Annotated in this window: 53 protein-coding genes, 1 tRNA gene and 1 riboswitch (1 of these 55 running past the window's edge); of the genes, 32 read left to right on the plus strand and 22 right to left on the minus strand. The window is 39.7% G+C overall.

Annotated elements, in window-relative coordinates:
* Positions 1-404 precede the first annotated feature (404 nt).
* From ABS766_RS04330 to ABS766_RS04345, 4 genes are all read right to left on the minus strand, one after another.
* Positions 405-481, minus strand: a tRNA-His gene (locus tag ABS766_RS04330).
* Positions 482-546: 65 nt separating this feature from the next.
* Complete coding sequence (gene bshB1 / locus ABS766_RS04335) at positions 547-1,263, minus strand: bacillithiol biosynthesis deacetylase BshB1 (protein ID WP_408083897.1); 717 nt, start codon at positions 1,261-1,263, stop codon at positions 547-549.
* A 110-nt stretch (positions 1,264-1,373) separates the two neighbouring features.
* Entirely contained in the window at positions 1,374-2,426 is a 1,053-nt protein-coding gene (locus tag ABS766_RS04340; RefSeq protein ID WP_408083898.1) for an isochorismate synthase, read from the minus strand.
* Positions 2,427-2,450: 24 nt separating this feature from the next.
* Positions 2,451-2,888 carry a PaaI family thioesterase gene (locus ABS766_RS04345; protein WP_408083899.1) on the minus strand — a complete coding sequence of 146 codons (438 nt, stop codon included), beginning with the start codon at positions 2,886-2,888 and terminating at the stop codon, positions 2,451-2,453.
* Between the two features lie 164 nt (positions 2,889-3,052).
* Between ABS766_RS04345 and ABS766_RS04350 the strand changes: the two genes are divergently transcribed.
* From ABS766_RS04350 to ABS766_RS04420, 15 genes are all read left to right on the plus strand, one after another.
* Positions 3,053-4,648 (plus strand): hypothetical protein, encoded by a 1,596-nt coding sequence (locus ABS766_RS04350; RefSeq protein ID WP_408083900.1) that lies wholly within the window; start codon positions 3,053-3,055, stop codon positions 4,646-4,648.
* A gap of 58 nt (positions 4,649-4,706) precedes the next feature.
* Positions 4,707-5,276 carry a DUF1579 domain-containing protein gene (locus ABS766_RS04355; protein WP_408083901.1) on the plus strand — a complete coding sequence of 190 codons (570 nt, stop codon included), beginning with the start codon at positions 4,707-4,709 and terminating at the stop codon, positions 5,274-5,276.
* Positions 5,277-5,501: 225 nt separating this feature from the next.
* Entirely contained in the window at positions 5,502-9,215 is a 3,714-nt protein-coding gene (locus ABS766_RS04360; protein WP_408083902.1) for a T9SS type A sorting domain-containing protein, read from the plus strand.
* Positions 9,216-9,333: 118 nt separating this feature from the next.
* A complete protein-coding gene (purL, locus tag ABS766_RS04365; protein WP_408083903.1) occupies positions 9,334-12,990 on the plus strand; it encodes a phosphoribosylformylglycinamidine synthase in 3,657 nt (1,218 codons plus the stop codon).
* Positions 12,991-13,091: 101 nt separating this feature from the next.
* Positions 13,092-13,676, plus strand: a complete 585-nt coding sequence (locus ABS766_RS04370; protein WP_408083904.1) for a hypothetical protein — start codon at positions 13,092-13,094, stop codon at positions 13,674-13,676.
* Between the two features lie 93 nt (positions 13,677-13,769).
* The gene (locus tag ABS766_RS04375) at positions 13,770-14,339 is read left to right on the plus strand and encodes a hypothetical protein (protein WP_408083905.1); all 570 of its coding nucleotides are present in this window, start codon (positions 13,770-13,772) and stop codon (positions 14,337-14,339) included.
* 86 nt (positions 14,340-14,425) lie between these two features.
* Entirely contained in the window at positions 14,426-16,204 is a 1,779-nt protein-coding gene (locus ABS766_RS04380) for an AMP-dependent synthetase/ligase (RefSeq protein ID WP_408083906.1), read from the plus strand.
* Positions 16,205-16,341: 137 nt separating this feature from the next.
* Complete coding sequence (locus tag ABS766_RS04385; RefSeq protein WP_408083907.1) at positions 16,342-17,124, plus strand: fatty acid desaturase family protein; 783 nt, start codon at positions 16,342-16,344, stop codon at positions 17,122-17,124.
* Positions 17,125-17,847, plus strand: a complete 723-nt coding sequence (locus ABS766_RS04390) for a phosphodiester glycosidase family protein (protein ID WP_408083908.1) — start codon at positions 17,125-17,127, stop codon at positions 17,845-17,847.
* A gap of 2 nt (positions 17,848-17,849) precedes the next feature.
* Positions 17,850-18,287 (plus strand): hypothetical protein, encoded by a 438-nt coding sequence (locus ABS766_RS04395; RefSeq protein ID WP_408083909.1) that lies wholly within the window; start codon positions 17,850-17,852, stop codon positions 18,285-18,287.
* A 153-nt stretch (positions 18,288-18,440) separates the two neighbouring features.
* Positions 18,441-18,890 (plus strand): MarR family winged helix-turn-helix transcriptional regulator, encoded by a 450-nt coding sequence (locus ABS766_RS04400; protein ID WP_408083910.1) that lies wholly within the window; start codon positions 18,441-18,443, stop codon positions 18,888-18,890.
* Between the two features lie 86 nt (positions 18,891-18,976).
* Positions 18,977-21,367, plus strand: a complete 2,391-nt coding sequence (locus tag ABS766_RS04405) for a 3-hydroxyacyl-CoA dehydrogenase/enoyl-CoA hydratase family protein (RefSeq protein ID WP_408083911.1) — start codon at positions 18,977-18,979, stop codon at positions 21,365-21,367.
* Positions 21,368-21,453: 86 nt separating this feature from the next.
* A complete protein-coding gene (locus ABS766_RS04410; RefSeq protein WP_408083912.1) occupies positions 21,454-22,635 on the plus strand; it encodes an acetyl-CoA C-acyltransferase in 1,182 nt (393 codons plus the stop codon).
* Positions 22,636-22,669: 34 nt separating this feature from the next.
* A complete protein-coding gene (locus tag ABS766_RS04415; protein WP_408083913.1) occupies positions 22,670-23,032 on the plus strand; it encodes a four helix bundle protein in 363 nt (120 codons plus the stop codon).
* Positions 23,033-23,069: 37 nt separating this feature from the next.
* On the plus strand, positions 23,070-24,869 hold the full coding sequence (locus ABS766_RS04420; RefSeq protein WP_408083914.1) for an acyl-CoA dehydrogenase family protein: 1,800 nt from the start codon (positions 23,070-23,072) through the stop codon (positions 24,867-24,869).
* 61 nt (positions 24,870-24,930) lie between these two features.
* Here the strand turns inward: ABS766_RS04420 and ABS766_RS04425 are convergent, their stop codons facing one another.
* Both ABS766_RS04425 and ABS766_RS04430 read right to left on the minus strand, forming a co-directional pair.
* Positions 24,931-25,344: a DUF6691 family protein gene (locus tag ABS766_RS04425; protein WP_408083915.1), complete on the minus strand. Its 414-nt coding sequence runs from the start codon at positions 25,342-25,344 to the stop codon at positions 24,931-24,933.
* 7 nt (positions 25,345-25,351) lie between these two features.
* Positions 25,352-25,912 carry a YeeE/YedE family protein gene (locus tag ABS766_RS04430; protein ID WP_408083916.1) on the minus strand — a complete coding sequence of 187 codons (561 nt, stop codon included), beginning with the start codon at positions 25,910-25,912 and terminating at the stop codon, positions 25,352-25,354.
* 128 nt (positions 25,913-26,040) lie between these two features.
* On the opposite strand from ABS766_RS04430, the gene ABS766_RS04435 reads away from it, so the two are divergent.
* From ABS766_RS04435 to ABS766_RS04445, 3 genes are all read left to right on the plus strand, one after another.
* Positions 26,041-26,493: a 2-dehydro-3-deoxyphosphooctonate aldolase gene (locus tag ABS766_RS04435; RefSeq protein ID WP_408083917.1), complete on the plus strand. Its 453-nt coding sequence runs from the start codon at positions 26,041-26,043 to the stop codon at positions 26,491-26,493.
* A 68-nt stretch (positions 26,494-26,561) separates the two neighbouring features.
* Positions 26,562-27,377, plus strand: a complete 816-nt coding sequence (gene kdsA / locus ABS766_RS04440; RefSeq protein WP_408083918.1) for a 3-deoxy-8-phosphooctulonate synthase — start codon at positions 26,562-26,564, stop codon at positions 27,375-27,377.
* Between the two features lie 51 nt (positions 27,378-27,428).
* A complete protein-coding gene (locus ABS766_RS04445) occupies positions 27,429-28,289 on the plus strand; it encodes a hypothetical protein (protein WP_408083919.1) in 861 nt (286 codons plus the stop codon).
* Positions 28,290-28,363: 74 nt separating this feature from the next.
* Here the strand turns inward: ABS766_RS04445 and ABS766_RS04450 are convergent, their stop codons facing one another.
* A complete protein-coding gene (locus tag ABS766_RS04450) occupies positions 28,364-29,677 on the minus strand; it encodes a cellulase family glycosylhydrolase (RefSeq protein WP_408083920.1) in 1,314 nt (437 codons plus the stop codon).
* 209 nt (positions 29,678-29,886) lie between these two features.
* On the opposite strand from ABS766_RS04450, the gene bshC reads away from it, so the two are divergent.
* Both bshC and ABS766_RS04460 read left to right on the plus strand, forming a co-directional pair.
* Positions 29,887-31,476, plus strand: coding sequence for a bacillithiol biosynthesis cysteine-adding enzyme BshC (bshC, locus tag ABS766_RS04455; RefSeq protein WP_408083921.1), 1,590 nt, complete (start codon positions 29,887-29,889; stop codon positions 31,474-31,476).
* A gap of 74 nt (positions 31,477-31,550) precedes the next feature.
* On the plus strand, positions 31,551-31,970 hold the full coding sequence (locus ABS766_RS04460; protein WP_408083922.1) for a nucleoside-diphosphate kinase: 420 nt from the start codon (positions 31,551-31,553) through the stop codon (positions 31,968-31,970).
* 55 nt (positions 31,971-32,025) lie between these two features.
* Here the strand turns inward: ABS766_RS04460 and ABS766_RS04465 are convergent, their stop codons facing one another.
* The 14 genes from ABS766_RS04465 to ABS766_RS04530 form a co-directional block, all read right to left on the minus strand.
* Positions 32,026-32,322 carry a DUF721 domain-containing protein gene (locus ABS766_RS04465; protein ID WP_408083923.1) on the minus strand — a complete coding sequence of 99 codons (297 nt, stop codon included), beginning with the start codon at positions 32,320-32,322 and terminating at the stop codon, positions 32,026-32,028.
* Positions 32,322-32,741, minus strand: a complete 420-nt coding sequence (locus tag ABS766_RS04470) for a hypothetical protein (protein WP_408083924.1) — start codon at positions 32,739-32,741, stop codon at positions 32,322-32,324. The genes ABS766_RS04465 and ABS766_RS04470 overlap by 1 nt, the downstream gene beginning before the upstream one ends.
* A gap of 145 nt (positions 32,742-32,886) precedes the next feature.
* Complete coding sequence (locus tag ABS766_RS04475; protein ID WP_408083925.1) at positions 32,887-34,149, minus strand: outer membrane beta-barrel protein; 1,263 nt, start codon at positions 34,147-34,149, stop codon at positions 32,887-32,889.
* 106 nt (positions 34,150-34,255) lie between these two features.
* On the minus strand, positions 34,256-35,209 hold the full coding sequence (gene ftsY / locus ABS766_RS04480; protein WP_408083926.1) for a signal recognition particle-docking protein FtsY: 954 nt from the start codon (positions 35,207-35,209) through the stop codon (positions 34,256-34,258).
* A 104-nt stretch (positions 35,210-35,313) separates the two neighbouring features.
* Complete coding sequence (locus ABS766_RS04485; RefSeq protein ID WP_223053143.1) at positions 35,314-35,466, minus strand: DUF4295 domain-containing protein; 153 nt, start codon at positions 35,464-35,466, stop codon at positions 35,314-35,316.
* A gap of 10 nt (positions 35,467-35,476) precedes the next feature.
* Positions 35,477-35,659, minus strand: coding sequence for a 50S ribosomal protein L33 (gene rpmG / locus ABS766_RS04490; RefSeq protein ID WP_408083927.1), 183 nt, complete (start codon positions 35,657-35,659; stop codon positions 35,477-35,479).
* A 32-nt stretch (positions 35,660-35,691) separates the two neighbouring features.
* Positions 35,692-35,928 (minus strand): 50S ribosomal protein L28, encoded by a 237-nt coding sequence (rpmB, locus tag ABS766_RS04495; RefSeq protein ID WP_129751777.1) that lies wholly within the window; start codon positions 35,926-35,928, stop codon positions 35,692-35,694.
* Between the two features lie 80 nt (positions 35,929-36,008).
* On the minus strand, positions 36,009-37,256 hold the full coding sequence (locus ABS766_RS04500) for a CinA family nicotinamide mononucleotide deamidase-related protein (RefSeq protein WP_408083928.1): 1,248 nt from the start codon (positions 37,254-37,256) through the stop codon (positions 36,009-36,011).
* Positions 37,253-37,600 (minus strand): Hpt domain-containing protein, encoded by a 348-nt coding sequence (locus ABS766_RS04505; protein WP_408083929.1) that lies wholly within the window; start codon positions 37,598-37,600, stop codon positions 37,253-37,255. The genes ABS766_RS04500 and ABS766_RS04505 overlap by 4 nt, the downstream gene beginning before the upstream one ends.
* Before the next feature lies 1 nt (position 37,601).
* Entirely contained in the window at positions 37,602-38,210 is a 609-nt protein-coding gene (locus tag ABS766_RS04510) for a fumarylacetoacetate hydrolase family protein (RefSeq protein ID WP_408083930.1), read from the minus strand.
* 13 nt (positions 38,211-38,223) lie between these two features.
* A complete protein-coding gene (locus tag ABS766_RS04515) occupies positions 38,224-39,000 on the minus strand; it encodes a 3'-5' exonuclease (RefSeq protein WP_408083931.1) in 777 nt (258 codons plus the stop codon).
* Between the two features lie 205 nt (positions 39,001-39,205).
* Complete coding sequence (locus tag ABS766_RS04520) at positions 39,206-39,874, minus strand: M15 family metallopeptidase (RefSeq protein ID WP_408083932.1); 669 nt, start codon at positions 39,872-39,874, stop codon at positions 39,206-39,208.
* 120 nt (positions 39,875-39,994) lie between these two features.
* Entirely contained in the window at positions 39,995-41,059 is a 1,065-nt protein-coding gene (locus ABS766_RS04525) for a YncE family protein (protein ID WP_408083933.1), read from the minus strand.
* Between the two features lie 9 nt (positions 41,060-41,068).
* A complete protein-coding gene (locus ABS766_RS04530) occupies positions 41,069-42,898 on the minus strand; it encodes a TonB-dependent receptor plug domain-containing protein (protein WP_408083934.1) in 1,830 nt (609 codons plus the stop codon).
* A 32-nt stretch (positions 42,899-42,930) separates the two neighbouring features.
* Positions 42,931-43,137: riboswitch (cobalamin riboswitch) on the minus strand.
* A 54-nt stretch (positions 43,138-43,191) separates the two neighbouring features.
* Here ABS766_RS04530 and ABS766_RS04535 point away from each other — a divergent pair.
* The 12 genes from ABS766_RS04535 (at position 43,192) to ABS766_RS04590 (ending at position 56,306) form a co-directional block, all read left to right on the plus strand.
* Positions 43,192-44,328: an ABC transporter substrate-binding protein gene (locus ABS766_RS04535; RefSeq protein ID WP_408083935.1), complete on the plus strand. Its 1,137-nt coding sequence runs from the start codon at positions 43,192-43,194 to the stop codon at positions 44,326-44,328.
* A complete protein-coding gene (locus ABS766_RS04540) occupies positions 44,328-45,359 on the plus strand; it encodes an iron chelate uptake ABC transporter family permease subunit (RefSeq protein ID WP_408083936.1) in 1,032 nt (343 codons plus the stop codon). The genes ABS766_RS04535 and ABS766_RS04540 overlap by 1 nt, the downstream gene beginning before the upstream one ends.
* A 5-nt stretch (positions 45,360-45,364) precedes the next feature.
* Positions 45,365-46,156, plus strand: coding sequence for an ABC transporter ATP-binding protein (locus ABS766_RS04545; protein ID WP_408083937.1), 792 nt, complete (start codon positions 45,365-45,367; stop codon positions 46,154-46,156).
* A gap of 73 nt (positions 46,157-46,229) precedes the next feature.
* Positions 46,230-46,490: a hypothetical protein gene (locus ABS766_RS04550; protein WP_408083938.1), complete on the plus strand. Its 261-nt coding sequence runs from the start codon at positions 46,230-46,232 to the stop codon at positions 46,488-46,490.
* Between the two features lies 1 nt (position 46,491).
* On the plus strand, positions 46,492-47,004 hold the full coding sequence (locus tag ABS766_RS04555; protein WP_408083939.1) for a hypothetical protein: 513 nt from the start codon (positions 46,492-46,494) through the stop codon (positions 47,002-47,004).
* Positions 47,005-47,024: 20 nt separating this feature from the next.
* The gene (locus tag ABS766_RS04560; RefSeq protein WP_408083940.1) at positions 47,025-47,372 is read left to right on the plus strand and encodes a hypothetical protein; all 348 of its coding nucleotides are present in this window, start codon (positions 47,025-47,027) and stop codon (positions 47,370-47,372) included.
* An 89-nt stretch (positions 47,373-47,461) separates the two neighbouring features.
* On the plus strand, positions 47,462-49,141 hold the full coding sequence (locus ABS766_RS04565; RefSeq protein WP_408083941.1) for an OstA-like protein: 1,680 nt from the start codon (positions 47,462-47,464) through the stop codon (positions 49,139-49,141).
* A 37-nt stretch (positions 49,142-49,178) separates the two neighbouring features.
* Positions 49,179-50,378, plus strand: coding sequence for an aspartate aminotransferase family protein (locus tag ABS766_RS04570; protein WP_408083942.1), 1,200 nt, complete (start codon positions 49,179-49,181; stop codon positions 50,376-50,378).
* Between the two features lie 96 nt (positions 50,379-50,474).
* Complete coding sequence (locus tag ABS766_RS04575; protein WP_408083943.1) at positions 50,475-51,872, plus strand: tetratricopeptide repeat protein; 1,398 nt, start codon at positions 50,475-50,477, stop codon at positions 51,870-51,872.
* Between the two features lie 138 nt (positions 51,873-52,010).
* A complete protein-coding gene (locus tag ABS766_RS04580) occupies positions 52,011-52,763 on the plus strand; it encodes a shikimate dehydrogenase family protein (protein ID WP_408083944.1) in 753 nt (250 codons plus the stop codon).
* A gap of 124 nt (positions 52,764-52,887) precedes the next feature.
* The gene (locus ABS766_RS04585; RefSeq protein ID WP_408083945.1) at positions 52,888-54,981 is read left to right on the plus strand and encodes a DUF349 domain-containing protein; all 2,094 of its coding nucleotides are present in this window, start codon (positions 52,888-52,890) and stop codon (positions 54,979-54,981) included.
* A 47-nt stretch (positions 54,982-55,028) separates the two neighbouring features.
* The gene (locus tag ABS766_RS04590) at positions 55,029-56,306 is read left to right on the plus strand and encodes a cation:proton antiporter (RefSeq protein WP_408084124.1); all 1,278 of its coding nucleotides are present in this window, start codon (positions 55,029-55,031) and stop codon (positions 56,304-56,306) included.
* Positions 56,307-56,342: 36 nt separating this feature from the next.
* On the opposite strand, the gene ABS766_RS04595 is transcribed toward ABS766_RS04590, so the two are convergent.
* On the minus strand, positions 56,343-57,671 hold the 3' portion of the coding sequence (locus tag ABS766_RS04595; protein WP_408083946.1) for an FAD-binding oxidoreductase. The gene runs 72 nt beyond the window's last position; the window shows 1,329 of its 1,401 coding nt (coding positions 73-1,401); the start codon falls outside the window, past its right edge — the gene reads right to left on this strand; its stop codon occupies positions 56,343-56,345.

A 57,671-nucleotide genomic window follows, 5' to 3' on the forward strand; every position in this document is an offset into this window, starting at 1 on the left:
GGAATAGATTGGAATAGATTGGAATAGATTGGAATAGATTGGAATAGATTGGAATAGATTGGAATAGATTGGAATAGATTGGAATAGTTTGCAAAACATCTCTAACTTAAATTCAACAGCAGCCTTTCATTCTGCAAGGTTTTTATAGATATTGAGGTTCGGGAAGCCTTGAGGATTCTAAGCTTGGGTCAAAAAAAAAAACAATACTCAACATACAGTATTTCTAAAGAAAAGCTTTGAGGTAGTAGTCTTCAATTTTTCAGTTCCCCAAAATTTCATTCGGGAAATACCTATTAAAAGTTTTAATCATAACAGTAATTTACATTGCCGGTCAAAAAAACTACATGTTTTGAAAAGTAAATAAAAAAAGCCTAAATGCTCACAGGGAGTGAGATTTAGGCTTTTGGGGTGAATGATGGGTCTCGAACCCACGACCTTCGGAACCACAATCCGACGCTCTAACCAACTGAGCTACAATCACCATTTTATTTTGCGAGTGCAAATATATGCGTGTTTAGTGTTTTATCCAAATATTTTTGTTGTTTTTTACAACAGATCTTCTAATGCATTAACAGCCAATAGCCTTTCTGTAGTAAATCCTTCTGCATATTCGCTATTTATAAGTCTGCCAAGGTCTGCTGCGCGGTATAAAATACTGTCTTTAAAATTTTTTGTAGCAATGGGTGTAACCGGTTCTTTACTGTCCGGATCATAAAACTGGGATTTATATGCCATTATTGATGACACTTTTATATCCATAAATCCCGTTACATCTACCACAAAATCGGGTGTAAGATTCTTCCATTGTATATAATGGTATACTGATCTAGGTCTCCAGGGTTGCTGCGGCATATTGTCCGATTCGGTTTCAATACGGCGGAGGCCGGAGAGAAAACACCCATCTGAAACCAGTTTACTACCTTTACCGTGGTCTATATGACGGTCTTCTACTGCATTGGCAATTACAATATCAGGCTGGTACTGCCTTACCTTTTTTATAATTTCCAGCTGGTGTGCTTCATCATTGATAAAAAAGCCATCGCGAAAGCGCATATTTTCCCGCAGGGTAACTCCCAGAATTTCACCTGCCCGGGCAGCTTCTTTATCCCTTATTTCAGCAGAGCCGCGTGTACCAAGTTCGCCCCGGGTGAGGTCTATAATTCCCACTTTTTTGCCTAAAGAGATTTCTTTTGCTATGGTGGCGCCACAACTAAGTTCTACATCATCAGGATGCGCGCCAAATACTAATATATCAAGTTTCATTTTATGTTTTGTTTCTGAGAGGCAAAGGTACAAAGTTTTGAAGTAACAAATCGGCAAAAGCAAAGGAGAACCTGGGTAAGGCCTGCTTTGGAATTGGACAGATGAGTTGCCTACAACACCCGGCGCATGGTCATACTTTTGTTTACAGTTTCAAAAAATTCCTTTTCCGGGTCGCTGTCTTTCGTAATGCCGCAACCAATAAAAAGTTGTGCCCTGCCCTCCCACAGCTTCATGCTGCGTAAGTTTACAAATAGATCTGTAGTGGGGTGACCGGTTTTAAAGTCATGGTTTAGCTCGCCCAAAAATCCACTATAGTATTCACGGTTATACCCTTCATTATGAACGATAAAATCCCGGGCTTCATATTTGGGTAAACCACAAACTGCGGGCGTGGGATGCAAAGCCATTATTATATTTTGCAATGTAGTATTGCCAAATGAAGCAGAAATATCAGTTTTTAAATGCACAATGTTGCCTGCCCGAAATGTATAAGGGGCTGAAATATTACTATTTCTGGTGACATTCTTAAGGATACTTACTATATAATCGGTTACAAACTGCTGCTCCTGCTTTTCTTTTTCTCCCCAAACCGCTTCTTTTTCAGCATCATACACTTGTGTACCGGCAAGAGCTACTGTTTTTAGCGTATCACCTTCAGTTTGTAAAAGCTGTTCAGGTGTTGCCCCCATCCACAATCCTGTTGAAGGGCTATAAAAACAATATCGGAAAGCATTGGGATAAAGTTGCAGCAGTGTGCTGAATATTTCGGTAATACTTTTCCTGGCTTCTACAAATTCAGTTCTTGACGTTACCAGTTTTTGAAAATTATCTTTTTTTATTTCTGCAACACTTTTTATAACCAGTGCTTCAAAATCTGCTTTGGCATTTTCGTTCACAGGGGGCAAACCCAAGTGTGAAATACCTACCGTTTTTACCTCTAAATCGTTCACATGAACCTGTGAATTTTTGTACGGAATGTGAACGATTTTACCATTTTGGAAAGGCGCAAACACAAAACCCGCCTCGCTAAAATCTTTTACTGTATTTTCTGAATCATCATCCTGAAAAACACCTATAAGGGTTGTGCTGCCCGGCTTTGCATATACTGCAAACGGTTTTTGGGATTTTAATTGTTCACTGAGTTTAGAGAGAATATCAGCCATTACTATATGGAGTGATGTTTTGGTTTATATGGAACCGCGCTTTTTATTGGGCAACACCATATTGGTAAGTTTACAAAGAGAGATAAGCCTGCCCTGCTCATCGGTTATGCGTATTTCCCATAAATGCAGGCTGCGGCCCTGGTGTATTATGCGGGCTGTACCCGTTACAATACCCTCGCGTTTGCTGCGCAGGTGGTTGGCAGATATTTCTATTCCGCGCACCTCATACAATTGGGGGTTAACAAATAATAATGATGCGGCACTGCCCACACTTTCTGCCAGTGCTACGGTAGCGCCGCCATGCAGTAAGCCCATAGGCTGGTGTACACGCTGGTTAACCGGCATTTGGGCTTCTAAAAAACCTTCGCCTGCATCGGTAAACACTATCTCTAACGTATCCATTAGGGTATTACGGCAAAAAGCATTGCACATTTTTAGGGCTTCTTCTTTATCAAAAGGCATAAAAAAAATTTTAGTAAAGGTACAAAATATGGCGGTAATCCAGATTTAATGCATTGCTGTTTGTATTGTAATAAACTAAAAAACGCTTAGCGGCGTTTAGATGGATAATGCTTTTTCATGTTTCAAAAATTTATATCTACTTTTACCAAAAATTGAACTATAACATGCGCCATCTCCTTTTATTTATATGTATTGGTTTTGTTTTATCATTAACTTCCTGCCGGGAAGACTTTGAGTTTGAAACCAGCCAGGAAAATCTTAGCTTTTCAAGGGATACCGTATACCTTGATACTGTTTTTAGTAATATAGGTTCCAGCACATATACACTTAAAGTATACAATAACAGTAATAAAGACATTAAAATACCCAGCATAAAACTGGCACAGGGCGAAACCTCAAAATACCGCATGATGATTGATGGCGATGGCATGGGTAGTGGCAGCGTTGCCGGAAAAATATTTAATAATGTAGAGCTGCTGGCTAAAGACAGCATGTTTATTTTTATTGAAACTACTATTGATTATAGTGAATATGCCAATAACGAAACTACCTTTTTATATACCGATAAAATTGAATTTGACAGTGGTACCAATTACCAGACTGTAGAACTGGTTACTTTGGTTCAGGATGCTATATTCCTTTATCCGCAGCGTAATGAAGAGGGGCTATATGAGGCTATAAGCATAAGCGAAGATGATGACACACTGATATATGGTTTTAACCTGGAACATGATGACCACAATGACGAATATGTATGGACAAACACCAAACCTTATGTTGTATATGGCTTTGCCGCTGTACCACCGGGGGAAACACTTACCGTTCAGCCCGGGGCACATGTACACTTTCATGCTGATAGCGGTCTGATTGTTAAAAATGGGGGCACACTAAAAATAGGTAACGAAACCGATGCGGGCATAGAAGAAAACCAGGTAATTTTTGAAGGCGACCGCCTGGAGCCTGATTTTGCCGATATACCGGGGCAGTGGTTCACCATATGGCTACAGGAAGGCAGTACCAGGCATAACCTTAACAACCTCATTATTAAAAATGCTACAGTAGGTATTTTAGCCGAAGGCCATGACGGCACAGATGAAACACTTAAAATGCATAATGTACAGATATATAACAACTCTAACGTGGGGCTTTTAGCTCGCAATGCACATATAACAGGTAACAATGTTGTTATTAATAATGCCGGGGAGGCTGGCCTTGCCTGTACACTAGGCGGCTATTACAGGTTTAAACAATGTACTTTTGCCAACTACTTTAACAGCTATAACCAGGTTCCTGTTATTGCAAATGATTACCAGTACGTATCTACCGATGCCGGAAACCAGCTTTATGTGAGTAATTTAGATTTAATTTTTGATAATTGCATACTATACGGCTCTGGCAACTATGGTATTTTATTTGAAAAACTAGATGACAGCACTACCATAAATGCAACACTTAACCATTGCCTGCTTAAATTTTCTGATTTTAGCCAGCAGTTTAGAAATGACCCTTTTTATCAATTTGAAGGTGGCGGCCTGGTTACATATACCGGATGCCTGATTGCTGAAAATTCTACAAACAATAATCCGGCATTTTTTAATCCGCAAAATAATGACCTTACTATAACAAAAGATGAATCTGCGGCACAAGGGCAGGCGGATGATGCCATTGCTGCACAAATACCGTATGATATTACCAATGTATTACGCACTGATGATCCTGATATTGGTGCCTATGAAAGCCGCGAAGTACCAGAAGAATAATTTGCAACAACTTCTTAGAAAAACACTATTTTTACATAACAACTTAAAAAACAATAATATGAAAAAATTATACGTAGTAGTTGGGGCAGTATTTTGCTTACTTACCAATAGTATAAATGCCCAGACAGATGCTGAAGCAAAAGCATGGGCAGAGTATATGGCTCCAGGTAAAAACCATGCCATAATGGAAAAAGAAACCGGCAGCTGGGATGCTAAAATGAAACTATTTACATCTCCTGATGCAGCACCGCAAGAATATACTGCCAATGTAGAGATTAACATGATTATGGGTGGCCGCTATCAGGAAAGCCGCTATAAAGGTACAATTATGGGAATGCCTTTTGAAGGTAGAAGTATTCTTGCCTTTGACAACGCTTCTAAAGAATTTAAATCTACATGGATAGATAACATGGGTACAGGATTGCTGGTATCTAAAGGAAAACTGGACATAAACAATAAAAGATTTGTTTTTGAAGGACAATCAACCGATCCTGTTGATGGTAAAACCATTACAACACGCGAAATTTATACACTTGTAGATGAAAATACACGCAAAATAGAAATGTTTGATACTAAAGACGGTAAAGAACATAAAAGCATGGAAATAGTACTTACAAGAAAAAAATAGTTTTTATTATATCTCGTTTGGATCCGGCTCTAAAGGCCGGATTTTTTTTATAATATAACAACGTGTAATACCTTATATAAAAACTCAACTTACTGTTAATTCTTTATATACTGCCTATACAACTCCTATACATTACACAAAATTCAGATAAACCACTCATAAACAACGGTTTTTGTTAAAAATATTACTCTAATTTTAGTAAAAATTTAAAAACCAGACAACCTTATGAGAAAAATTTATTTTTTGCTGGCAACATTGCTGGCATGTATTAGTGTAACAGCCCAGGATGGCTCCTTAGACACAAGCTTTAATGCTAATATACCCATAGATTCCGGAACAGTGAGTACTATGGACAATTCAGAAAACCCTATAGTAGCATATTCCGTTAGCAATACTCCGCCTGTAGTAAAAAAGTATAACAATACAGGCAATGCAACCTTAACTATAAATGGTTTTACTAATGGCTATATTTCGGCACTTTGCGTATTAAGTAATGGCGATATTGTAATTGGGGGCAGCTTTACCAATTATGCCGGAACAGGTCAAAACTACATTATCAAAGTATCTCCAACAGGGGTCTATTACAGTTCTTTCACTCCTAACATACCCTCTTCTCTTTATAATATACTGGTAATTAAAGAACAGCCGGGAACAGGAAAAATACTTATTGGAGGTATGTCAAATTCAGGCACTAATCTTATCTGCCTTAATGCAAATGGCACTACAGATTACACTTTTAATGCAGGAGGTACGGGAGTTGGCGGAACAACCCCTACAATTTATGACATTAAATTTTATCCTGATGGTAGTGTATTAATTGGCGGAAACTTTTCTACATACAACGGTTATACAAAACAAAAGATAGCACGTTTAAATTCAAACGGTACTTTAGATACTTCATTTAATGTTTCAGGGATTAACGGCACTGTTTTGGCTATAACACTTGATAACAATAATGCCGTACTTATAGGCGGTAATTTTACTTTTAGTGGCACCACACGCAAACATTTTATACGCGTAAATTCAAGCGGTGCACTTGATACTAATTTTGTTGACCCAACTATTACAAACCCGGGAGGCTCTGTAACCGATGTAAAAGCTGTTGCATCTTTAGACGATGGAAGTATACTGATAGGAGGTACATTTGGCACCACCGGGGGATTTAACAGGAGGGGGATTTCAAGGTTAGCTTACAGTGGCTATACACATTATTGCTTTAACTCTGATCCTGGCCTAGGCAACCCTTTCTCAAGGGTTCAGAAAATTTTTGTAAAACAAAATAAGGATTTTTATATCTGTGGAGATTTCCCTACTTATAACAATTATTCCCGTAAATCTATAGCGAGGCTTAAAGGAAAACCTTTAAACATCACTGCAAATAATGATAGTGGCACAGTAACTGTCGCCGGGGGTACAGCAGTAAGTAATGTTTTGGCCAATGATGTTCTAAACGGTTCACCCATTACATTATCAAACAATTCTTTAACCCAGATATCAAGTAGCAACACCGGTATATCATTAAATACTTCTACAGGCGCCGTTACGGTAGCAGCCAATACTCCGGCAGGTACATATACCCTTGTATATCAAGTTTGCAGTCAGGTAGCTACATGTACCTGCGATTCAGCAACTGTTACTATTACAGTAACACAGAGCATTACAGCAAACAATGATGTTTACCAAATGTTTGCAGGTAGTACCATAGGGGTTAGCGTACGCATGAATGATAATGTCAACGGGGTTCAGGCAACATCATCAAACTCTACTGTTTCTTTAGTTAATCCGCCTTCGGGATTTAGTTTTTCAACTTCAGGAAATCTTTCTGTAGCCGCTTCTGTAACACCGGGCATTTACACCCTTACCTATCAATTATGTGCTACCCCTAATAACACTTTTTGCGATACTGCTACTATAACTGTAAGCGTATTGGGTGTAATTAACGCCGTTGATGATACTGCATCTGCTGTAATAGGTGCTGGGTTGCAGTTTAATGTTTTAAGCAATGACACCTATTCCGGGGCTGCGGCAACAACATCAAATGTATATATATCATTAGTTACATCTGTACCATCGCCTATAACATTTAATACAACTACAGGCACCGTTACCGTACCCGCATCGGCGCCATCGGGCACTTATACATTTACCTATAAAATATGTGATAGCTTAAGCAGTTATAACTGTAGTCAGGCTACAGTTACCATAACAGTTGGCACACCTGTTATTATTGCCAATGATGATAATTTTATGTCGGTATGTCTAAATGGCCTTACAGGAGATACATCGGGAGATGTTACGGCTAATGACACCTTTAACGGCCAGCCTGTTAATGATAGCCAGATAACCATAACACTTATAAATGATGGCGGGTTAAACAATGTTACCATTAGCCCTACAGGTATTATTACTATACCGGCAAACACACCGTTTGGTACTTATGTACTGGATTATAGTATATGTTATACCTACAATGGCACATCGGTATGCGATACGGCCACAGTTAATATTTGTATAAATAACGGGCTCAATCCTGGTACGGGTGCTAACAATACTGTATTTGCTGTAGAACTGCAGCCTGACGGATATATATTAATAGGCGGGGCATTTACAACGTATAATAATGTGCCGCGTAACCGTATTGCAAGGCTTAAGCCGGACCTTTCTTTAGATGAAAGTTTTGACCCTAATGCTATAGGTTTTAATAATGTAGTATACAGTATTGCGTTACAAAGTAACAGGATTTTGGTGGGAGGACGTTTTACCGCCACTACAACCGGTGTACCAAAAAACTGCCTTGCCCGTTTATACCCGGATGGAAGCCTGGATAATAGTTTTGTGAATAATATATTCCAGATGAGCCCTGAATATCCTACTTCTATCCCGCAGGTAAATTGTATAAAATTTCAAAGCAATGGCGGCATAATAGCAGGCGGTAATTTTGATATGATAAATAACAGTCCGGGATTTACTAAAACTCAGGTTGCCCGTTTTAGTCCATCCGGTGTTTCTGATAATACATTTACATCAGCACTAATTGATAATATAGGCAATGTGTGGGATATGTATGTAATGCCAGATAATTCTATACTTGTGGGGGGTACTTTCCTCAAAGTTCCTTCCGGACTGGCTATACTATACAAAGTATCTGCAAATGGGGCATTTGATACAAGCTTTACTATAGGAAAACATATAGACACCAGTATTTACGAGAGGGTAAATGCTATTGAGCGTACCAGCAGCGGTCTTCTACTTGGAGGATATTTTGCTTCTTACAACCATGTTGGCCCAAAAAATATAGCTCAAATATCAGCTTCGGGCACTTTATTCCCTTTTTCATCGTTTAATCCGCAATTAAGTTCAAATGCTGGTATTAACTCAGTAGCTGTAGACCCAAACACATTAAAAATTATTGTAGGTGGAGACTTTACTTCTTTTAATAACAACAATACCAAACTTATAGCACGCTTAAACAGTAACGGCAGCTTTGATCCTTCTTTTGTTACGGGGGCAGGTTTTTATAATGACCCATTTACTAATGGCGCGGTAAGAAAAATAAAATTGCAGCCCGATGGTAAAATTGTTGTGGGCGGAACTTTTACAGCTTATAATAACAACCAGGCAAATTATGTAACACGCCTTGTACCTAACTCTAATCCGGTAATACAGGGCAGGCTTATGGCGCCACACAACGGCACCGCTGATGTTTCGGTCTCACCAAACCCCAGCAATGGCATCTTTAACCTAAACTTTACTAATTACGAAGAGCAGGAATTTGAGATGAGCATATTTAATACATTAGGGCAGCTTATTAAAACACAAAAAGTAAATACTGCCACAAACCTTCAGGTTGACCTAAGCAACCATCAGGCAGGAAATTATTTTATACGTCTTGTAAACAATAAAGAAACTATTACAAAAATAATAGTGGTTAAAAATTAAACCATATCATTATATAACAGAATCCCGCCGTTGAGCGGGATTTTTTTTATTGAAACCCCGTTTCAGAATATCAAATAATTGCTTAATTTTGCGCCTTTCAACAACATAACTATTCCGTATGATCCATTTCTTTGGAAACCAGACCAATACTGTTTTTGCGGTACAGGCGCAAAACGAGCTTTCGGCTGAAGACATCTCAAAACTAAACTGGCTTTTTGGCAACGCACATAAAATAGAGAAATCCGCCCTGACGGATTTTTTTGTTGGCCCGCGTGCCGCCATGATAACCCCCTGGAGTACTAATGCCGTAGAAATAACCCAGAACATGGGCATTACAGGCATTATCCGTATTGAGGAATTTTTTAAGACAGAAGAAGGTTTTACAGATTTTGACCCGATGCTATCGCAAAAATACAACGGGCTAAACCAGGATATTTATACCATAAATATTCAGCCCGAACCCATAATAGAAATTGATGATATTGAGGCATATAACGAAAAAGAAGGGCTTTCGCTTAATCCGGAAGAAGTAGAGTACCTGAATAACCTTTCAGAAAAACTGGGCAGGAAACTTACCGACAGCGAAGTTTTCGGCTTCAGTCAGGTAAATTCAGAGCACTGCCGCCATAAAATATTCAACGGAACGTTTGTAATTGATGGTGAGGAAAAACCATCTTCGCTTTTCAAACTGATCAAGAAAACAAGCCAGGAAAACCCTAACGATATTGTATCAGCTTATAAAGACAACGTAGCCTTTATAAAAGGGCCGCGTGTGCAGCAGTTTGCACCAAAAAGCGCAGATAAGCCTGATTTTTATGAAGTAAAAGATTTTGATTCGGTTATTTCAGTAAAAGCCGAAACCCATAACTTCCCCACTACGGTAGAACCTTTTAACGGCGCTGCTACGGGTAGCGGTGGAGAAATTCGCGACAGGCTGGCCGGCGGGCAGGGATCATTACCGCTTGCAGGTACAGCAGTGTATATGACAGCGTATTCACGCCTGGAAGCCGACAGGCCCTGGGAAAAAGGCATGGCCGAACGCAAATGGCTGTACCAGACACCTATGGATATATTGATAAAAGCCTCTAATGGTGCTTCTGATTTCGGTAATAAATTCGGGCAACCGCTTATTGCGGGTTCTGTACTCACGTTTGAACACGAAGAAGCCAACCGTAAGTTAGGCTTTGATAAAGTGATAATGCTTGCCGGTGGTATTGGCTATGGCAAAGAAAACCAGGCAGCAAAGAAAAAACCGCATGAAGGTGACAAGATTGTAATACTGGGCGGTGAAAACTACCGTATTGGTATGGGTGGCGCAGCCGTATCCTCGGCTGATACGGGAGAATTCAGCAGCGGGATTGAGCTTAACGCGGTACAGCGCTCTAACCCGGAAATGCAAAAGCGTGCCGCCAATGCCGTACGCGGCATGGTAGAGAGCGACGAAAACCCTATTGTTTCTATACATGACCACGGCGCAGGCGGCCACCTGAACTGCCTGAGCGAACTGGTAGAGGAAACCGGTGGGCTTATAGACCTTGACAAACTTCCGGTGGGCGATCCTACCCTTTCGGCAAAAGAAATTATCGGCAACGAAAGCCAGGAGCGTATGGGGCTTGTTATCGGGCAAAAGGATATAGATACCCTGCAACGTATTGCCGACCGAGAGCGCAGCCCAATGTATACCGTGGGTGATGTTACCGGAGACCACAGGTTTACTTTTGAAAGTAAGACTACAGGCGCCAAACCAATGGACTTCGCCTTAGAAGACATGTTTGGGTCATCGCCAAAAACTATAATGACAGATAAAACGGTTGCTGCTAACTACAGCGGCCTTGAATATACCCAGGAAAATATACACCAATACCTTAACCAGGTGCTACAGCTTGAGGCCGTTGCCTGTAAAGACTGGCTTACCAATAAGGTAGACCGCTGCGTGGGCGGTAAGGTAGCCAAACAGCAAACCGCCGGGCCGTTACAGCTTCCGCTTAATAACGTGGGCGTTATGGCGCTGGATTATGCCGGGAAAGAAGGTATAGCCACCACCATAGGCCACTCGCCTGTTTCGGCGTTGGTAAACCCTGCTGCGGCAAGCCGCACGGCTATTGCAGAAGCCCTTTCTAATATTGTTTTTGCACCACTCAAAGACAACCTGAAAAGCGTATCACTTTCAGCTAACTGGATGTGGGCGTGTAAAAACGAGGGTGAAGATGCAAGGCTATACGAAGCGGTTGAAGCCTGTTCAGACTTTGCCATTGAACTGGGCATCAACATACCAACAGGTAAAGATTCGCTTTCAATGAAGCAAAAATACCCTGATGGCGATGTAATTGCACCAGGTACCGTAATTATTTCGGCTGCGGGTAACTGTAATGACATTACCAAAGTGGTAGAGCCGGTACTAAAACGCAACGGCGGTAACATTTACTACATTAATCTGAGTAACGACAGCTTTAAGCTGGGCGGTTCGAGTTTTGCACAGGTATTAAATAAAGTGGGTAACGATGTGCCTACCATTACCGATGCCGCTAAATTTAAAACAGCATTTAATACCATACAGAAGCTTATTAAAGACGGTAAAATTGCTGCCGGGCACGATATAGGCAGTGGCGGACTTATTACTACCCTGCTGGAAATGAGCTTTGCCGAAGTAAACCTTGGCGCGGAGTATGACCTTACCGCACTTGGAGAGGCCGATACCGTAAAAGTTTTATTTGCTGAAAATATAGGGCTTGTAATACAGGCTGAGTCGGCAATAGAAGAAACACTTACAGCCAATAGCGTTAACTTTGCTAAAATAGGCCAGCCGAAAGAAGGCGCTTCAGTCACTATTAAAAATGCAGGTACCAGCCTTACGTTTGATGTAGCCGAAACCCGTGATACCTGGTTTAAAACGTCGTATTTATTAGACCGTAAACAAAGCGGCGAGCAAAAAGCCAAAGAGCGTTATGTAAACTACAAATCGCAACCGCTGCAATATAAATTCCCCGGTCATTTTACAGGCAGGCTAACGGCGCGCTGCGAGGGCGAAAGGCCAAAGGCAGCTATCATCCGCGAGAAAGGCTCTAACTCAGAGCGCGAAATGGCAAACGCCATGTATCTTGCCGGTTTTGATGTAAAAGATGTACACATGACCGACCTTATCAGCGGGCGTGAAACCCTTGAAGATATACAGTTTATAGGCGCTGTAGGGGGTTTCTCAAATTCAGATGTACTGGGATCGGCCAAAGGCTGGGCAGGTGCGTTTTTGTATAACGAGAAAGCCCGTACGGCTTTGGAAAATTTCTTTAAGCGCGAAGACACTCTTTCGGTGGGTATCTGTAACGGCTGCCAGCTGTTTATAGAGCTTGGGCTTATTAACCCCGACCATGAAGAAAAACCGCGTATGCTGCATAACGACAGCCACAAGCACGAAAGCGGCTTTACCTCGGTTAAAGTACAGGAAAACAACTCGGTTATGCTACGCTCACTTGCAGGCAGCACGCTGGGGGTATGGATAAGCCACGGCGAGGGTAAGTTTGACCTGCCGTATGACGAAGATAAATACAGCATTGTAGCAAAATATGCCTACAACGGATACCCTGCCAACCCTAACGGCAGCCATTTTGATGTTGCCATGATGAGCAGTAATGATGGCCGCCACCTGGTAATGATGCCACACATAGAGCGCTCTATGTTCCAGTGGAACTGGGCGTATTACCCCGAAGGCCGTAAAGATGCCGTTAGCCCTTGGCATGAGGCGTTTGTAAATGCAAGGCTGTGGCTGGAAAATAAATAGACGTTAAGACTAAGATGATATGATAGACGCCTCTGGAAACAGGGGCGTTTTTTATTATAATTTCTTACCTTTACTATCAAGCCTACCCAATTACAATTATTATGAACAAGCTATTGCTTCTACTTATTATTACTACCTTCAGAATCTATTCACAGGAGTTTAACATACCTGAAATAAAGTTTCAATCAAAAAATGACACCCTTAATTATGTTAAGCTATTAGACCTGAAAGATAGTAATGCCCTTATTATAAAAGCAGGATATACCAACTACTGGTATGGTGGGACAAATTCGGACTTTTTGATTTACAATAATGACGGTAGCATTGAAAAATATAAAGCGTTCTTTTCTTTTAAAGGAGAAAGGAAAATTAAAAAAATAAAAGTTCCTAAACGAAAATATAAACATTACTGGAAATTTATAAAAGATTATGCCATTGATAGTCTTGTGGCGATCGACACCAGAAAACTTAACATACAAAAATGGACGGATGAAAAAGGTGTTATCCAAACTAGAAGTATTGATGATGGCACAAATATCAAATTTGAAATTTTAAGAGATAACAATTATTCTAAATTTGAATCCTATTCCGCTGAATATTTTATAGCAGAAAAGGTACCTGGTTTTGAAGAGCGAAAAAAATTTGTGTTGCTTGTAAATAAATTTGAAGAAATTTTTGATAAGTAACTTCCCCCCGCTGGCGCGAGCATCCTTGCTCGTGCCATAATAACAAGGGTGCGAGCGTGACGCTCGCACCAGCAAAAAACATAAACCAACCCCATGAAAACCACCCTATACCTCGCTTTACTCATCCTTACCACTACCCTTACCTACGGGCAGTGCGATGCCCTTATAAAAATTACACAGCAGGAATTTGAGCAACATTTTGTACAGGGCGATACTGTGCAGCCAAGCGCTGGCTTTGTAAAAGAGGATAATGAGGTACACATACCTGGTATTGATCATCCTTATACCGACTGGTATGAAGACGGTGTTATGGTATATGAGCCTGTCGGTAAAATTTTTAATGATTTTTATGTACTGGAGATGATGGATGAAATAAAAGACAGTTACTATCTCATCCGCCCGGAGCCTTATTCGTTTACAGAGGTTACAGGCTACCCGTATATGTACGGCAATTACATTCTCGCCATAGAAAGTCCGCATACCGATTATGATAATAGCCTGGAAGTATGGGAGTTTAAAAATGGCACATTTAAGCTTTGCAAAAAAATCGGGCTTACCGCCTGCGGCATTCAGGATGTGCTACAGTCATATATCAAAAATAAAACAGCTTATATAAAAACATACTACTCCCAACAACCGCAATATTACAAGCTGAAGTTTTAGGTTACAGTCCCTTTTTAAATTCACAATTTTGTGGTTAATATTATATTTTTTCCCTAATTTGCATAGTAAAATTATAGCAAATAATTATGGACACCGTAACCCGCCTGTTTGACTTCCCCTATTACCAACTGGAAAAATATAATTTAAAAGAGGCCTTGGTAACCAAATACGGAGACAAATGGGTCCCAACCTCAACGCAGGAATATATAGACAAAGCCAATACGATTTCGCGCGGGCTGTTGCGAATGGGCATAAAAAAAGATGATAAAATTGCTATTATCTCCCACAATAACCGCACCGAGTGGAATATAGCCGATATTGGTATACTGCAAACCGGGGCGCAAAACGTGCCGGTATATCCTACCATATCCGAAGAAGATTTTGAATATGTGCTAAACCACTGCGGCGCCATATACTGCATTGTATCTAACGAGGAACTGTACCAGAAGATAAATTCGGTTAAAGGCAACTTGCCGAACCTGAAGGAAATCTATTCTTTTGAAGATGTACCTGGCTGCAAAAACTGGAGTGATATACTGGAACTGGGGAAAGACGACAGCAACCAGCAGGAACTGGAAGACATTAAAAAGTCGGTTAAAACCGATGACCTTGCCACGCTTATCTATACCAGCGGCACCACTGGCAGGCCAAAAGGGGTAATGCTTTCGCACAAAAATATAGTTAGTAATGTATTAATGAGCGAAGAGCGTGTACCGTTTGAAAAAGGTAAAAGTGTGGGCCTCAGTTTCCTTCCCGTATGTCATATTTATGAGCGTATGATACTATATATTTATCAGTACGTGGGGGTATCTATTTATTTTGCAGAAAGTATAGAAAAAGTAAGCGCCAACATAAAAGAAGCCAAGCCGTATGTAATAACATCAGTTCCCCGCCTTATAGAAAAGGTGTATGATGCTATTATTGCCAAAGGCAGCGAGCTAACAGGTATTAAGAAAAAATTGTTTTTTTGGGCCGTAGAACTTGGCCATAAATATGAACCTTACGGGGCAAACGGCCCCTGGTATGAGTTCAAACTAAAAATTGCCCGCAAGCTTATTTTCAGTAAGTGGAAAGACGGGCTTGGCGGTGAAATCGGTCTTATTGTAAACGGCAGCGCGGCAATACAGCCCCGCCTGGTACGGGTATTTACCGCTGCAGAAATCAACCTTATGGAGGGCTATGGCCTTACAGAAACCTCACCTGTTATTGCGGTAAACGATATGCGCAACCACGGTTTCAAAATCGGTACCGTAGGAAAGCCGCTTAAAGGCGTGGAGGTAAAAATTGCCCAAGACGGGGAGATACTTACCAAGAGTGACAGCGTGATGATGGGGTATTATAACGACCCGGAGAAAACAGCCGAGGTTATGACCAATGGCTACTTCCATACCGGGGATATTGGCGAGGTAGACGATGAGGGCTTCTTAAAGATAACCGACCGTAAAAAGGAGATGTTTAAAACCTCTGGCGGTAAATATATTGCCCCGCAGCTTATAGAAAATGCCATGAAGCAGAGCCGTTTTATAGAGCAGGTTATGGTAGTGGGCGAAGGCGAAAAAATGCCAGCCGCAATCATACAGCCTGATTTTGCTTTTGTAAAATCGTGGGCAGCGCGCAAGGGTATTTCCGTAAGCAGCAATGAGGATATCGCTAATAATAAGGAGGTAAACGACCGCATTAAGCAGGAAGTGGATGAAATCAACAAGAAATTCGGCCACTGGGAGCAGGTAAAGCGGTTTGAGCTTACCCCCGAAGCCTGGAGTGTAGAAGGCGGCGAAATGACCCCTACCCTTAAACTGAAACGTAAGGCTGTAAAAGAAAAGTACAAAAAGCTTTACGATAAAATATACGGAGGGGATAAATAGCTTTTTTAGTATTTTAGATTGTTTAATGATTCAACTTTATGATATTATAAAGCAGCTTTAGGGCTGCTTTTTTTTAGACCTGAATTTTAATTCTAAAAGCTTTATACGTAACTTTATCGAACCCAATACCAGTACCAATGAACCAACAGGAAATTGTCCGCGCCGTGCAATGGAAAGACCTCAAAAGTCTTTCCGTAAAAGAGATGCTTATTGAAAATAACCTTACCATACCCTGGTTTATTATTTCCATAGCCCTGGCCTACTGTGGATATTATTGGGCGGCACTTCCGTTTTCGGCATTCTTTTTCCTTACCGGGTTGCGGCAGGTACACAACGGTTTCCATAATTCATTGGGTACCAATAAATTTTTAACCTGGCTTTCATTATATCTCAACAGTATATTGATGCTGGTTTCTATACATGCCGTAAAATTCAATCACATAAGGCACCACAAATACTGCCTGGGTAACGAAGATTATGAGGGTAAATCGGCAGCTATGAGCTGGTATGGCGCTATACTGTATGGCCCTGTACATATGTTCCTTATCCATAAGGTAACGTGGCAGCTTAGCAATAAAAACTATCGGCGCAACATGCTCCTGGAACTGTTTTCTATAGCTCTGTTTTGCGGTATTGTGTTTTATTTGAACATCCACTGGCTTATTTACCACATTATAGTTATGCTTGCCGGCGAATTTTTAATGGCGTTCTTTGCCGTGTGGACCGTACACCACGATACGCATGACCATCCCGAATTAGCCCGTACTCAGCGCAGTGGCTGGAAGAACAAATTAACCTTTAGTATGTTTTACCATCTGGAGCATCACCTCTTTCCTGCCGTACCTACCATAAAACTGCCCGAACTCGCCCGCCGAATTGACGAAGCACTGCCCGAAATAAAAAAGAAACAAACATTCTAAATGAAAAAGGGCGTTTTATTGATAGCGGCTGTTTCTGCCATTGTATTATTACTGGCGTTTACACCGTCATTTAACAGCAGTGATTCAAATTTTATCACTTACACCGCCAACCCGTCAACCGAAAACATTGTCCTGTATTATAAAGATGGTAACGGCAAACGCATCGGAAGTCTGGGCAACCTGAAAAAGCATACAGAAGCTAAAGGTAAAAAATTGCAATTTGCCATGAACGGGGGCATGTTTCAGGAAGATTTTTCGCCGGTGGGTTGTTATATAGAAGATGGCCAACTGATTAATAAGGTTAACACCCGTAACGCCAGCGGCAATTTTTACTTAAAGCCTAACGGAGTATTTTATGTAACTAAGGATAATAAAGCAGCAGTTTGCCAAACAGAAGATTTTAAGCCCTCGCCCAGCATACAATATGCCACGCAAAGCGGCCCTATGCTAGTCATAGATGGTAAAATACACAGTGCTTTTAAGGACGGATCAACATTTGTAAATATTCGCAACGGTGTGGGTATTTTACCAAACGGCCAGGTATTGTTTGCCATGAGTAAAGCAAAAGTAAACCTGTATGATTTTGCCATGTACTTTAAAAACAAAGGCTGTAAAAATGCATTATATCTGGATGGTTTTGTTTCGCGTGCCTATGCACCTACTGAAAACTGGCCACAAACAGATGGCAATTTTGGTGTGATGATTGGAGTAACAAGCAAATAATTATGAAAACCCTGCTGATTTTATTACTATTATCTACTTATTCTTTATTCGCACAGAATAAAGACACAAACTGGGTTTACGTTGATAGTATTAAAATTAACGCTAAAAAGATATTTATTAACCCCGAAAATATAAAAAGTGTCCGGGCAGAGCAATTACCTGTAGATACTTTATATACATCACACAAAGCCGGAATAATACATATTGAGCGTAAGAGGCATAACAAACTAATCTGCATTAAAGACCTTATTACAAATTCGGAAAGCTTAAAAAATGAGCCTATTGTAAATATAGTTATCAACGGAAAATTAATAGAACAACCTGAAAAATATTTTATTGAAGAAGAAGCCATAGAAAAATTAAAAATTCTTACAACCAGTCCTTCTCTAAAGAATAGTCATTTATGGCATACCCCTACCCTTATCTTCTCCACAAAATAATATTGCTCAGCAATATTAAAAATTTTAGTACCTTGTAAAGGGGTATGTGGCACATATCATAAAAATCACAATTATTTTTTAGCAACATCCCAAAATTTGTTTACAATTTAATATGCATGCATAATAATATTTTGTATATTTGAAGGTATCTATATGAAAGAAAAAACGATTGATTATATACTGAGGGCTACATGGCAGGCAGTATCCAGGATGTATAATGAAGAAGCTTCTAAATATGGCGCCAGCATGTCGGTTGGGTTTGCACTGCTTAGTATTGATAAAGAAAATGGCATATCCAGTACCTCACTTGGTCCACAAATGGGTATGGAACCCACAAGCCTTACCCGTACCCTGAAAAGTATGGAAGAAAAAGGGCTTATCGAGCGGAAAAAAAATCCAGTAGACGGCCGTGGTGTTATTATCCACCTTACGGAACTGGGCAGGGAAAAGCGGGATTTGAGTAAAGACAGGGTACTTACCTTTAATGAAGTAATAAAACAACACCTGCCACAGGAAAAACTGGATGCCTTTATAGAAGTAGCCGAAAAGATAAACGAACTGATAGCCGAACGCCAGATTTTTAATGATGAAGGCGGCTCGTAATAAATATAAAACAACAACTATAACCTGGCCTTAGCTGCGTAACAGCAGGCATAGCACCCGGGTAGTAAGAAAAACAAGAAAAACAAATGAAACGCACTATTAAAAAGGCAGCCGTTATTGGCTCCGGCGTTATGGGTAGCGCCATTGCAGCCCATTTTGCCAATATTGGTGTAGAAGTACTGCTGCTGGATATCCCGCCAAGGGAATTAACGGAAGCAGAACAGAAAAAAGGCCTCACACTTGACAACAAGGTTGTACGCAACCGAATTGTTAATGAGCACCTAGCCAACTCACTTAAAAGCAAACCCTCCCCTATTTACCACCAAAAATTTGCAAGCCGCATATCAACCGGCAATACCGAAGATGATATGCATAAAATAGCAGAAGCCGACTGGATTATTGAAGTGGTAGTAGAAAGGCTTGACATTAAGCAAAAAGTATTTGAACAGGTTGAAAAATACCGTACACCCGGCACACTAATAACCTCTAATACTTCCGGTATTCCTATTCACTTTATGAGCGAAGGCCGCAGCGAAGATTTCCAGAAACATTTTTGTGGCACCCACTTTTTTAATCCCCCGCGTTACCTTAAACTTTTCGAAATAATCCCCGGCCCTAAAACCGACCCTCAAGTACTGGCTTTCCTTAATAATTATGGAGAGCAGTTCTTAGGCAAAACTTCGGTTGTGGCAAAAGATACCCCTGCCTTTATTGGTAACCGTATTGGTATCTATGGCATCATGAGTTTGTTCCACCAGGTTAAGGAAATGGGGTTAACTGTAGAAGAAGTGGATAAATTAACCGGCCCGGTAATCGGCAGGCCAAAATCGGCTACCTTCCGCACGGTTGATGTGGTTGGGCTTGATACTTTGGTACATGTTGCCAACGGCATTTATGAAAATTGCCCTGATGACGAACAGCATGAACTGTTTAAACTGCCGGATTTCATCAATACCATGATGGAAAACAAATGGTTGGGCAGTAAAACCGGACAGGGCTTCTATAAAAAAGTAGATAAAGACATACTGGCAATGGATCTTGATACGCTGGAGTACCATCCGCAGAAAAAAGCTTCTTTTGCTACATTAGAACTAACAAAAACTATTGACAAGCCTATTGACCGCTTTAAGGTACTGGTAGGTGGAGAAGATAAGGCGGGTGAATTTTACCGCAAAAATTTTGCAGGCACGTTTGCCTATGTAAGCCACCGTATCCCTGAAATTACAGACGACCTGTACAAAATAGACGATGCGATGAAAGCCGGTTTTGGATGGGAAAATGGCCCTTTTGAAATATGGGATGCTGTTGGGGTTGAAAAAGGGCTTGAACTCATTAAAGCCGAAGGGCTGAATGGCGCATCTTGGGTGCAGGAAATGCTGGATGCCGGCATTAAAAATTTCTATACCGTTAAAGAGGGCAATACGTACTATTATGATATTGCCTCTAAATCACATAAAAAAATACCGGGACAGGATGCATTCATTATACTGAACAACATCCGCGAAAGCAAAAAAATATGGAGCAACAGCGGTGCTATTATAGAAGACCTTGGCGATGGTATTATTAACCTGGAGTTCCAGAGTAAAATGAACACCATTGGAGCCGGGGTGCTGCAAGGCATTAATAAAGCGATAGACTTAGCCGAAAAAGAATATGACGGGCTTGTAATTGGTAACCAGGCAGCTAATTTCTCGGTAGGAGCCAACCTGGGCATGATCTTCATGATGGCGGTTGAGCAGGAATATGATGAGCTTAACATGGCTATTAAAATGTTTCAGGACACCATGATGCGCGTGCGTTATTCGTCAATCCCTGTAGTGGTTGCCCCACATGGCATGACACTGGGTGGTGGCTGCGAAATGAGCATGCATGCCGATAAAGTGGTGGCTGCTGCCGAAACCTATATTGGCCTTGTAGAGTTTGGCGTTGGGGTGATACCCGGCGGTGGCGGCTCTAAAGAAATGACAGTACGTGCCGCAGATACCTGGCATAAAGATGATGTAGAGCTTAATGTACTACGTGAATATTTTTTAACCATAGGTACTGCAAAAGTATCAACTTCAGCTTATGAAGGTTTTGATATTGGCGTGCTGCAAAAAGGCAAAGACGTAGTGGTGGTAAACAAAGACCGCCAGATTGCCGAAGCCAAGAAATATGCTAAGATATTAGCCGAAGCCGGATATACACAACCTGTAAAACGTAATGATATCAAAGTACTGGGCAAACAGGCACTGGGTATGTTCCTTGTAGGGACTGACAGTATGTATGCCGGTAATTACATAAGTGAGCACGATAAAAAAATTGCCAACAAACTGGCATGGGTTATGGCAGGTGGTAATTTGAGCGAAGCTACTTTGGTTAGTGAGCAATATCTATTAGACCTTGAGCGTGAAGCCTTTTTATCGCTTTGCGGAGAGCGTAAAACCCTTGAACGTATTCAGCACATGCTAACTAAAGGGAAACCGTTACGTAATTAATTTATTTTGAATGTTGAATTATAAATTTTAAATGGCCTAAGCAAGATTCAACATAATTCAGAATTTAAAATTCAAAATTTAAAATAATGAAGACCGCATATATAGTAAAAGCATACAGAACCGCTGTGGGCAAAGCTCCAAAAGGTGTGTTCCGATTCAAAAGGCCGGATGAACTGGCCGCTGAAACCATTCAGTATATTATGAAAGAGCTTCCACAGCTTGACAAAACCCGTATAGACGATGTTATTGTGGGTAATGCCATGCCGGAAGCCGAACAGGGGCTCAATTTTGGGCGTTTTATATCGCTTATTGGGCTTGATACGGTTGATGTACCCGGCGTAACTGTAAACCGTTACTGCGCCAGCGGACTGGAAACTATCGCAATGGCTACTGCTAAAATTCAGAGTGGTATGGCCGACTGTATTATTGCAGGGGGCGCAGAAAGCATGAGTTATATACCCATGGGTGGTTACAAACCGGTTCCCGATTATAAAATAGCCAAAGAAGGCCATGAAGATTATTATTGGGGTATGGGGTTAACTGCTGAAGCAGTAGCTAAAAAATATAAGGTAAGCCGCGAAGACCAGGATGAATTCGGTTTCAAATCGCACCAAAAAGCATTAAAAGCACAGGCAGAAGGGAAATTTGACAAACAGATTGTACCCATAACCGTAGAGCAGGTGTATGTTGATGCCAACGGCAAAAAAGCTACAAAATCATACACGGTTACCAAAGACGAAGGCCCGCGCGCCGATACGTCTTTAGAAGCGCTTGCAAAACTGCGACCGGTATTTGCTGCCGATGGTAGCGTTACTGCCGGAACCTCGTCCCAAATGAGTGATGGCGCTGCCTTTGTTATGGTGATGAGCGAGGCTATGGTTAAAGAGCTTAACCTTGAACCTATCGCAAGGCTTGTGAGCTATGCACCCGCCGGTGTAGAGCCACGTATTATGGGTATAGGTCCGGTAAGGGCTATACCAAAAGCATTAAAGCAGGCGGATATGAAACTTGAAGATATTGAGTTAATAGAACTAAACGAAGCCTTTGCATCGCAGTCGCTTGCCGTAATACGTGAGTTGGGGCTTAACCCTGACATTGTAAACGTAAACGGGGGTGCCATTGCATTAGGACACCCGCTGGGTTGTACAGGGGCAAAGCTAACTGTTCAGTTACTGGATGAAGCTAAACGCCGCGGTAATAAATATGGCATGGTTACCATGTGTGTAGGTACCGGGCAGGGTGCAGCAGGGGTGTTTGAGATACTTTAATTATTTTAAATGATGAATTTTAAATTTTAAATGTATGAAAGATAATATTATAGCTGTCAGAACTTTTGACTTTGCATTAAATATTATTAATCTTTATTCTGAATTAAAAAAAGAAAATGAATTCATCATTTCAAAACAATTGTTACGAAGCGGAACAAGCATTGGTGCCAATGTAGAAGAAGCTATCGCTGCACAATCCAGGAAAGACTTTATTAGCAAGATGGCAATAGCGTCTAAAGAAGCAAGGGAAACAAAATATTGGTTAAGGCTCTTAGACAAGTCATCTCTTACTAATATAACTGTTTCTGATTATTTGAATGAAATCGAACACATTATAAACATAATTACTAAAATAATTAAAACCACACAGCAAGCTAAGCCTGCATCATTGCAATAAATTCAAAATTTAAAATTCATCATTTAAAATAATAAAAATGTCAGAAATAGCAGATATAACCCGCGGCGGCCAGTTTCTGGTTAAGGAAACCAAAAGCGAAGATGTATTTACTCCCGAAGATTTTTCGGAAGAACAGATTATGATGCGCGACACGGTTAAAGAATTTATAGATCGTGAGGTATGGCCGTATAAAGAACGTTTTGAAAAGAAAGATTATGCCTTTACCGAAGAAACCATGCGCAAAGCCGGCGAACTTGGCTTTTTAGGTATAGCCGTGCCGGAAGAATATGGCGGTATGGGTATGGGCTTTGTAAGCACCATGCTGGTTTGCGATTACATCAGTGGGGCTACAGGCTCATTTTCAACAGCATTTGGCGCCCATACGGGTATTGGTACCATGCCAATTACCCTTTACGGTACAGAAGAGCAAAAGCAAAAATATGTGCCCAAACTGGCAACAGGCGAATGGTTTGGCGCGTATTGCCTTACCGAGCCGGGTGCAGGCTCTGATGCCAACTCCGGAAAAACAAAAGCGGTATTGAGCGAAGATGGCAAATATTATAAAATTACAGGCCAGAAAATGTGGATATCTAATGCAGGTTTCTGCAACCTGTTTATTGTATTTGCCCGTATTGAAGACGATAAAAATATAACCGGGTTTATTGTAGAAAATGACCCTTCTAATGGCATAAGCCTGGGCGAGGAAGAACATAAGCTGGGCATACGTGCCTCTTCTACCCGCCAGGTATTTTTTAATGAAACAAAAGTGCCTGTAGAAAATATGTTAAGCGAGCGAGGCAACGGTTTTAAAATTGCCATGAATGCGCTTAATGTAGGCCGCATTAAACTTGCAGGAGCGTGTCTTGATGCCCAACGCAGGATAATTGACGGAAGCGTAAAATATGCCAACGAAAGGGTACAGTTTAAAACTCCTATAGCAAACTTTGGTGCTATACGTGCTAAGCTTGCTGAAATGGCAACCAGTGTTTATGCAGGCGAAAGCGCCTGTTACCGTGCTGCCAAAAGCATAGAAGACCGTATTGAAGCACGTATGGCCAACGGTGAAAGCCACCAGGATGCCGAGCTTAAAGGTGTAGAAGAATTTGCTATTGAATGTTCTATACTAAAAGTTGCCGTGAGTGAAGACCTGCAAAACTGTAGCGATGAAGGCATACAGATTTTTGGGGGAATGGGCTTTAGCGAAGATACGCCTATGGAAAGTGCCTGGAGGGATGCGCGTATTGCCCGTATATACGAAGGAACAAACGAAATTAACCGTATGCTGGCAGTAGGCATGCTTGTTAAAAAAGCCATGAAAGGCCATGTAGATTTGTTAGGCCCTGCTACCAAAGTTGGCGAAGAACTTATGGGTATTCCATCGTTTGATATTCCTGACTACTCTGAACTGTTTGCTGAAGAAAAAGAAATGATTGCTAAGCTTAAAAAGGCATTTTTAATGGTTGCCGGCAGCGCTGTACAAAAATACGGCCCTGATTTAGACCAGCACCAGATGTTGCTCATGGCAGCGGCAGATATACTTATAGAAATATATATGGCGGAGTCAACCATACTACGCACAGAAAAGTTAGCTAAGGCAAAAGGCGAAGAAAACGCCAAAGAGCAAATTGCCATGGCAAAACTTTACCTGTACCATGCCGTTGACCTTGTAAATACAAAAGGTAAAGAAGGTATAGCATCATTCTCAGAAGGTGATGAACAGCGCATGATGCTTATGGGGCTTAAGCGCTTTACCAAATACAACAACTTACCTAATGTAGTAGCGCTTCGTGAAACTATTACTGCCAAAATTGTTGCAGAAAATAATTATCCGTTTTAAATAAAAATAATTTTATATTTTTAGTGGAGAAACCGCTTTGAAATATTTTCAAAGCGGTTTTTTAATGCGGTAATTTATTTTTTAATAAACCATAAAGGTAAGTACCCAGTAGTGCTCCGATAAATATAATACCTACAGCCAAAAATCCTGCACCTATCAATATAAATATAGGCCCTGGGCAGGTGCCTACAAGCCCCCAGCCTAACCCGAAAATGAGTCCGCCGATAAGGTAATTTTTATATCCCTTAGTTTTGTCCGGTATTACAATAGGCTGCCCGGTAATGTCTTTTATATTATTACGTTTTATAAGCTGTATGCCAATAACACCCACTACTACTGCCGTACCTATTATACCATACATGTGGAACGACTGAAAATGGAACATCTCGTAAATGCGGTACCATGATACGGCTTCACTTTTGGTTAGTACAATACCAAATACCAACCCTACTAATAAAAATTTTATAAACTTCATGATGCTTTTAATTAAAGATTAAGGGTAACAAAAACCAGCTCATTATCAGTCCGCCAATAAAAAAGCCAATTACTGCTATAAGCGATGGCAACTGCAAATTACTCAGCCCTGTTATGGCATGGCCCGATGTACAACCACCGGCATAGCGTGTGCCAAAACCAACTAAAAGGCCGCCAAGCAATAATATTCCCCATACTTTAGGAGATTGCAATGCTTTGGCAGAAGTAAAAGCATCTGGCAGTAGTTTACCCTGCGGGGCATCAATATGCATGTGCTGTAATTCGGTTACCGTTTGTGGGTTTAAAATAACACCGCTGTCATCGCTTAAAAAAGTAACGGCTATCCACCCGCCAAGGGCAGCACCAAGCACTACAACAAGGTTCCAGCGCTGCGCTTTCCAGTCAAACCGGAAGAAATCTGAGGTTTTACCTGCCCCCAACACACTGCACATAGTGCGAAGGTTAGATGACATACCAAAGGTTTTACCAAAATATATAAGCAATAACATAATTGCCCCTATTAAAAAACCCGACACATACCAGGGCCAGGTACCGTAAAAACTATACATAAAATAAAATTTTGTACAAAAATAGTGTTTGTAGGCGTTAGATATAACAAAAACAAACATTTATTAGATAAAGCATTTGCCCCCTTACCGCAAAATTATTTTTATTTTTGGGATATAAAATCAAAGCCATGAAAAACCTGTTTTTATCACTGCTTATAGTTACTGCCGTATCGTGTGTAAGCACGCGCAATACCATAAAAAATATAAATGACAGCGCCCAGATGCCGCCATTAACACCCGAAAGAAATTATGTAATAACGAAAATAAGCAGTCAAATGAAATATGGCTATGATGAGGATTACCCTGTTAACCTTGGTTTTTTGCCGCTTGGCACAGCAGATATAAGTGTAAAACGATATTTTAATTCGCTGTCTGGACCCAATGGCGAAACCCTGAGTTATAAGAAACTGGAAAGCTGCTGCCCCTTCCCTACCGAAAAGTTTAATGCCGGCGCAGGACTATTAGATGTTTATGAGGTAACATGGGAAGGGCTAAAAGAACCTAAGCATATTTATATCAATATTTATGAAAAAGGAGCCATAATAGCGCCAAAGGGTTTCGGAATAAGAAAAGTACTATAATACCTTATGGGAAGCGATTATAGAAAGCCTTTTTATGTTTATCTTTGCAGTGCAATTATATTATAGCAATGGATTTAAACAATATACCCAAAATAAAATATACTGATAGCGGCAATTTCTTTCTTTTAGCAGGGCCCTGCGCCATAGAAGGAGAAGAAATGGCAATGCGTATAGCCGAAACACTGGTTGAAATTACTAACAGGCTAAAAATACCTTATGTTTTTAAAGGTTCATTTAAAAAAGCCAACCGCAGCCGTGTAGACAGCTTTACGGGTATAGGGGATGAAAAAGCGTTAAAGATACTCAGAAAAGTTTCTGAAACTTTTGATGTACCCACTGTTACCGATATACACACCGAACAGGACGCGCCTATGGCAGCCGAGTACGTAGATGTGTTACAAATACCGGCTTTTTTGGTAAGGCAAACCGATCTTGTAGTAGCTGCAGCTGAAACAGGAAAAACGGTAAACCTGAAAAAAGGCCAGTTTATGAGCCCTGAGAGCATGAAACATGCAGTACAAAAAGTACAGGACAGCAATAATCAAAACGTAATGGTTACCGATAGGGGTACTATGTTCGGTTATCAGGATCTTGTTGTAGACTTTAGGGGTATACCTACCATGAAACAGTTTGCTACTACAGTGCTTGATGTTACCCACTCCCTGCAACAGCCTAACCAGGCCGCAGGTGTTACAGGCGGAAGGCCTGATATGATTGAGACTATAGCAAGTGCCGGTATTGCTACAGGCGCAGACGGTATTTTTATTGAAACACATTTTGATCCTGCCAATGCTAAAAGCGATGGTGCCAACATGCTTCATCTTAATTACTTTGAAGGCCTTATGCAACGCCTTGTTGCCATAAGAAAAGCCATTAACCCTTAACTTAGCCTGCAAAGGCATTTATTACCTTTTAATAAACACACATTATTTAAAATGAAACTGCCTTTTTTAAAGGTTGTACTATTCTTTTGTCTTTTTTCTCAGTACATCCATGCTCAGGATATTACAGATACTCCTGAAAAATTCACTGCGCATAATAAAGGAAAATTTTACTTTTATTGGGGCGGAAACCGCACTTCTTACACAAATTCTGATATAAATTTTAGCGGAAACGGTTATAACTTCACACTCTCAGATGTAGAAGCGCACGATAAACCAAAAGGATGGCAGGTTGATTATGTCAACCCGTCCCGTATGACAATACCGCAAACTAATGCCCGTATTGGTTATTTTATAAACGACCATTACAATATTTCAATCGGGCTGGATCACATGAAATATGTAATGAACCAAAATGTAACCGTTAACATGAACGGTTATATTGATTTACCTGCTTCTGATGGGGGGTCTGCTTTTAACGGTATTTATAATAATGTTCCACAAAACCTGAGCGAAGATTTTTTAACCTTTGAGCATACCGATGGATTAAATTATATTAATATTGGCTTTGCACGTGTAGATGATTTTTCAAAATATTTAGGCATACATAATACCGATGTATTTCAGGTGAATATTACCGAAGGTGTAGACGGTGGTGTTTTAATACCAAAAACCAATGCTAAAGTATTGGGTAAACAAAGGCATGATGATTTTCATGTTTCCGGATTTGGTGTTTCGGCAAAAGTAGGCTTAAATCTTACCTTTTTTAAGTACTTTTTCATACAGGGAGAGTTAAAAAGCGGCTATGTAGATATGTTTGACATACGCACAACCTATGATGAAGCAGACAGGGCTACCCAACATTTTTCTTTTTTTGAGAGAGTAATTTCATTTGGGGCTATTTTTAAAATATAACCTATATATATTATAATATAAAAAACAACTGAGGCATTATAGTAGCCTCAGTTGTTTTTTTATAACCTGTGCCGTTACTTTTTAACTATCTTGTTTTTATAGTTTTTTCCATCAACTGAAGTGGCATTAAGCACATAAACCCCTGGAGGCAAAAGGCTAAGGTTTAAAATTTCTGTATTTTTAGCATACACAACCGGTTTACCTATCATATCATAAACTATAATTTCGCTTAATGACCCGGAAAATTTTATATTCAGGATATTTTCAACAGGATTTGGATATAAAATAACATCCGCTGCCTGGCTGGTTACCGCTGTAAGAATAGAAGTTGCATTGCAGGAACCGCCTATCAGGCCATAATTTGTATTATATACAATATCATTACCAAAAGCTGTAAGGGTGTTAAATTCCCCGTTTGTAGTAAGCTCACGCGGCGCGCTGCAATCCTGGTCATACGTCCAGGCCAGCCATCCTATACCCCGGTCGCAGGCTTCCTGCAAAATTATAGGGTAAAGATTAGAAAGATTAAGCTGTCCACAGCTATTGTCGTCCTGCCTGTTAGCCACTTCTCCCAATACAAAACACACGTTAGTGTTTTGGGCATAATCAAGTTTATTTTCAACTGCTGCCTGGGTATTTGCATAACTGTACCAATATGCATGAGCACTAAAAATAAGATTATGCTCCGGGTCTGCATTAACCATGCTCCCTGCTATAGAAAGCAATTCAGTGCTGGATTGTCCGCAGTCAGGTGCATCAACCATAATAGGCACCTTTACGCCAAGCCCCCTCAACGTACTTATTAGTGTGTTATAGTTGGTTTTAAATACCTGCAAGGCCTGGGCGCTATTGCCTGTCCAGTTGGCATAACCAAACTCATTAGCAAGGTTGATAATGAGGTATTCTTTATTCTCTTCAATAAGGTCGAGTATTTGCTGACTTTTCCACCAGTTGCTTACAGTAGTATTAAAATATGTCCAGTTGTTGGAACACGTAATATTGCCGGGATCATGAATTTCGAGAATAGGTATCATACCTTTTTGTATGCAATATGCTGTAATATTGCTTAGGTGGCCGTTGTTTACATAGCCATTTATTGTACCGGGGGCCATCTGGTCACGCCAGTGCTGCCCGTCGGTATACCAGGGTATCCTGATGCAATTAGCGCCAGTCATGGCAGCCTGGTCGATTTTGTGCTGGTATTGGGAAGCATTACTTAATGAAATATTTCCATCATCAATAATAGGATAGTTTATACCCCTTAATACAACATCCTGCCATAAGACAGTTTTAAGATTTTTGCCATAAACTTTTAATGTGGTTTGAGTTTCCTGGCTATAACTGATGCCCGCAAGCAACAGTACAAGAATAAGTATAATTTTTTTCATGCCAATCAGGATTTACAGGTTATTACAATTTTATATTCAAAGTTATGCTGTTGGTTTGCAGCAATAAAGTTGTAATATACCAGCGACAGATATAATAGATAAATATTCAATGTTTATTTATAGTTGATTTATTTCCGTTTTTGTTATTGAAAATTTACTATAGCTTTCAACAAAATGTTTATGTAATTTTACAGGAAAATTTGTACCGCATGCCATCAGACTGTATCAGCTATCAGAACTCAGGATATTTTTCCCGCCTAATTGTAGATTACCTGAATCAACAAGACACTTTAAAACCGCTGTACAATCGTTTTCCTAAAATTGAAAATTTTAAGCTACAGATTGATGAGAAAGCACAGAATTACTCCCCAGAAAACAGGAGTGTGCTTGTACATTCAATTGAACAGCAATATAAAAACACCAAAATATCCGAGCCTGTAAAACACAATATCAGCCTTTTAAAAAAAGAAAACACCTTTACCATAACAACAGGGCACCAGCTCAACCTATTTACCGGCCCCTTATACTTTTTATACAAGATAATCTCAACTATAAACCTAACAAAGCAACTAAAAGAAACATATCCTGAATATAATTTTGTACCTGTTTACTGGATGGCTACGGAGGACCATGATTTTGAAGAAATAAACTACTTTACATTACGCGACAAAAAAATTATGTGGGGCCGTGAAAGCTCTGGCCCGGTGGGTAGGCTTAATACAACAGGCCTGGATAATGTACTACAGGTTTTTAGCCGCGAACTGGGTGTTGGCGAAAATGCCAAATGGCTGGTAAATCTTTTTGAGAGCACTTATATAAAGCACCATACACTTGCCGGTGCAACACAGTACCTTGCTAACGAGTTATTTGATAATGAGGGCTTAGTAATACTTGATGCGGACAGCAGTGAACTGAAAAGGCTTTTTATACCGTACATTAAACAGGAATTGCTGCACCAGGTATCACATCAAAAAGTAGCTGAAACTGCGTTGGCGCTTAAAGAATATAACATACAGGTTAACCCGCGTGAAATTAACCTTTTTTACATACAAGATAGCCTTAGGGAACGGATAGTGCTACAGGACGGAAGGTATTATATAAATAATACACAAATGGAATTTAGTGCCGAAGAATTGCTACAGGAACTGGAAAAACATCCTGAAAAATTCAGTCCCAATGTTATTATGCGGCCATTGTACCAAGAAGTGATATTACCTAACCTTTGTTATATTGGCGGCGGTGGTGAACTGGCCTATTGGCTGGAACTGAAGTCTTTCTTCGATGCCTCAGAAGTTACTTTCCCTATACTGTTACTGCGCAACTCTGTGCTTCTGGCCACCCAAAAACAGGCTCAAAAACTGGATAAATTAAATTTATCATGGGCAGATATGTTTATGCCTCGCCAGGAAGTATATAATAAAATGGTTACCCGTTTTACCAATTTACAGCTTGATTTTTCTGAACAGAAACAATTTTTAGAACAACAGTTTGAGAAACTTGAACGTATGGCAAAACAGACTGATGCTTCATTTACAGGAGCTGTACAGGCGCAAAAAGTGAAACAACAAAAAGGGCTGGAAAATCTTGAAAAGCGCCTGTTAAAAGCCGAAAAGAAAAAACATAATGAAGAACTGAAACGTATAGGCCTACTTCAAAATGAACTTTTCCCTCATGGTAGCCTTCAGGAACGTAGGAACAATTTTGCTGAATTTTATGTAGATTTTAATGGCAGGCTTATGGATAAGCTTTTTGATTCGCTCAATCCTCTTGAACAGGAATTTAATATTATCATACTGTAATTTTTAGTCTTCAGTAAAAATAAAGCACCCGTAAATAAATATAAAACCCTACTTTTGCAAAAATTTAAAAAACTATGGCAACAAACAGGACATTTACCATGATTAAGCCCGATGCAGTTGAAAAAGGACACATCGGAGGTATTCTTTCAATGATAACAGAAGCCGGTTTCAGGATTGTAGCGCTGAAACTTACACAACTTACCGTAGCAGATGCTGAAGCTTTTTATGCTGTGCACAAAGAAAGGCCTTTTTATGGCGAACTTGTAAGCTTTATGTCAAGAGGCCCTATAGTAGCTGCCATTCTTGAAAAAGATAATGCAGTGGAGGACTTCAGGACGCTTATAGGCGCCACAAACCCATCTGATGCAGCCGAAGGTACCATCCGTAAAAAATATGCAACATCTGTTGGTGAGAATGCCGTTCACGGTTCAGACAGCGATGAAAATGCCGCTATAGAGGGTGCTTTTCATTTTGCAGGACGTGAGCAGTTTTAATGCTTTACCGACTATAAATTAAGAAGCAGCCAATTGGCTGCTTCTTAATTTATAACTATCGTAATACTACTTCTTTTACTACTTCGCGGCCTAATTCTTCGTTAATCATTTGTATTATTTTTTGTTTGCCGTAGCTTAGTTCTTCCCGTAACACCGCAGATGTTAACTCTACATAAAGCGTTGTACCTTTAAGCATTATTTCCTTAGTATAGCTGTTTACACCATTTCCCATAAGATTTTTCCAGGCATCCCGCACACTTATCCTGTCCATACCTTTTTGCAGGTTATTAGATTGTATAAACTGCTTCAGCACATCCCCTATAGCGTTATTTTCATTAAATCTTTTAGCCATTATTTTACAGTAAACGGTTGCGGTTTTTTATAGTAATACGTAATATCATGCTGGTTTTTTATTACCAGTTTATCCTGGTCCAGTTTTACCAATTGTTCTTTCCAGTCGGCATAATCAGTAGTGTAATGCAATATTACCTCTCCCTCATCAGTTTTAATAAGCTCCAGCTTTTCAGAAAGACTGTTAACAATATAGGTACCATCAACCTGTGGCATCACTTTTTTACGATAACCACTATTACCTTTAATCTCAAAAAAATCTATAGTGGAGTTAATTTTATAATCCTTTTCAGTACCATCGGGCATTACAACTTTCTCAATCTCCCAATAGCCATTTATTCCCTGCAACTCTTCATCGGTATATGTATGTCCGCATGCTGAAAACATAGCCAGCAAAAACAAAAAAAATATTTTACGCATAACACCCATAGTTTTGCTAACAAAAATAGCTAAATGGTTACTCTAATAAAAGACAATTATCAGTATATATTAATATGTTGATACTCGTATACAAAAAAAGCCTTTTAGCAATTGCTAAAAGGCTTTTATATAATCTGAATAGTAATTAATTAATATAATATTTTAGTACAAGACCAAAACGCTGAAGTTTAAAAGAATACGGATTAGCAACATAATTCTGCGTATCATTAAATAAATCCCTGTTAGTCTCATAACGAAGTTCTGCAGCAAATTTATCGTTAAATATGTAGCCTGCTCCAAAATTTAAAGATAACCCAGTACTGATAGAAAAGGTTTTATCATTGTTGTTTGTATAGATATCTCCTTCATAGTCATATGTAGTAGTTGATAACAGCTCAAAATTTTTCTCACTTGGAAATGTTACAACTAAAGCCAAATCTGCATATAATTTGCTTGACTTATTTATTTTAAAAAAATAGCGCCCACCTACAGATACATCATATAAATACATATCAATACTATAACTTGTTTTATTAGATCTGTATGCATCAATTTGTAAATTAGTTTCTGCATCCTGCGACAATTTTTCAACTTCTCCCCTTACATATAACCCAAAATTTTGTTTTGGAAATTCAGCTGAAAATTCTCCACCTATCCCAAATGCCAAACTATTAGTATCATCAACCTCAGGCTTCAAACCTTCAACATTAAATGTTGTATTATACAATCCGGCTAAAACGCCATATTTATATATCGTTTTTGATTTTTTTATTTCGCTATATGAAGCATAATCCGCGTTTACGCAGGTATTATAACTCATAAAAAGAGGTTTTATATCTTTTTCATTATATTCAATATTCAGGAAGTTTTTTATATCAGCAGTATTATTACACTTTAGTGCATCAAAAAGTTGCTCCCTGTAAGCATTATTCTGTAATATTTTGCCATTATAAACATACCTCTTATTTATAAGCTGCTGAAGAGGTATTTTTTTTGAAGTTACTTCATAAAAAAAGCGTGTGTTACTATTATATGAGGTATAGTATAAAGAAGCATCACCTTCTAATAAAACGGTGAGAAAAAGTTCTTTTTCTTGTAGAGAAGGATCTTTGTACTGCGATAAATTGCTGTCACTTGTACCCGAAATGTCTATATTAACTGTTTTTTTTACCATTTTTAGTTCATTATCAACACCTAATTCAATAATGTCGTCCTGATTTAATTTAGTAAACTTATCTTGGCCTTGGGGTTTAAATTGTATGTAAGAAGCATTATTAAAATTAGAATCTTCTTCAAAATAGCCATCAATCCTTTGATTATTGTTAGTAATATAATACCCTTTTTTATCTTGGGCTGTAGAGGTTAGTGCGACAAAAAAAATTGCCACAAAGCAAATAAAATTTCTCATGCTTGGTTAATTGGTAAGTTATTAAAAGTGTATAAAAATTTTTATTAAAAATTAGACGTTTATAAATTAATTGTAAAAATTAATAATTTATCACTTAATGTAAATTTTATTTAAAAAATGAATCAACAAACTCATGTTTATTAAATACCTGCAAGTCTTCAATACCTTCTCCTACACCAATATATTTTACAGGAATTTTAAACTGGTCTGATATACCTATAACCACGCCGCCTTTAGCGGTTCCATCAAGCTTTGTAACTGCCAGGCAGGTAACCTCGGTAGCAGCCGTAAATTGTTTTGCCTGCTCAAAAGCATTTTGACCGGTAGAGCCGTCTAATACCAGCAATACATCGTGAGGGGCATCATCCACTACTTTTTGCATCACTTTTTTAACCTTTGTAAGTTCATTCATCAGGTTAACTTTATTATGCAAACGCCCTGCCGTATCAATTATTACTACATCTGCATTTTGTGTAACAGCAGATTGCACGGTATCAAAAGCTACAGAAGCCGGATCACTGCCCATTTGCTGTTTTACAATAGGCACCCCTACCCTGTCTGCCCAAACCTGTAACTGGTCTATAGCTGCAGCCCTAAACGTATCAGCTGCGCCAAGCACCACCTTGTGTCCTGCTTTTTTAAACTGATAAGCCAATTTGCCTATAGTAGTAGTTTTGCCAACACCATTTACCCCAACCACCATAATAACATATGGCTTTTTGGTACTGTCTATTTCAAATTCAGTGGCTTCCCCAACATTGGTTTCAGAAAGCAGGCCCGCTATTTCTTCGCGCAATATCCTGTTAAGTTCATCAGTCCCAAGGTATTTATCACGCTCTACACGCTCTTCTATACGCTCTATAATTTTTAGTGTGGTATTTACCCCTACATCAGAGGCTACAAGTACTTCTTCAAGGTTATCAAGAACCTCATCATCTACTTTGCTTTTACCGGCTACAGCTTTGGATAGTTTTGAAAGAAAAGAGCTTTTTGTTTTTTCAAGGCCCTTATCAAGGGTTTCTTTTTTTTCTGCCGAAAATATTTTTTTAAAGAAATTCATTGCCCAAAAAGTAGTAAAATTAGTTATTTGGAGTGGTAAATATAAAAAATAAAAAAGCTACTTTCTTTAACCGAAAGTAGCTTTTCTATATATTGTACTAAAATTTATTTCTTTTTAAGAAATTCATCTACAAGCTCAGGAGCCATTACGCTTTCAACAAAAGTGTAAGCACCTGTTTTTGGTGATTTTACCATTTTAATGGCTTTTGTCAAACGTTTTGAAGATGTTTGCAGGGATGCTACGGTTTTCTTTGCCATGACTCAATACTTATTTAATTTCTTTATGAACAGTCATCCTTTTAAGGATAGGATTAAACTTTTTAATCTCCAGCCTGTCCGGAGTATTTTTTTTGTTTTTGGTAGTAATATACCTTGAAGTACCTGGTAAACCGGTACCTTTGTGCTCTGTGCACTCTAAAATTACCTGAATTCTGTTACCTTTCTTTGCCATTGCGCTGTGTAATATTTATACGGTTGGATATATTATTTAATAAATCCTTTAGCTTTGGCATCTTTTAAAACCGCAGCTAATCCATTTTTGTTAATCGTTTTTATAGTAGAAGCAGCTACCCTAAGTGTAATCCACCTATCTTCTTCAGGAAGATAAAAACGCTTCTTTACTAAATTCACACTAAACTTGCGCTTAGTTTTGTTCATCGCGTGGGAAACGTTATTTCCAACCATCGCTTTCTTACCTGTAAGGGCACAAACTCTAGACATTATTTCTTGCTTTTAAATCGTTATTCAAAAATCAGGGTGCAAAGTAACAAAAAATAAAACTATTACACAAACAGTAATTGTCAGTTTTTTAAAATTTCTTTATAAATGGTTTCCAACGCTTTGACAGCTGCCCTAACAACCACTTTTTCGCGTGGCTGGCCCATCTCATATTTATCGCTCCAAACCCTGTCTGGCGTGGCAAAACCTATATATACCGTACCTATTTCAGCATCACTGTCTCCCTTATCGGGGCCGGCATTTCCGGTTGTTGCTATGGCATAGTCTGTACCAAAAAGTTCCCTGGCTTTTACTGCCATGGCCTGTGCTACTTCAGCACTTACCACACTGTACGCGTCAATAAGCTCCGGTGCAACGCCTAATACGGTTATTTTTGATTCTGTAGCGTAGGTTACCGCACCACCTTTAAAGCAGGCTGATGCACCGGGTACCGAGGTTACCCTGCGGGCAATTTCGCCACCGGTAAAGCTTTCGGCCACAGCAAGGGTTTTGCCTGTTTTTATTAATGCCTGCCCAACTGAAACTTCGATAATTTCTCCATCATCATAACCCGTTATAATATCACCAATAATAGTGCTGAGGTAATCTACTTCGGCAGTAACCTGTTTCTGCAATACCTGCTCATCTTCTCCCCGGGCTGTTAGCCGCAAACGCACCCTGCCAGGGCTTGGTAAATAAGCCAGTTTAATATGGGCTGGCAGGTTGTTTTCCCACGCCTCTATACGCTCTGCAACCAGGCTCTCGCCCTGCCCGTGTGTCATTATGGTTTTATGTACTATAAAAGGCCTTTTATATTCCGTTACCAGCATAGGCAATACCTTATGCTCTAAAATATGTTTCATTTCATACGGCACGCCGGGTAATGATATAAATAAAGTATCGGCACGCTTCATGCACATGCCCGGAGCAGTACCTACTTCATTAAAAAGCACTGTACATTTAGAGGGTACCAGTGCCTGGTCTTTATTTATTTGCGAAGCCGGACGCTGTAATGCTTTTTCTATCAGCGTTACAACATGGGTAAGCACATCTTCATTCACCTCCAGGTGGTCATCAAAATATTCGCAAAAAGTGTTTTTGGTAACATCATCTTTTGTAGGCCCCAGCCCTCCGGTAATAATAACCACATCTACCCTGTTTTGCAAAAAGGCAAAGGTATTTAGTATATGCAGCCTGTCATCACTAACAGTAAACATTTCATAAACCGAAATACCTATCTTATCAAGTGCTTTAGCAATGTAGCCGGAATTGGTATCGGTAATCTGGCCAATAAGTATTTCGTCTCCAATGGTAACTATTGCTGCTTTCATAAAATCTGATAGTCTTTTTTCAGTTCTTTCAACGTTAGCTCCACATGGGTTTTAAGGCTCTTTACTGTTTCCTTAATTTCTTTTTTCTTGCCTTCGGCTTTACTCCATCTTTCAATAGCCAGTACGTCTTCATAAGCCATATCCATACCCAGTAGGTCTAATGTGGGCTTAATTTTGTGTGCAGCATGGTATACCATGCTGTAGTCTTTGGCCTTTAAACCTTCTTTTATTTTTATAATTTCTGCAGGTACTTCTTCAGTAAAAAGTACCGCTATCTGACGGGCAAAATCAGTATCGTTGTCTGAAATTGCGTATACTTTTGATAAGTTGTAATTGAGGGCCATATTATTTTACCTGTACTTTGAATAATTTATTTTCCTTTAAAAACCCTTCCAACACGTCTCCCCGGGTTACTTTTGCCACCCCGGGCGGTGTGCCGGTAAATAATAAATCTCCTTTTTTTAATGTAAAATATTTTGAAACTTCGGCAATAAGCTCATCCACTTTCCAAAGCATCTGGGCAGTATTACCCTGTTGGGCTACTGTACCATTATTGGTTAGTGTAAATGCTGCATCTGCCAAATCCAGAGTTTCTTTAGATATAAATTCGCCTACTACTGCCGATCCGTCAAACGCTTTTGCCTTTTCCCACGGCAGCCCTTTGCTTTTAAGTGCATCCTGAAGGTCACGGGCGGTAAAATCCAGCCCTACAGTAACTTCATCATAATACTTATGGGCAAATTTGGCATTAATATATTTACCAACTTTATTTATTTTTATCACAAGCTCTATTTCATGGTGCACATTACTACTAAATTCCGGTATTATAAACGGAAACTTTTTTTGCAGTATAGCAGTTTCAGGCTTCAGGAAAATTACCGGTTCTGACGGTTTTTCGTTATGTAATTCGTCTATATGTTCCGCATAATTGCGGCCAATGCAAATAATCTTCATAGAAACGTAAAAACTAAGCTAATTTATTATTTAATTTACGCAGTTTAATTGCGGTTAGCACTTTTTTAGTATATAATGGAAATTCGGCATTTTGAAACCAGCCGTAATAGCCCTGCTCCTGCTCCAGAACCTTTTCTACTTTCAGGTTTTTAAACTTTCCGAAGGTAAATACCTCGTCGCCATTTTCATCAAGCGCTATAAAGCCTGCAAAATCTACTGCCTTTTTGCGGGTGGTAAATTCTGAAAGCACTTTTATATCATTTTCAAGATCATCATACCTGTCCAGTTGCGACTTTAATATTTCATAAGTAGCGTTAGTATCTGCCTCGGCACTGTGCGCATTTTCAAGCACCTGCCCGCAATAAAACTTATAAGCGGCGCTAAGGGTACGCTCTTCTTTTTTATGGAAAATAGTCTGAACATCTACCGAAACACGGTTTTTCATATCAAAGTCAAGCCCGGCACGCAGCATCTCTTCGGCCAGTAAGGGTATATCAAACCTGTCGGAGTTATATCCGCCCAGGTCAGAATCCTTTATCATATTATAAATGGTATGTGATAATTCTTTAAAAGTAGGCTCATTGGCTACTTTTTCATCTGTAATACCATGAAAAACTATAGTTTGCGGGGGTATGGCCCTTTCAGGATTTACAAGCCATGTACGGCTTTCTTTATTTCCGTTAGGGTATATTTTAAGTATAGAAATTTCAACAATACGATCTTTAGATATATCAGTACCTGTGGTTTCAAGATCAAAAAAACATATAGGCCTGTTCAATTTCAATTCCATAATTATTTTGTATAATATACAAATATAGGAGATAGAAAATTATAAACAGGCAATAAACAGAGGTATTTACCCCCTAAAAAGAATCAATATTAAATTGTTTAATATGTGTAATGGGGTGCTTTTAATAAATTTAAAAGAGCCCTTATAAAGTAAATGTGAAAAAGAAACGATAAATATCCTGAAAATGGATTATAAGTAAAAATAATTAATGTTGCGCAGGCTCTTCGCAATCCCAGATATAAACTGAGATATCGTAATCTTTTTTCTTATAATCAAAATGCCACCATTCGTTTTCATAGGGGGTAAAGCCGGATTGCTGCATTATATCGCGTAATAATTTACGGTTTTTCGCGGCGTTTTGTTTAAGCCCTTTATGGGCATAATGCGAAACCTCGCTAAAATCATCAAAATTACTGCCCATATCCAGCAGGTTGCCTTCTTTATCTATAAGGCTTAAATCAACAGCAGCACCACGATTGTGGTTAGACCCTATGCCGGGTTTGGCCACATATTTTGGATTGCTTACTATTTCATACATTTTTAACTGAAGCGCATAAGGCCGGTAACAATCAAATATTACCAGTTTTAAGTCCTGCTTTTTTGCCAGTTTTCCTGCCTGTATAAGCGCATCAGCCACTTCGGGGCGTAACATGCACCTCGCACAAGGATATAACTTCTGGTGCATAAAATTGGCAGTATCAGCATACACCATGCGGTTAACCATATCAAGCGAATCAAACTTAATTTCTGTCCAGCCTTTTGGCAGGGAATCAGAAACTGGGCGCAACCCATTTGGTGACTGGTTAACGGTATGTAAGCTAAAACCTGACAACCCGAAAGCTATTAAAAGCAAAAAGCCGTAAAAAAACTTCATATAAAATGTATTACCTAAACAAAGGTAACCATTAAGGTTTTAAGGTTTTGCCAAATAAAATTTCAAAAGCTTTAAAGTTTTATTAAAAAATATTACCCCCTACAAATAACTATGGAATAATTAATTAAAATAGAAGCCGCAAGGTATTACACCTACTGTATAATTATGCTGTAAAGCACCAGTTGCAGAATACACATAGACTTTACCTTCCTGAGAATAATCTACAGCATCGGCAACATAAATATGGTCCTCTGAAACATTAAAGGCATAAATACCCGAAACTTCCTGCGCTGTTGTACTAAATGCAGGCTCAGCAGGTAGTGTAGCCGCATCTTTTTGCATTGTAAACACATCTGCACCAATAGTATAATAAATTTTACCATCTTCTAACACCATATTGGTTGGGTGCTGAATGCCTGCAAAATTTAATGTGGAAACAACAGTGTTATTTGAAAGGTTTATAACCTGAAGTTTACCCGTAGTTTCAGCGCTTGCATAGTTTGGCAGCCCTTCGCTTAACACATACAACTTATTATCTTTTACCTCCATAAAATTTGGACGATCGCCTACAGATATAGTATTACTTACCGTGTTGGCATTGGTATTAATTACCGAAACACTGTTACCAAAGCCATATCCCCCATAATGTGAAACATAAAGCTTACCGTTATTTTCTACAATACGTTCCGGGCCTTCTGCTACAGGTATGGTAGTAACTATAGTATTAGCATCAAGGTCTATAACCGCTACATAATCATCTGTAGCTATCGAGGCATCGCCCCAGTTGGTTACAAACGCTTTGTTATCATCAAAAGCAATATAACGCGGATTTTCCAATCCTGCTGATATTGTAGCTACATGGTCAAAAGTATAACGGTCTACAACTTCAATTTTGTTAGAGGCATTCATTACTATATATGCCAAATCATCATTAAAGCCAATATCCTGGCCTGTATCTCCCAATAAGGCACCGCCATTTACAGCGCTGTAAATATTATTTTCCAGCTCAAAAGCATCTGATATAAAGGAAACCGAGGAGTTACCTGCTAAAAACCCACCCTGGTTTAAAACAATTACCCCATCTGCATAAGCGCCCGAAGGTGTTTCCAATCCATTATCATCATTGCTACAAGAGGCCATAAATACCCCTAAAAGGGTTACTAAAAATAGTTTGTTGAAATTCATATAAAATATTTAAAATTTAAAATTGATATACACTGCATAATTACGCCCTGGCATGGGGCGTGTGGCAACCGCCATATATTTGGTATCAAAAAGGTTGTTTACCTGGCCGCCTGCTGAGAGGCCTTTTAAAAAACCTATTGTATATTCTGCCCCCAGACTGGAAACAGTATAGGCATTAAGCGCAGTGCTGTTGCTTGAGGTTACAAACACCTGCCCGGTAAATAAATGGCGGTAATACAAAAGCACTTTTTTATATCGGTATGCTATAGCTGCCGATGCTTTATTTTGAGGCACATATATTAATTGTTCTGTACTTCCGTCTTTGGTTGAAACTGTATAGGCATAGGTACCGTTAATACTTAAAATATGGTCTCCCCATTGCTTTTTTACATCCAGCAGGGCTTCTGCCCCGCGGCTGTTTACACGTCCTGTATTTTCTGGGCGCCATATATTACCGTTACCGGGAATCCAGCGCAGCATGTCTTTTATTTTAATATAATAGGCGGTAAGGGTAAGTTTGGCAGGGCCAACTGTAAAAACATTGCTTACTTCGGCCTGTAAAGAGCTTTCTGCCCTAAGGTTTGGGTTACCACTACCCTGCCAGTACAAATCATTAAACGTGGGCATGCGGTAATTTTTTGAGCCGTTAATTTTAAGTGCATACCAATTGGTTAGCGGTAAATGCAGGCCGGCTGAAAAAAGAAGCGGACTTTGGTAAGCATCGCTCACCTCCTGGCGAATGCCCAACTCATAAGACAATTTCTCCATCTGATGTTTAAAAAGCAGTGCCCCAGAACCTATGTTTCTGTCTTGCTTCTCAATATCAGATCCCTCTCCTTTATTCAGCCTGTAATCTGCAATTGCATTTATAGAAATCTGGTTAGTAAGAGAATATAATGCATCATACCGGCCTACAAATGTTTTTACCCTGCCATAGGTATAATTATCATGGGCAAAATTTTCGTAATATTTATAGTGTTCATCCAGGTAAGCCAGTTTAAGGCGCGATGTAAATTTGTTGTAATAGCCACTCCATTCTACAAGGGTGCGGGTATTTATATCATCATACATGCTTTTAGAACCGGCTGCAATAGTTCCGCTAAAATGCCTGTTACCATCATAAAAATAACTGTAAAGGCGCAGTATGTTGTTTTTGTTAAGTTTATAGCCAATGGCAGCATTAACACCTGTGTTATAATATTGCCCGTTGGTATTTTTCATGTTATACCCGGGGTACTCATAATCATTATCAGAGCTATTGCGGCTTATAGCCAGCAAAGCACTCCAGTTATCAGAAGTTGTTTTTAGCTTATAACTGGCATTGAGTGTATTATAACTGCCATAAAAAGTGTTGACCTGGTTTAAAAATGCATCTTTACCAAATACCAGGTCATCAGTAAGGTGTATACTGCCACCTATGGCGCTGCTGCCATAAATTACACTGCCGCCACCAGCCCTTATAGATATATCATTAAAATTGGCGGCATTAAGGGTATTAAAATCGGTTTGCCCGTTGAGTTGCGAATTAATATTGATGCCATTCCAAACCACAGCCGTTTGCTGTGCAGCCGTGCCACGGAAAGATGGTGAAGACACCATGCCCAGCCCGTTTTGTTTAAAATAAACAGGGCTGTTATATTCCAGTAAGGTTGTCAGGGCACCGGGGGCTTTGGAAATAACCGAATCATTTAACGTGATGGTGTTTTGGGATGTCGAAAAATCATGCAGTTGGGTATCTGAAAGTATTACCTCCTGCAATTGCACAATAGTATCAGTTTGCGCCAAAGCAAACTGGCACAGCATTAACAATACTACCGGTAACAATGTTTTAAATGTCATAAAATGCGGAACCTTTTTCCCGAAGGCTCAATATTTTGTTATCCCTCAAGGCAGGTCTCCTGGCTTGCGTACTATTGTTTACCTTCCCATGGCATATACCACAGTGGTTTTGCAGATTAACAACAGCCCCCGCCATGGCGGGTAAGCTTACAGTTGCGGGAACAGCCCAGGCTTATACCTGGTTCCCTTTTAATGTATTGCAGGGTTACTGCAACACAACCTTAAGTTGGCAGCAAAGATAGAATTAATATTGATATTTTTAATTTATACCTTTGCCCTGTATTACTATTTTTATGAAAAAACACCTTGCTGTACTATTTATTACTCTGCTGCTGGCTGTTAGCTGTAAAAAAGGGCAATCACTAAATACCCCTCCTGCTACAGCGGTAACCAATACGGTAAAATATGCCGGCGGGCTGCAAATTTACAGATATACAGGCTATAGCATCATAAAGGTAACACAGCCCTGGCCCGGCGCTGATAAAAAGTATACTTATATAATACAGAAAAAAGATGCTGAAATTCCTGACAGCCTTAAGCAGTACACTACAATACAATTACCGCTTAAAAATATAATAGTAACCTCAACAACCCATATTCCCTCTTTAGAAATGCTTGGGGTTGAACCTACACTTAAAGGTTTTCCGGGTACTGATTATGTTTCTTCTGAAAAAACGAGGAAACTGATTGATACAGGCCATATAACCGAAGTGGGTGCAAATGAAAGCCTGAATACTGAGGTAATTATTGACCTTGACCCGGATGTAATAGTGGCTTTTGCCGTAGACGGCTCAAACAAATCGTTAGCAGCGCTGGAACGCAGCGGCTTAAAAGTTTTATATAATGGTGACTGGACAGAGCAGTCTCCTTTAGGAAAAGCCGAATGGATAAAGTTTTTCGGGGTTTTGTACGGCATGGAAGACAAGGCCGACAGCATTTTTTCGGGTATTGAGTCAGAATACCTTACTGCAAAAAAACTTGCAGAAAACACTACAACAAAACCCACCGTATTAGCGGGAGCTATATATCAGGACCAGTGGTACCTGCCGCAGGGCAACAGTTGGGGGGCATTGTTTATAAAAGATGCCGGGGGGCATTATTTATGGGATGATACACAAGGCACAGGCAGCCTTAACCTTTCTTTTGAAACAGTTCTGGATAAAGCCCAAAATGCCGATTTTTGGATTGGCCCAGGGCAGTTTACATCCTTCAGCGAGATGGAAGAAAACAACCCGCACTATAACCAGTTTAAAGCCTTTAAAAGCAGAAATGTATATTCATATAGTATAAAAAAGGGTGCCACAGGCGGATTATTGTATTACGAACTCGCCCCAAACCGCCCGGATTTGGTATTAAAAGACCTGATACATATTTTGCATCCGGAGTTATTACCCAACTGGAAAAATCGTTTTTTTGATCAGCTGAATTAGTGCATACTACAAAAAAACATATCGCCCTGTTATCTATAGTAGGCTTAGCCTGCATTGCCTTTTTTTTTATAGACATTTCTTTCGGGTCGGTAAGTATTCCCTTTAAAGATGTTTTTCAATCACTTACGGGCGGCGAAGCCTCTAAAAGCTCCTGGCAATATATTATTGTTAACTACAGGCTGCCAAAGGCTTTAACAGCTTTAGCCGCAGGCATGGCGCTATCAGTAAGTGGTTTGTTAATGCAAACCCTTTTCCGCAACCCGCTTGCCGGGCCCGATGTGCTGGGGCTTAGCAGTGGTGCAAGCCTTGGCGTGGCGCTTATACTATTAGGGTCAGGGCTGTTACCCGTAACCTTAGCCGGATATTTTACTTCCGGTTATGGCTTAGTGCTGGCTTCAGTTTTGGGTAGTTTTATAGTGTTATTGGCTGTATTAGCCGTAGCACAAAAGCTGCGTGATACCATGGCATTATTAATTACCGGTATAATGTTCAGCAGTTTCACCGGGGCCATAGTAGGCATGCTGAGTTATTTCAGTACGGCACAGCAATTACAAAAATATACGTTTTGGGCATTGGGCAGCCTGGGCAATTTAACATGGCAAAATATTGCCATACTCTTTTTTATTACACTTTTTGGCTTGATATTATCAATTATATGTATAAAACCCCTTGATGCCCTTTTGTTAGGCGAAAGGTATGCTAACAGCATGGGTATAAACATTAAACGCACACGTTTTACCATTATAGCAGCTACAAGCCTTTTAACAGGCTGCATTACAGCTTTTGCCGGCCCCATAGCTTTTGTGGGCTTGGTAGTACCACACATAGCCCGGCTGATTTTAAAAACCAGCAGCCATAAAATATTATTTTGCGGCACCCTGCTGTGCGGCATGGTGTTAATGCTGGTGTGCGACCTGCTTACCCAATTACCCGGAAATAATATGGTATTGCCTGTAAATGCAGTAACATCGCTTATTGGGGCGCCTATTGTGGTATGGCTCTTATGGCGAAATAACAGGATAATGAATTAATGAGCATGAACGGCACTCACCACATAATGGCAACGGAAAACCTGAGTATTGGCTATCCTAAAAAAGGAGGTGGTAAAATAGTGGCTTCTGATATTAATATCACCCTTGAAAAAGGAAAGGTAACCGCGCTTATTGGTGCCAACGGCGCCGGTAAAAGCACCCTTTTAAAAACGCTTACGGGTATATTACCGGCAATAAAAGGCCACATAAAGCTGGATGAAATGCCCCTTTACAATTACAGTCCGCAGGAGCTGGCACAACAACTCTCGGTTGTCTTAACAGAAAAGCTCCCCCCGGGTAACCTTACGGTATATGAACTTGTGGCATTAGGCAGGCAACCGTATACCAATTGGTTAGGAAAGCTTACCCAGGCAGATAAAGACCAAGTGGAAATAGCGCTAAGTCTTACGCAAACAGCCCGCCTTACGCACCGGAAATATTATGAAATAAGCGACGGCCAATTGCAAAAAGTACTTATCGCGCGTGCACTGGCACAGGATACCCCCCTTGTTATTCTTGATGAGCCTACCACGCACCTGGATCTTCTGCATAAAGTAAATGTATTACAGCTACTTAAAAAACTGGCGCATGAACAGGATAAATGCATACTGTACTCTACGCACGACCTGGACCTTGCGCTGGAAATCTGCGACAGCCTCATCATACTTTCCCAAGGCATAGCACAGCAGGGTACACCCAATGAACTTATTGAAAAAAATGCTTTTTCTGCCCTTTTTGAAGGCGAAAACATACAATTCGACCCACTAACGCGCCGGTTTATTTTTAAAAGCACATAAGGTTTAACAAAAGGTAAACACTGTTCTACCCGCATTATTAATATTTTTACATGTAACCTAAAAACTATTAATAATGGCTAACCAATTTACAGTAAAGTATCCGGGAGATAAAGCCGGGCTTTTAAACAAAATAAAAAGCACCATAGGCAATAAAGGCAAACTTGCTGGCAATGAGCAGCAGGGAAGTTTTGAAGGCGATACCCCCGTAGGAAGCTTTGAAGGCACCTACCTAATTGAAGGTGATGATATAACAATTACCATTACGAAAAAACCTTTTCTGGTTTCTAACAGCCGTATACAGGAGGAATTTGAAAAAGCGCTAAAAAAAGCCTGATATGAAGTTTTTATTCTGTTTTATAAGCGTATTGATTTGTGGCAATTTACTGGCACAGCCACCCCGGGTGGAACTGGCACCTACCGGCTTTGCACCTATTAAGGTTTCAATACCGGCTACTGATACTAAAAAGCTTGTTGATCTTTCTGCTGAGTGGGCAAAAGCCTATAACAAAAATGTACGTGGCGCCGATGTTACCGATGTGACAGAAAATTCAATGAAAATAAGTGCATATAAAAGCAATGGCTTTTTTTATCGCGAACGCGGCGAAACGTTTTACCATAAAATACGCTACACTGTAGAGCTGCACTTTTACAGCGACCACTACGGCCTTCAATTCACAGTTAATGATATTTATGCCGATGATGATGTATTGCTGGATTATAACCTTCACAATTATTTTACTTCAGATGGTAAAATGAAAGAAGGCTATACAGGCTTAAAGTCTTCTATTGAGGATACGGTGAACGATATTATACAATCGCACTACAAATTTATTACAAACTACAGGTAACCCTATAAATATTATAAGTTATGATACCAGGCGGAACAGATGACCCAAAAGATTTAGGTTCAAAAAAAATGAACAATAGCGAAAAAGAAAGTGATAAAAACGAAGGCTTTAGCGGAGAAAACCTTCCAAAAAATTATGACCCTTCACAGGATAAGCTCAATACGGAACTGGAAAAGAAAAAAGACGGCGAAACCGTAACGGAGAAGCGCGCCCGTGATGTTGATGAGAAAAAAGCCGTTCCGGTTACCGGAAGCGATAAAGCTGTGGGTAGAGATGGAGCCGTGGTAGATAAAAGCCGTGGTACTAAAAACGAAGAAGAAGATATGGAAGCTGCCGAAAACCGTGATTTTAATTCGGATATAGATTAAAACATGCAATAAAACAGCTTTACAGATGTTTAAATTGGTGCGCTTATTGTAATGTAAATTGCATAAATTTGCAATAAACTCTGTTAGCTTTGAAAATACGCTTTCTATTAATTATAAGCCTGCTGTTTTGCTCTTTTGCAATAATGGCACAGCAAAAGAAACCCTCAAAAATAATTATTGAAAATGCCGACTATACTATAAGGGACCAGACAGAAATTCCCGGTGCTGTGGTATTTACAGGCAATGTACATATTTTGCATGACGGGATAAAAATGCGTTGCAACAGGGCTTACCAGTTTGAAAAGGAAAACTACATTAAAGCGTTTGGCGATGTTAAGATAAACCAGGGCGATACTTTATTTCTTGACAGTAAATACGCCGAATATGATGGCAATAAAAAATTTGCCTTTGCCAGTGGCGACGTTTCCATGCGTTCGCCCGATATGCGCCTTACTACCGATACCATTTATTTTGACCGTAATTCGCAGGAAGCATTTTATAACTCATACGGCACCATAGTTAATCAGGATAATGTACTCAAAAGCAAATCCGGGCGTTACTATATCAACCAGAAAAAATACATATTTACCACAGCAGTAACACTTACCAATCCAAAATACGTATTAAAATCCAACCATCTTGATTATTACACCAATTCAGGTCACGCTTATGTGTTTGGCCCTTCTACTATAACCGGGGAAGACAGCTTTATTTACACTGAAAAAGGGGTGTATGACACTAAAAAAGACCTCGCACGGCTGCTTACCAACTCTTACATAAAATATGATACCCAGTACATAAGGGGCGATAGTATTTATTATGACCGTAACCGTGAGTTTTCTTCGGCTACCGATAATGTGCAGATAACTGACAGTATTAATAAATTTGTGGTAAGGGGGCATTATGGTGAAGTATACAAACTACAGGATTCTCTCTTTATCACAAAACATGCTGTTGCTGTTAGCCTTGTAGAAAATGATTCACTTTATATGCACGCCAAACGGCTTGTGGTTACGGGCCCCGAAGGCCAGCGTGTTATAAGGGGCTACCATGATGCCCGTTTTTATAAAACGGATATGAGCGGCAAATGTGACTCAATACACAGTGATGAAGTTAAAAACCTTACTAAACTTATTGGCAGGCCTGTAGTATGGAATGGCGAAAGCCAGCTTACGGGCGATGTGATACATCTTATATCAAATAATAAAACAGAACAGATAGACTCGCTTAAAGTGCTTAATAATGCCTTTATCATACAAAAAGACACTATAGGTACAGGCTATAACCAGATTAAAGGGCAAAACCTTTACGGTAAATTCAGGGACAATAAGCTGGTAGAGGTTGACCTAGTTAAAAATACCGAGAAAATTTATTATATGTATGATGATGCTGAACTCACAGGTATTGACAAAGGCATAAGCAGTAAAATTCACCTGGAACTGGAAGACAATACCATCAGCAGCGTAACCTCAATAGGAAACCCCAAAAGCACTACCTACCCCGAAAGTGAATTTCCGGCAAACGCCAGCAAGTTCCGCGGGTTTAACTGGCGGGGCGATGAAATGATACGCAAAATGGAAGATATTTTCCCTCCCGAAGAAAAAGAGCTTCATGAAGCCATCCTCAAAAGGACAAGGGCTGATAAAAACCTTGAAGACACCCCAATGGAGCCCATGCAGGAAACCATGGATTATGATAAAGAGCACCCCAGGCCTGCCGTAAAACTACAGGAAGGCGAACAGGAAAACCAACAGAACGAAGGGGAATAAACAGCCTGCTTATTAATTTTTACACAGCACTATTTATATGCTTGACAATTTTTACAAATACCAGGCACAAACATCTCCCTACCCATTGGGTATGGAAGTTTCACACGCCAATGGCAGCTATATATATGATACATCCGGCAAAGCCTATCTTGATTTTGTAGCCGGTGTTTCAGCGGCTACTCTTGGGCATTGCAACCCAAAAGTAAATGATGCCATAAAAAACCAGTTAGATAAATATTTGCATGTAATGGTATATGGCGAATATGCCCAGCACCCCGCTACAGAATTATGCAGGTTACTGGCTGCAAATATGCCGGAAAAGCTAAGTAAAACCTACCTTGTAAACAGTGGTACCGAAGCTATAGAAGGCGCCCTTAAGCTGGCACGCAGGGTAACGGGCCGTAGCCAGCTTATATCCTGCCACAATGCCTACCACGGCAATACTATGGGCAGCATGAGCGTAATGGGCTTTGAAGAACGCAAGCAACCATTCTCCCCTTTAATTCCGGATGTAGAATTTATAACGTTTAACAATGAGGCCGACCTTGAAAAAATAACCACTAAAACCGCCGGTATACTACTGGAAACCATACAGGGAGGTGCCGGGTTTGTGCAACCCCAAAATGATTTTTTAAAAAAGGTACGCCAACGCTGCGATGAAACCGGTACACTGATGATACTGGATGAAATACAGCCCGGCTTTGGCCGTACCGGTACGCTTTTCGGTTTCCAGAATTATGATGTAGTGCCCGATGTGGTTGTAATGGGCAAAGGCATGGGCGGCGGCATGCCGGTTGGTGCCTTTACAGCTTCACCCGAAATGATGGACCTGCTGAGCCATGACCCTAAGCTGGGCCACATAACCACCTTTGGAGGGCATCCGGTAATTGCAGCAGCCAGCCTGGCAACCTTAAAAGAAATTACAGAGACTGACATAATGGCGCAAACGCTGCAAAAAGAAAAACTGTTCCGTAGCCTGCTGGTGCATCCGCTTATAACAGAGGTGCGCGGTAGAGGCCTTATGCTTGCCGCAATGACCGAAAGTGCTGATATCACTAACAAAGTGATACTGCGTTGCCATGAGCGTGGCGTTATTTTATTCTGGCTTTTGTTTGAAGGGCGTGCTATACGCATTACCCCGCCACTCACAATTTCGGAAGATGAAATACGCGAGGGATGTGGCATTATTATTGAAGTTATGAATGAAATATTAAATGAACAAACACGTTTAGCATAAATAATTGTTAATTAAATTGTTCAAAACAATTACCGCATTATTACTTTTTGGAGAAACATTTCGTAACTTTAAAAAGGATAATTTAAACAAAAGAGTATGAATTTGAGCCACGAAGAAGAAGATCGCAGTTTATCCTTATCAAAGTTTGAATCGATGTTGAAAACCAACAAAGTATTTTTCTTTGATTCGGAAGAGTTTGAAGATATTATCCTTCACTACCTGGACAGCGGGAAAATAAACCTGGCAAGAAAAGCCCTTAAACTAGGGCTGGACCAGCACCCAAAATCAACCGGGTTAAAATTAGTACAGGTAGAAATACTGGTGTTTGATGATAAGCTGGATCTGGCAGAACGTTTATTGAATGAACTGTATGCTATAGAGCCTACTAACGAAGAAATATACATTCAGAAAGCCAATATATATTCTAAACGCGACCAGCATGATAAAGCGGTTGACCTGCTGAAAACCGCCCTTACCTATACCGATGATTACGCCGATGTATACTCACTTATAGGTATGGAGTATTTATTTATGGATAACCTTGAGGAGGCTAAAGAAAGCTTTATAAAATGCCTTGACGAGGATACCGAAGACCACTCTGCATTATATAATGTAGTGTACTGTTTTGATTTTCTGGATCAAAACCGTGAAGCTATAACCTTTTTAAACAGTTTTATAGATAAAAACCCATACAGTGAGGTAGCATGGCACCAATTGGGCAGGCAGCATTATACCTTAAAAGAGTTTGACCTTGCATTACGTGCTTTTGATTATGCCACCCTGATAGATGAAAGCTTTTTAGGCGCTTTTCTTGAAAAGGCCAAAACGCTGGAACGGCTTAAAAAATATCAGGAAGCTATAGACTGCTATACCATTACAATGGAGCTGGATGACCCTACCTCTTTTGCATTGCTGCGCGTAGGTAAATGTTATGAAAAGCTGGGAAACACACAAAAGGCACTTAAATTTTATCTGAGAACGGTACATGAAGATCCATTGCTTGATAAAGCCTGGATAGCCATTACCGATTTTTATATTCGTCGTAAAAACTACCAAAAAGCATTGTACTATGTAAACAAAGCTATAGGTATTGATAACGAGAACAAACTGTACTGGAAAAGGTATGCTGTAATAAACCGGGCATTGGGCTTTCATGAAGAGGCAGAAGAAGGCTACCGGAAGGCTGTAGAATTTGGCGACAGCAATTTAGATACCTGGCTTTTCTGGACAGACTCTTTAATTACACTTGGAGAGTATGATTCTGCCATAAAAGCACTTATTGATGCTACGGAGTATTTCCCTGAAGAATATGAAATAGAATACCGCCTTTCGGGATTGTATCTCATGGAATCTCAAAATGATAAAGGTGTTTTTCACCTTAATAATGCACTAAGGCTAAATTACAGGCACCACACCCTGTTAGAAGAATTTTTCCCCGGTATTTTTGCCTCAGATCTTGTTCAGGATGAAATGAAAAAATACAGGAAACATTAAAATAATATACAACTCTTATATTTACCCCGGTACATTTTTGTACCGGGTTTTTTATTTATAGAAAGCAAACCGCTATCTTTATTATCCATAAACCAACCGTTGTACTTATAGGGTATATTTTAATTTTAGACTTTTGAAATGAAACCAAAAAAACCAAAACTTTACGGGTTAATAGGCCGCAATATACACTACTCTTTCTCTGCCTCATATTTTAAAAATAAATTCGAAAAGCTTGGTTTAATCCATTGCACCTACCAAAACTTTGACATCCAAAACATAGAACAGTTAAAACAAGTTCTTTCGGGGAATAAAAAGATAAAGGGGCTTAATGTAACCATACCTTATAAAGAAGATGTGATACCACTTCTAAACAAACTTTCTAAAACCGCAAAAACCATAGGAGCAGTAAACACTATTGCCATAAGCAAAAAAGGTATTTTAAAAGGCTACAATACAGATCATTATGGCTTTAGAAAATCATTAAAACCGCTTTTAAAACCACATCATAAAAAAGCACTCATACTGGGTACGGGTGGCGCCTCAAAGGCAGTAGCCTACGCATTGAGAAGACTTAAAATAGAATATGATTTTGTATCGCGTACAGCAACTGAGAGTATATTTAGCTATAGCCAGCTTAAAAGCGATATTTTTGAAGAATATACTATTATTATTAATACCACACCATTAGGCACAAATCCAGATACAGAAAACTGCCCACCGCTGGATTACAGCCTTTTTACACCACAACATATTGCGTATGATTTAGTATATAACCCCCAAAATACCACTTTTATGCAAAAGGCAGCGCAACAGGGTGCTACAGTAAAAAACGGTTATGATATGCTGGTATTACAGGCAGAGAAAGCCTGGAGGATATGGAATTCTAAATAATATTTGTGTTGATTTACAAAGTTTTTACGAAATAATGCAGATTTTTATGTTTCCCTTTGAATTTTAAGCTTGCTTTCTTATCTTTCGGCAATAAAGCAACATAACCTATATAAGCATTTATAGAATGTCAGATCACAAGAATGATAACCTGCAAAACGCAGAAGGAGAGAATATTAAAGAGGCCACCGAAAGCTTTGAGCATGGCTATACCTCAGATAGTAAACCCGCAGATAACAATGAACTGCCGGAGGATACTAATGATATAACGCCACTTACCGAAACGGAAGGACAGATGCCTTTTGCACCGGAAGAAATTTTAAATCCTGAAAAGGAAAAGGTAGCCGGTGAAACGGAAGAGGCTCTGGCTGAAAAACTACCTCAGCACGAAGCGGCTGAAACAGTTGAGCCCGCCAAAGATGAAGAGGATTCTGACAATGACAATGACGACGAAGAAGCTGAAGGGGATGATGATGACCATGACCATCATGATGAAATTCCTGAATATGGTGCCCTGAGCATGCAGGATCTTACAACTGAACTTGAAAAACTGGCTGCTACAGAAAATGTTATGTCTGTTCGCAACCACATTGAAGAAATACGCAAAGAATTTTATAGCAAATACAACGAATTTATTGAAGAGAAAAAAGAAGAATTTAGCCATGACAGCGACAATGAAGGGCTTGATTTTGAATATAATTTTCCACTCAAAAATAAATTTGACGACTTATATAATACCTATCGCACAAAAAAAAGCAACCATTTTAAAAAGACACAAACCGAAAGGAAAAGCAACCTTGAAAACAGGCTTGCTATAATTGAAGACCTTAAAAACCTGGCTGACGGTGGTGCCGAATCTATGGGCGATGCACTAAAACAGGTTAATGAACTACGCGAAAAGTGGAAACACGCAGGCCCTATACCACGCGATAAATATAACCATGTATGGAATAATTTCCATTTTCATTTAGAGCGTTTTTATGATCACCTGCATCTTGACAGAGAAGCGCGTGACCTTGACTTTAAGCATAACCTTGAGCAAAAACAAAAGATAATTAGTCGTACAGAAGAGCTTTTGCAGGAAGAGGATGTAAACAAGGCCTTTAAAGAATTGCAGGGACTGCATAAAATATGGAAAGAAGACATTGGCCCTGTATCGCGGGAAAACCGCGAGGAAATATGGAACCAGTTTAGTGACCTTACCCGCCAGTTACATGATAAACGCGAAGGTTTTTTTGCAGAAAGGCGCGAACAGGAAAATGAAAACCTTAGCCGCAAAAAAACGATAATTGCTCAAATAGAAAATATTGCCAACCAGGAGGTAGCAAACCATGGCGAATGGAAAGGCCAGATTGGTAAAGTAGAAGCGCTTAGGGAACTGTTTTTTAAAGCTGGCCGTGTACCTAAAGAGGTAAATGAAGAAACCTGGGCGGCATTTAAAAACGCAGTAAGACATTTTAATAGTGTTAAAAATGCTTTTTATAAGAATATTAAAAAAGACCAGCAGGAAAACCTGAATAAAAAATTAGAATTGGTAGAAAAGGCTAATGCCTTAAAAGACAGTGAAGATTTTCAGGCTACGACCGAGGTGATGAAGCAAATACAGGAAGACTGGAAAAAAATAGGGCATGTGCCAAGAAAGTATTCTGATAAAGTGTGGAATGACTTTAAAGCGGCATGTAATCATTATTTTGACAGGCTTCATGCGCAGAGGGATGCATATAAAAAAGATGAAATGGAAGCCTTTGACAGGAAAAAGGAATATCTGGATAATATGAAGGATATTGAACTTAGTGGCGACCATAAAACAGACCTTGATGTTATTAAAAAACATATTGAAAACTGGAAAGCGCTTGGGCGTGTACCACAATCACGAAAGCATATAGAAGGCAAGTTTAACAAAGTGCTTGATAGCTTGTTTGATAAGCTTAGCATGAGCAAGAAAGAGGCCGAGATGGTTAAATTCAGCAACAGGCTTGAGCAACTTGCCGATGATGATGATACCCGCAGGATTGATAATGAACAGATATTTATAATGCGGAAAATTGATGAGGTACAGTCAGAAATACTACAGCTTGAAAATAACATCCAGTTTATTTCTAATGCTAAGGCCGATAACCCGTTTGTAAAAGAGGTAAACAAAAACATTGAGCGCCACAAAGAAGAGCTTAAAACCTGGAAGGAAAAACTCAGTAAGATAAAAAACCTTAAACAGGAATAACTTAAAAAACCAGCGCAATGCTGGTTTTTTTATCCTTTCTATTGTATATGGAGCTATACTATTCACTTTCAATACTTATAGTACTGGCAAGCATTTTTGCCTATTTTAATGTACGCTTTTTAAAGCTGCCCTCAACTATTGGGGTTATGATAATTGCTATGGGGGTATCTATATTCCTGGTGGCATTTGGCAATATATTTCCACACACACTTAAAAGGCTTTCTGCATTAATTACCCAGTTTGATTTTACCGAACTGCTTATGGGCGCCATGTTGAATTTTCTGCTGTTTGCAGGTGCCATACATATCAATATTAAAGACCTTAAGGAACAGCGTACCCCTATTATAACATTTTCAACCGTAAGCGTTATTATCTCCACTTTTGTTGTAGGCACGCTGGTATATTACATACCAATTAAAGATTTAGAAATTCCTTATATATACTGCCTGCTGTTTGGGGCACTTATCTCCCCTACCGATCCTGTGGCGGTTTTGAGCATCCTGAAACAGGCAAAAGTGCGAAAGTCACTGGAAACAAAAATTGCAGGAGAATCGCTATTTAATGACGGCGTTGCCGTAGTGGTTTTTGCGGTGATATTAGAATTGGCACAGGGCAATGCCGAAGACCTAACGCCGCTAAATATATTATGGCTGCTTATAAAAGAAGCCGGTGGCGGTTTTTTACTTGGGTTAATACTGGGTATTACCGCAGCACGTTCTATGCGTAAAATTGATGATTATAAAGTTTCGGTGCTGATAACACTTTCTGTGGTAATGGGTGGCTATCTTATTGCGCGATATTTGCACATATCAGGGCCGCTTACCATGGTTATTGCCGGCATAATGATTGGCAATTTAAGAAAACGCTATGCCATGTCGGCCACCACAAAAGACTACCTTGATAAGTTTTGGGAGCTTAATGATGAAATACTCAACGCCATACTGTTTCTTTTTATCGGGCTTGAAATACTTATGATAAAAAACCTTGATGATTATTGGATACCCGGTTTAGCTTGTGTGGTACTTGTTCTTGCTGCACGGTTTATTTCTATTTGGCTGCCTACCAAATTTATACGTTTCAGGGAAAAATTTTCTTCCGGCACCATTAAAATACTCGTTTGGGGAGGCTTGCGCGGTGGCGTATCCATAGCATTAGCACTTTCAATAAACGAAAATCCTTATAAACGCGTTATAATAGCCATTACTTATTTTGTAGTAGTATTCAGTATTATTGTACAGGGATTAACGATAGGTAAATTTGCTGTCAAAATATTAGACAGGGAAGAGCAAAATCATAAAGCCTTTACTCCTAAAACCGAAAATTGAGTTTTGAATTACTGCCTTTCTCATAAATAGTTTTATTTACGCAATAGCATCAGGCAGTATCTTACCGGGATTAAGTATATTTTTAGGGTCAAAAAGCTGCTTTATACCTTTCATCAGTTGCAGCTGTACTGGTGAAAAGGCAATATCCATATAGTTTTTCTGCACATAGCCAATACCATGTTCCCCACTAAGGGTGCCTTTTAAAGATACTGTTAACTCAAAAATTTCACGTATTCCTTTCGGTACTTCTACTTTCCAGTTTTCATCGGTCATATCGCCCTTAATAATATTTACATGCAGGTTACCATCTCCGGCATGACCATAACAAACCGAATGAAAACCGTATTTTTTGCCTATCTGTTTAATACCTTTCAGCAAAACAGGTAACTCATAGCGTGGTACCACAGTATCTTCCTCTTTGTATACCGAATTTGATTTTACTGCCTCGGCTACGGTACGGCGCAGTTTCCATAAAGCATTTTTCTGTTCTTCGGTATCAGCAAAAAGAGGTTCGTCAATAGCAAACTGCTCTGCCACCCCCATTATTTTTTCTGCTTCGCTAAAAAGCACGTCAGGATAATTACCATCAACTTCAACAAGTAAATGTGCCTCAACTTCAGGTTTAATATCAAGGTTTACATGGTCCAGATATTTCAACCCCCAGTCTATAGCATCGCGCTCCATAAATTCAAGTGCACTGGGTACCACCCCGGCCCTAAAAATGGCAGCTACCGCCTCACATGCCTGCGCTGCCTTAAAAAACGGGATAAGCATGAGTACATTATGCGTAGGTTTAGGTATAAGCTTTACCACTATTTTGGTAATAATGCCTAAAGTGCCTTCGCTGCCCACCATTAACTGTGTAAGGTTATATCCTGTTGAATTTTTAAGCGTGTTGGCGCCTGTCCATATAATTTCGCCGCTGGGCAATACCACTTCAAGATTTAAAATATAATCTTTAGTTACACCATATTTTACAGCACGTGCACCCCCACTATTTTCAGCAACATTGCCACCAATGCTGCAACTACCCTGGCTGCTGGGATCTGGTGGGTAAAATAGCCCTTTTTCTAAAGCGGCTTCCCGCAAAACCTGCGTTATTACAGCAGGCCCGGTTATAGCCTGCAAATTTTTTTCATCAATTTCAAGAGAGGTAAAACGCTCCATGCTCAGGCCAATGCCGCCGTGTATGCTTAATGCCCCGCCGCTAAGCCCTGTACGTGCGCCAATGGGCACAACAGGTATAACATGCTCATTTGCCAGCTTCATGATTTGTGAAACCTCATCAGCAGTACCTGGTTTTACCACCACCGTAGGCGGAAAACTAAAATCTTCGGTTTCATCATGCCCGTATGCCATTCGGGT

It is taken from the genome of Flavobacterium rhizosphaerae, from assembly GCF_046000445.1.
In the GTDB taxonomy this organism is placed as follows: domain Bacteria; phylum Bacteroidota; class Bacteroidia; order Flavobacteriales; family Flavobacteriaceae; genus Flavobacterium; species Flavobacterium rhizosphaerae.

What these genes read in the sequence shown, in the direction of transcription:
- ABS766_RS04475 (WP_408083925.1), bottom strand. Translation starts at nt 34,149, where the DNA reads ATGAGAAATTTTATTTGCTTTGTGGCAATTTTTTTTGTCGCACTAACC.
- ABS766_RS04470 (WP_408083924.1), bottom strand. Translation starts at nt 32,741, where the DNA reads ATGCGTAAAATATTTTTTTTGTTTTTGCTGGCTATGTTTTCAGCATGC.
- ABS766_RS04410 (WP_408083912.1), top strand. Translation starts at nt 21,454, where the DNA reads ATGAAGACCGCATATATAGTAAAAGCATACAGAACCGCTGTGGGCAAA.
- ABS766_RS04555 (WP_408083939.1), top strand. Translation starts at nt 46,492, where the DNA reads ATGAAGTTTTTATTCTGTTTTATAAGCGTATTGATTTGTGGCAATTTA.
- ABS766_RS04560 (WP_408083940.1), top strand. Translation starts at nt 47,025, where the DNA reads ATGATACCAGGCGGAACAGATGACCCAAAAGATTTAGGTTCAAAAAAA.
- ABS766_RS04450 (WP_408083920.1), bottom strand. Translation starts at nt 29,677, where the DNA reads ATGAAAAAAATTATACTTATTCTTGTACTGTTGCTTGCGGGCATCAGT.
- kdsA (WP_408083918.1), top strand. Translation starts at nt 26,562, where the DNA reads ATGGATTTAAACAATATACCCAAAATAAAATATACTGATAGCGGCAAT.
- ABS766_RS04350 (WP_408083900.1), top strand. Translation starts at nt 3,053, where the DNA reads ATGCGCCATCTCCTTTTATTTATATGTATTGGTTTTGTTTTATCATTA.
- ABS766_RS04585 (WP_408083945.1), top strand. Translation starts at nt 52,888, where the DNA reads ATGTCAGATCACAAGAATGATAACCTGCAAAACGCAGAAGGAGAGAAT.
- ABS766_RS04580 (WP_408083944.1), top strand. Translation starts at nt 52,011, where the DNA reads ATGAAACCAAAAAAACCAAAACTTTACGGGTTAATAGGCCGCAATATA.
- ABS766_RS04425 (WP_408083915.1), bottom strand. Translation starts at nt 25,344, where the DNA reads ATGAAGTTTATAAAATTTTTATTAGTAGGGTTGGTATTTGGTATTGTA.
- ABS766_RS04385 (WP_408083907.1), top strand. Translation starts at nt 16,342, where the DNA reads ATGAACCAACAGGAAATTGTCCGCGCCGTGCAATGGAAAGACCTCAAA.
- ABS766_RS04345 (WP_408083899.1), bottom strand. Translation starts at nt 2,888, where the DNA reads ATGCCTTTTGATAAAGAAGAAGCCCTAAAAATGTGCAATGCTTTTTGC.
- ABS766_RS04415 (WP_408083913.1), top strand. Translation starts at nt 22,670, where the DNA reads ATGAAAGATAATATTATAGCTGTCAGAACTTTTGACTTTGCATTAAAT.
- ABS766_RS04550 (WP_408083938.1), top strand. Translation starts at nt 46,230, where the DNA reads ATGGCTAACCAATTTACAGTAAAGTATCCGGGAGATAAAGCCGGGCTT.
- ABS766_RS04500 (WP_408083928.1), bottom strand. Translation starts at nt 37,256, where the DNA reads ATGAAAGCAGCAATAGTTACCATTGGAGACGAAATACTTATTGGCCAG.
- bshC (WP_408083921.1), top strand. Translation starts at nt 29,887, where the DNA reads ATGCCATCAGACTGTATCAGCTATCAGAACTCAGGATATTTTTCCCGC.
- ABS766_RS04505 (WP_408083929.1), bottom strand. Translation starts at nt 37,600, where the DNA reads ATGGCCCTCAATTACAACTTATCAAAAGTATACGCAATTTCAGACAAC.
- ABS766_RS04515 (WP_408083931.1), bottom strand. Translation starts at nt 39,000, where the DNA reads ATGGAATTGAAATTGAACAGGCCTATATGTTTTTTTGATCTTGAAACC.
- ABS766_RS04535 (WP_408083935.1), top strand. Translation starts at nt 43,192, where the DNA reads ATGAAAAAACACCTTGCTGTACTATTTATTACTCTGCTGCTGGCTGTT.
- ABS766_RS04590 (WP_408084124.1), top strand. Translation starts at nt 55,029, where the DNA reads ATGGAGCTATACTATTCACTTTCAATACTTATAGTACTGGCAAGCATT.
- ABS766_RS04485 (WP_223053143.1), bottom strand. Translation starts at nt 35,466, where the DNA reads ATGGCAAAGAAAACCGTAGCATCCCTGCAAACATCTTCAAAACGTTTG.
- ABS766_RS04375 (WP_408083905.1), top strand. Translation starts at nt 13,770, where the DNA reads ATGAAAACCACCCTATACCTCGCTTTACTCATCCTTACCACTACCCTT.
- ABS766_RS04520 (WP_408083932.1), bottom strand. Translation starts at nt 39,874, where the DNA reads ATGAAGTTTTTTTACGGCTTTTTGCTTTTAATAGCTTTCGGGTTGTCA.
- purL (WP_408083903.1), top strand. Translation starts at nt 9,334, where the DNA reads ATGATCCATTTCTTTGGAAACCAGACCAATACTGTTTTTGCGGTACAG.
- ABS766_RS04360 (WP_408083902.1), top strand. Translation starts at nt 5,502, where the DNA reads ATGAGAAAAATTTATTTTTTGCTGGCAACATTGCTGGCATGTATTAGT.
- ABS766_RS04545 (WP_408083937.1), top strand. Translation starts at nt 45,365, where the DNA reads ATGAACGGCACTCACCACATAATGGCAACGGAAAACCTGAGTATTGGC.
- rpmB (WP_129751777.1), bottom strand. Translation starts at nt 35,928, where the DNA reads ATGTCTAGAGTTTGTGCCCTTACAGGTAAGAAAGCGATGGTTGGAAAT.
- ftsY (WP_408083926.1), bottom strand. Translation starts at nt 35,209, where the DNA reads ATGAATTTCTTTAAAAAAATATTTTCGGCAGAAAAAAAAGAAACCCTT.
- ABS766_RS04380 (WP_408083906.1), top strand. Translation starts at nt 14,426, where the DNA reads ATGGACACCGTAACCCGCCTGTTTGACTTCCCCTATTACCAACTGGAA.
- ABS766_RS04420 (WP_408083914.1), top strand. Translation starts at nt 23,070, where the DNA reads ATGTCAGAAATAGCAGATATAACCCGCGGCGGCCAGTTTCTGGTTAAG.
- ABS766_RS04570 (WP_408083942.1), top strand. Translation starts at nt 49,179, where the DNA reads ATGCTTGACAATTTTTACAAATACCAGGCACAAACATCTCCCTACCCA.
- ABS766_RS04355 (WP_408083901.1), top strand. Translation starts at nt 4,707, where the DNA reads ATGAAAAAATTATACGTAGTAGTTGGGGCAGTATTTTGCTTACTTACC.
- ABS766_RS04530 (WP_408083934.1), bottom strand. Translation starts at nt 42,898, where the DNA reads ATGACATTTAAAACATTGTTACCGGTAGTATTGTTAATGCTGTGCCAG.
- ABS766_RS04445 (WP_408083919.1), top strand. Translation starts at nt 27,429, where the DNA reads ATGAAACTGCCTTTTTTAAAGGTTGTACTATTCTTTTGTCTTTTTTCT.
- ABS766_RS04430 (WP_408083916.1), bottom strand. Translation starts at nt 25,912, where the DNA reads ATGTATAGTTTTTACGGTACCTGGCCCTGGTATGTGTCGGGTTTTTTA.
- ABS766_RS04435 (WP_408083917.1), top strand. Translation starts at nt 26,041, where the DNA reads ATGAAAAACCTGTTTTTATCACTGCTTATAGTTACTGCCGTATCGTGT.
- ABS766_RS04460 (WP_408083922.1), top strand. Translation starts at nt 31,551, where the DNA reads ATGGCAACAAACAGGACATTTACCATGATTAAGCCCGATGCAGTTGAA.
- ABS766_RS04405 (WP_408083911.1), top strand. Translation starts at nt 18,977, where the DNA reads ATGAAACGCACTATTAAAAAGGCAGCCGTTATTGGCTCCGGCGTTATG.
- bshB1 (WP_408083897.1), bottom strand. Translation starts at nt 1,263, where the DNA reads ATGAAACTTGATATATTAGTATTTGGCGCGCATCCTGATGATGTAGAA.
- ABS766_RS04400 (WP_408083910.1), top strand. Translation starts at nt 18,441, where the DNA reads ATGAAAGAAAAAACGATTGATTATATACTGAGGGCTACATGGCAGGCA.
- ABS766_RS04390 (WP_408083908.1), top strand. Translation starts at nt 17,125, where the DNA reads ATGAAAAAGGGCGTTTTATTGATAGCGGCTGTTTCTGCCATTGTATTA.
- ABS766_RS04395 (WP_408083909.1), top strand. Translation starts at nt 17,850, where the DNA reads ATGAAAACCCTGCTGATTTTATTACTATTATCTACTTATTCTTTATTC.
- ABS766_RS04340 (WP_408083898.1), bottom strand. Translation starts at nt 2,426, where the DNA reads ATGGCTGATATTCTCTCTAAACTCAGTGAACAATTAAAATCCCAAAAA.
- ABS766_RS04525 (WP_408083933.1), bottom strand. Translation starts at nt 41,059, where the DNA reads ATGAATTTCAACAAACTATTTTTAGTAACCCTTTTAGGGGTATTTATG.
- rpmG (WP_408083927.1), bottom strand. Translation starts at nt 35,659, where the DNA reads ATGGCAAAGAAAGGTAACAGAATTCAGGTAATTTTAGAGTGCACAGAG.
- ABS766_RS04575 (WP_408083943.1), top strand. Translation starts at nt 50,475, where the DNA reads ATGAATTTGAGCCACGAAGAAGAAGATCGCAGTTTATCCTTATCAAAG.
- ABS766_RS04510 (WP_408083930.1), bottom strand. Translation starts at nt 38,210, where the DNA reads ATGAAGATTATTTGCATTGGCCGCAATTATGCGGAACATATAGACGAA.
- ABS766_RS04370 (WP_408083904.1), top strand. Translation starts at nt 13,092, where the DNA reads ATGAACAAGCTATTGCTTCTACTTATTATTACTACCTTCAGAATCTAT.
- ABS766_RS04465 (WP_408083923.1), bottom strand. Translation starts at nt 32,322, where the DNA reads ATGGCTAAAAGATTTAATGAAAATAACGCTATAGGGGATGTGCTGAAG.